Annotated in this window: 48 protein-coding genes, 1 pseudogene and 1 riboswitch (2 of these 50 only partly in view); of the genes and pseudogenes, 21 read left to right on the forward strand and 28 right to left on the reverse strand. The window is 56.8% G+C overall.

Features of this window, described 5'->3' with window-relative positions:
• Nucleotides 1–209, forward strand: the end of a protein-coding gene (locus tag OCH02_RS12775) for a lytic transglycosylase F (RefSeq protein WP_261431571.1). Its footprint begins 1,342 nt before the window's first position; only the last 209 of its 1,551 coding nucleotides appear in the window; its start codon lies beyond the left edge, outside the window; its stop codon occupies nucleotides 207–209.
• 79 nt (nucleotides 210–288) lie between these two features.
• On the opposite strand, the gene ssb1 is transcribed toward OCH02_RS12775, so the two are convergent.
• Nucleotides 289–825 carry a single-stranded DNA-binding protein SSB1 gene (gene ssb1, locus OCH02_RS12780; RefSeq protein ID WP_017894189.1) on the reverse strand — a complete coding sequence of 179 codons (537 nt, stop codon included), beginning with the start codon at nucleotides 823–825 and terminating at the stop codon, nucleotides 289–291.
• 277 nt (nucleotides 826–1,102) lie between these two features.
• Between ssb1 and uvrA the strand changes: the two genes are divergently transcribed.
• Nucleotides 1,103–3,934 (forward strand): excinuclease ABC subunit UvrA, encoded by a 2,832-nt coding sequence (gene uvrA, locus OCH02_RS12785; RefSeq protein WP_261431572.1) that lies wholly within the window; start codon nucleotides 1,103–1,105, stop codon nucleotides 3,932–3,934.
• Nucleotides 3,935–4,154: 220 nt separating this feature from the next.
• Nucleotides 4,155–5,207, forward strand: a complete 1,053-nt coding sequence (locus tag OCH02_RS12790; protein WP_261431573.1) for an NAD(P)-dependent alcohol dehydrogenase — start codon at nucleotides 4,155–4,157, stop codon at nucleotides 5,205–5,207.
• 35 nt (nucleotides 5,208–5,242) lie between these two features.
• Here OCH02_RS12790 and maa read toward each other — a convergent pair whose 3' ends face one another.
• The 5 genes from maa to OCH02_RS12815 all read right to left on the reverse strand — a co-directional run bounded on the left by maa (nucleotide 5,243) and on the right by OCH02_RS12815 (nucleotide 8,604).
• Complete coding sequence (gene maa, locus OCH02_RS12795; RefSeq protein ID WP_315899196.1) at nucleotides 5,243–5,800, reverse strand: maltose O-acetyltransferase; 558 nt, start codon at nucleotides 5,798–5,800, stop codon at nucleotides 5,243–5,245.
• A 163-nt stretch (nucleotides 5,801–5,963) separates the two neighbouring features.
• A complete protein-coding gene (locus OCH02_RS12800) occupies nucleotides 5,964–6,317 on the reverse strand; it encodes an MmcQ/YjbR family DNA-binding protein (RefSeq protein ID WP_135318239.1) in 354 nt (117 codons plus the stop codon).
• A gap of 4 nt (nucleotides 6,318–6,321) precedes the next feature.
• Nucleotides 6,322–6,738 carry a secondary thiamine-phosphate synthase enzyme YjbQ gene (locus OCH02_RS12805; protein ID WP_017894193.1) on the reverse strand — a complete coding sequence of 139 codons (417 nt, stop codon included), beginning with the start codon at nucleotides 6,736–6,738 and terminating at the stop codon, nucleotides 6,322–6,324.
• A gap of 122 nt (nucleotides 6,739–6,860) precedes the next feature.
• Nucleotides 6,861–8,054 (reverse strand): amino acid aminotransferase, encoded by a 1,194-nt coding sequence (locus OCH02_RS12810; protein WP_261431577.1) that lies wholly within the window; start codon nucleotides 8,052–8,054, stop codon nucleotides 6,861–6,863.
• A gap of 82 nt (nucleotides 8,055–8,136) precedes the next feature.
• On the reverse strand, nucleotides 8,137–8,604 hold the full coding sequence (locus tag OCH02_RS12815) for an Lrp/AsnC family transcriptional regulator (RefSeq protein ID WP_261431578.1): 468 nt from the start codon (nucleotides 8,602–8,604) through the stop codon (nucleotides 8,137–8,139).
• Between the two features lie 214 nt (nucleotides 8,605–8,818).
• Between OCH02_RS12815 and OCH02_RS12820 the strand changes: the two genes are divergently transcribed.
• On the forward strand, nucleotides 8,819–9,586 hold the full coding sequence (locus tag OCH02_RS12820) for a transporter substrate-binding domain-containing protein (RefSeq protein WP_012147141.1): 768 nt from the start codon (nucleotides 8,819–8,821) through the stop codon (nucleotides 9,584–9,586).
• A gap of 42 nt (nucleotides 9,587–9,628) precedes the next feature.
• Here OCH02_RS12820 and alr read toward each other — a convergent pair whose 3' ends face one another.
• Together alr and dnaB are read right to left on the reverse strand one after the other, a co-directional pair.
• A complete protein-coding gene (gene alr / locus OCH02_RS12825) occupies nucleotides 9,629–10,708 on the reverse strand; it encodes an alanine racemase (RefSeq protein ID WP_261431579.1) in 1,080 nt (359 codons plus the stop codon).
• A gap of 17 nt (nucleotides 10,709–10,725) precedes the next feature.
• On the reverse strand, nucleotides 10,726–12,150 hold the full coding sequence (gene dnaB / locus OCH02_RS12830) for a replicative DNA helicase (RefSeq protein ID WP_012147143.1): 1,425 nt from the start codon (nucleotides 12,148–12,150) through the stop codon (nucleotides 10,726–10,728).
• 176 nt (nucleotides 12,151–12,326) lie between these two features.
• Between dnaB and OCH02_RS12835 the strand changes: the two genes are divergently transcribed.
• A complete protein-coding gene (locus OCH02_RS12835; protein WP_261431580.1) occupies nucleotides 12,327–13,310 on the forward strand; it encodes a quinone oxidoreductase in 984 nt (327 codons plus the stop codon).
• Nucleotides 13,311–13,613: 303 nt separating this feature from the next.
• Here OCH02_RS12835 and pspG read toward each other — a convergent pair whose 3' ends face one another.
• Both pspG and dusA read right to left on the reverse strand, forming a co-directional pair.
• On the reverse strand, nucleotides 13,614–13,832 hold the full coding sequence (gene pspG, locus OCH02_RS12840; RefSeq protein ID WP_174354390.1) for an envelope stress response protein PspG: 219 nt from the start codon (nucleotides 13,830–13,832) through the stop codon (nucleotides 13,614–13,616).
• 159 nt (nucleotides 13,833–13,991) lie between these two features.
• Nucleotides 13,992–15,002 (reverse strand): tRNA dihydrouridine(20/20a) synthase DusA, encoded by a 1,011-nt coding sequence (gene dusA, locus OCH02_RS12845; protein ID WP_261431581.1) that lies wholly within the window; start codon nucleotides 15,000–15,002, stop codon nucleotides 13,992–13,994.
• Nucleotides 15,003–15,207: 205 nt separating this feature from the next.
• Between dusA and OCH02_RS12850 the strand changes: the two genes are divergently transcribed.
• The 4 genes from OCH02_RS12850 (at nucleotide 15,208) to zur (ending at nucleotide 17,716) form a co-directional block, all read left to right on the forward strand.
• Nucleotides 15,208–15,741 carry a tetratricopeptide repeat protein gene (locus OCH02_RS12850; RefSeq protein WP_261431582.1) on the forward strand — a complete coding sequence of 178 codons (534 nt, stop codon included), beginning with the start codon at nucleotides 15,208–15,210 and terminating at the stop codon, nucleotides 15,739–15,741.
• 89 nt (nucleotides 15,742–15,830) lie between these two features.
• On the forward strand, nucleotides 15,831–16,277 hold the full coding sequence (locus tag OCH02_RS12855; protein ID WP_410001253.1) for an RNA polymerase sigma factor: 447 nt from the start codon (nucleotides 15,831–15,833) through the stop codon (nucleotides 16,275–16,277).
• Nucleotides 16,277–17,035: an anti-sigma factor family protein gene (locus OCH02_RS12860; protein ID WP_261431583.1), complete on the forward strand. Its 759-nt coding sequence runs from the start codon at nucleotides 16,277–16,279 to the stop codon at nucleotides 17,033–17,035. The genes OCH02_RS12855 and OCH02_RS12860 overlap by 1 nt, the downstream gene beginning before the upstream one ends.
• A 168-nt stretch (nucleotides 17,036–17,203) precedes the next feature.
• A complete protein-coding gene (gene zur, locus OCH02_RS12865; RefSeq protein ID WP_261431584.1) occupies nucleotides 17,204–17,716 on the forward strand; it encodes a zinc uptake transcriptional repressor Zur in 513 nt (170 codons plus the stop codon).
• A gap of 108 nt (nucleotides 17,717–17,824) precedes the next feature.
• Here zur and OCH02_RS12870 read toward each other — a convergent pair whose 3' ends face one another.
• From OCH02_RS12870 to OCH02_RS12885, 4 genes are all read right to left on the reverse strand, one after another.
• Nucleotides 17,825–18,034: a CsbD family protein gene (locus OCH02_RS12870; protein ID WP_012147152.1), complete on the reverse strand. Its 210-nt coding sequence runs from the start codon at nucleotides 18,032–18,034 to the stop codon at nucleotides 17,825–17,827.
• 284 nt (nucleotides 18,035–18,318) lie between these two features.
• Nucleotides 18,319–19,683 carry an MATE family efflux transporter DinF gene (gene dinF, locus OCH02_RS12875; RefSeq protein ID WP_261431585.1) on the reverse strand — a complete coding sequence of 455 codons (1,365 nt, stop codon included), beginning with the start codon at nucleotides 19,681–19,683 and terminating at the stop codon, nucleotides 18,319–18,321.
• A 216-nt stretch (nucleotides 19,684–19,899) separates the two neighbouring features.
• Nucleotides 19,900–20,508, reverse strand: a complete 609-nt coding sequence (gene lexA, locus OCH02_RS12880) for a transcriptional repressor LexA (RefSeq protein ID WP_261431586.1) — start codon at nucleotides 20,506–20,508, stop codon at nucleotides 19,900–19,902.
• A gap of 121 nt (nucleotides 20,509–20,629) precedes the next feature.
• Nucleotides 20,630–20,998 (reverse strand): diacylglycerol kinase, encoded by a 369-nt coding sequence (locus tag OCH02_RS12885; RefSeq protein WP_261431587.1) that lies wholly within the window; start codon nucleotides 20,996–20,998, stop codon nucleotides 20,630–20,632.
• Between the two features lie 149 nt (nucleotides 20,999–21,147).
• Here OCH02_RS12885 and plsB point away from each other — a divergent pair, with 149 nt between their 5' ends.
• On the forward strand, nucleotides 21,148–23,613 hold the full coding sequence (gene plsB, locus OCH02_RS12890) for a glycerol-3-phosphate 1-O-acyltransferase PlsB (RefSeq protein ID WP_261431588.1): 2,466 nt from the start codon (nucleotides 21,148–21,150) through the stop codon (nucleotides 23,611–23,613).
• A gap of 57 nt (nucleotides 23,614–23,670) precedes the next feature.
• Here the strand turns inward: plsB and ubiA are convergent, their stop codons facing one another.
• Nucleotides 23,671–24,564 carry a 4-hydroxybenzoate octaprenyltransferase gene (gene ubiA, locus OCH02_RS12895; RefSeq protein ID WP_261431589.1) on the reverse strand — a complete coding sequence of 298 codons (894 nt, stop codon included), beginning with the start codon at nucleotides 24,562–24,564 and terminating at the stop codon, nucleotides 23,671–23,673.
• On the reverse strand, nucleotides 24,561–25,085 hold the full coding sequence (ubiC, locus tag OCH02_RS12900; RefSeq protein ID WP_261431590.1) for a chorismate lyase: 525 nt from the start codon (nucleotides 25,083–25,085) through the stop codon (nucleotides 24,561–24,563). The genes ubiA and ubiC overlap by 4 nt, the downstream gene beginning before the upstream one ends.
• 635 nt (nucleotides 25,086–25,720) lie before the next feature.
• Between ubiC and OCH02_RS12905 the strand changes: the two are divergent.
• A pseudogene (locus tag OCH02_RS12905) lies at nucleotides 25,721–26,250 on the forward strand (nucleoside hydrolase); the annotation flags it as partial.
• A gap of 55 nt (nucleotides 26,251–26,305) precedes the next feature.
• Here the strand turns inward: OCH02_RS12905 and malM are convergent.
• The 4 genes from malM to OCH02_RS12925 all read right to left on the reverse strand — a co-directional run bounded on the left by malM (nucleotide 26,306) and on the right by OCH02_RS12925 (nucleotide 30,717).
• Nucleotides 26,306–27,214, reverse strand: a complete 909-nt coding sequence (gene malM, locus OCH02_RS12910; protein WP_261431591.1) for a maltose operon protein MalM — start codon at nucleotides 27,212–27,214, stop codon at nucleotides 26,306–26,308.
• 95 nt (nucleotides 27,215–27,309) lie between these two features.
• Nucleotides 27,310–28,614 carry a maltoporin gene (locus OCH02_RS12915; protein ID WP_261431592.1) on the reverse strand — a complete coding sequence of 435 codons (1,305 nt, stop codon included), beginning with the start codon at nucleotides 28,612–28,614 and terminating at the stop codon, nucleotides 27,310–27,312.
• Nucleotides 28,615–28,643: 29 nt separating this feature from the next.
• Nucleotides 28,644–29,753 carry a maltose/maltodextrin ABC transporter ATP-binding protein MalK gene (gene malK, locus OCH02_RS12920; protein WP_135318259.1) on the reverse strand — a complete coding sequence of 370 codons (1,110 nt, stop codon included), beginning with the start codon at nucleotides 29,751–29,753 and terminating at the stop codon, nucleotides 28,644–28,646.
• The gene (locus OCH02_RS12925) at nucleotides 29,746–30,717 is read right to left on the reverse strand and encodes an alpha-amylase family glycosyl hydrolase (protein ID WP_261431593.1); all 972 of its coding nucleotides are present in this window, start codon (nucleotides 30,715–30,717) and stop codon (nucleotides 29,746–29,748) included. The genes malK and OCH02_RS12925 overlap by 8 nt, the downstream gene beginning before the upstream one ends.
• 359 nt (nucleotides 30,718–31,076) lie before the next feature.
• On the opposite strand from OCH02_RS12925, the gene malE reads away from it, so the two are divergent.
• The 3 genes from malE to malG all read left to right on the forward strand — a co-directional run bounded on the left by malE (nucleotide 31,077) and on the right by malG (nucleotide 34,939).
• Nucleotides 31,077–32,270, forward strand: a complete 1,194-nt coding sequence (gene malE, locus OCH02_RS12930) for a maltose/maltodextrin ABC transporter substrate-binding protein MalE (protein WP_261431594.1) — start codon at nucleotides 31,077–31,079, stop codon at nucleotides 32,268–32,270.
• 189 nt (nucleotides 32,271–32,459) lie between these two features.
• The gene (malF, locus tag OCH02_RS12935; protein ID WP_261431595.1) at nucleotides 32,460–34,037 is read left to right on the forward strand and encodes a maltose ABC transporter permease MalF; all 1,578 of its coding nucleotides are present in this window, start codon (nucleotides 32,460–32,462) and stop codon (nucleotides 34,035–34,037) included.
• An 11-nt stretch (nucleotides 34,038–34,048) separates the two neighbouring features.
• Nucleotides 34,049–34,939, forward strand: coding sequence for a maltose ABC transporter permease MalG (gene malG, locus OCH02_RS12940; protein WP_012147168.1), 891 nt, complete (start codon nucleotides 34,049–34,051; stop codon nucleotides 34,937–34,939).
• A gap of 220 nt (nucleotides 34,940–35,159) precedes the next feature.
• Here the strand turns inward: malG and psiE are convergent, their stop codons facing one another.
• Nucleotides 35,160–35,567 (reverse strand): phosphate-starvation-inducible protein PsiE, encoded by a 408-nt coding sequence (gene psiE / locus OCH02_RS12945; protein ID WP_012147169.1) that lies wholly within the window; start codon nucleotides 35,565–35,567, stop codon nucleotides 35,160–35,162.
• A gap of 221 nt (nucleotides 35,568–35,788) precedes the next feature.
• Between psiE and OCH02_RS12950 the strand changes: the two genes are divergently transcribed.
• Nucleotides 35,789–37,222 (forward strand): capsule assembly Wzi family protein, encoded by a 1,434-nt coding sequence (locus OCH02_RS12950; RefSeq protein ID WP_261431596.1) that lies wholly within the window; start codon nucleotides 35,789–35,791, stop codon nucleotides 37,220–37,222.
• 62 nt (nucleotides 37,223–37,284) lie between these two features.
• Here OCH02_RS12950 and pgi read toward each other — a convergent pair whose 3' ends face one another.
• Complete coding sequence (gene pgi, locus OCH02_RS12955) at nucleotides 37,285–38,931, reverse strand: glucose-6-phosphate isomerase (RefSeq protein ID WP_261431597.1); 1,647 nt, start codon at nucleotides 38,929–38,931, stop codon at nucleotides 37,285–37,287.
• A 272-nt stretch (nucleotides 38,932–39,203) separates the two neighbouring features.
• On the opposite strand from pgi, the gene OCH02_RS12960 reads away from it, so the two are divergent.
• The 5 genes from OCH02_RS12960 to OCH02_RS12980 all read left to right on the forward strand — a co-directional run bounded on the left by OCH02_RS12960 (nucleotide 39,204) and on the right by OCH02_RS12980 (nucleotide 50,745).
• A complete protein-coding gene (locus OCH02_RS12960; protein WP_261431598.1) occupies nucleotides 39,204–41,012 on the forward strand; it encodes a cation:proton antiporter in 1,809 nt (602 codons plus the stop codon).
• A gap of 52 nt (nucleotides 41,013–41,064) precedes the next feature.
• Nucleotides 41,065–41,258: riboswitch (Lysine riboswitch) on the forward strand.
• A 109-nt stretch (nucleotides 41,259–41,367) separates the two neighbouring features.
• Nucleotides 41,368–42,735, forward strand: a complete 1,368-nt coding sequence (gene lysC, locus OCH02_RS12965) for a lysine-sensitive aspartokinase 3 (RefSeq protein WP_261431599.1) — start codon at nucleotides 41,368–41,370, stop codon at nucleotides 42,733–42,735.
• A gap of 159 nt (nucleotides 42,736–42,894) precedes the next feature.
• Nucleotides 42,895–43,812 carry a ketopantoate/pantoate/pantothenate transporter PanS gene (gene panS, locus OCH02_RS12970; RefSeq protein ID WP_261431600.1) on the forward strand — a complete coding sequence of 306 codons (918 nt, stop codon included), beginning with the start codon at nucleotides 42,895–42,897 and terminating at the stop codon, nucleotides 43,810–43,812.
• 385 nt (nucleotides 43,813–44,197) lie between these two features.
• Nucleotides 44,198–45,874, forward strand: a complete 1,677-nt coding sequence (locus tag OCH02_RS12975; protein ID WP_261431601.1) for a ShlB/FhaC/HecB family hemolysin secretion/activation protein — start codon at nucleotides 44,198–44,200, stop codon at nucleotides 45,872–45,874.
• Nucleotides 45,875–45,921: 47 nt separating this feature from the next.
• Nucleotides 45,922–50,745: a hemagglutinin repeat-containing protein gene (locus tag OCH02_RS12980; protein WP_261431602.1), complete on the forward strand. Its 4,824-nt coding sequence runs from the start codon at nucleotides 45,922–45,924 to the stop codon at nucleotides 50,743–50,745.
• 50 nt (nucleotides 50,746–50,795) lie between these two features.
• Here the strand turns inward: OCH02_RS12980 and OCH02_RS12985 are convergent, their stop codons facing one another.
• The 6 genes from OCH02_RS12985 to OCH02_RS13010 form a co-directional block, all read right to left on the reverse strand.
• Nucleotides 50,796–52,445: a Na/Pi cotransporter family protein gene (locus OCH02_RS12985; protein WP_261431603.1), complete on the reverse strand. Its 1,650-nt coding sequence runs from the start codon at nucleotides 52,443–52,445 to the stop codon at nucleotides 50,796–50,798.
• 126 nt (nucleotides 52,446–52,571) lie between these two features.
• Complete coding sequence (locus OCH02_RS12990; protein ID WP_261431604.1) at nucleotides 52,572–53,564, reverse strand: ABC transporter ATP-binding protein; 993 nt, start codon at nucleotides 53,562–53,564, stop codon at nucleotides 52,572–52,574.
• A gap of 3 nt (nucleotides 53,565–53,567) precedes the next feature.
• Nucleotides 53,568–54,353, reverse strand: coding sequence for an ABC transporter permease (locus OCH02_RS12995; RefSeq protein WP_261431605.1), 786 nt, complete (start codon nucleotides 54,351–54,353; stop codon nucleotides 53,568–53,570).
• A gap of 17 nt (nucleotides 54,354–54,370) precedes the next feature.
• Nucleotides 54,371–55,210, reverse strand: coding sequence for an ABC transporter permease (locus OCH02_RS13000; protein ID WP_261431606.1), 840 nt, complete (start codon nucleotides 55,208–55,210; stop codon nucleotides 54,371–54,373).
• A gap of 9 nt (nucleotides 55,211–55,219) precedes the next feature.
• Nucleotides 55,220–56,017 (reverse strand): alkaline phosphatase family protein, encoded by a 798-nt coding sequence (locus tag OCH02_RS13005; RefSeq protein ID WP_261431607.1) that lies wholly within the window; start codon nucleotides 56,015–56,017, stop codon nucleotides 55,220–55,222.
• Nucleotides 56,018–56,028: 11 nt separating this feature from the next.
• The gene (locus OCH02_RS13010) at nucleotides 56,029–57,090 is read right to left on the reverse strand and encodes an ABC transporter substrate-binding protein (protein ID WP_261431608.1); all 1,062 of its coding nucleotides are present in this window, start codon (nucleotides 57,088–57,090) and stop codon (nucleotides 56,029–56,031) included.
• A 191-nt stretch (nucleotides 57,091–57,281) separates the two neighbouring features.
• Here OCH02_RS13010 and OCH02_RS13015 point away from each other — a divergent pair, with 191 nt between their 5' ends.
• Nucleotides 57,282–57,671 carry the 5' portion of a UTRA domain-containing protein gene (locus OCH02_RS13015; RefSeq protein ID WP_261431609.1) on the forward strand. It continues 321 nt past the right edge of the window, so 390 of the gene's 711 nt are visible here — the first part of the coding sequence; it begins with the start codon at nucleotides 57,282–57,284; its stop codon lies beyond the right edge, outside the window.

Raw genomic sequence — 57,671 nt, forward strand, 5'->3', positions numbered from 1 at the left:
TTAACCCCAATATCTGGTTTGGCAATGTGGAATACCTGGCCGCCGAGCGGATTGGTGCCGAGACGGTGACCTATGTCAGCAACATCTACAAATACTACGTCGCTTATCGGCTGATCATGGAGCAGCGGACTCGCAAGCAGCAGGCGATGGATAAACCCAGAAGTACGTCGACACCAGAGAAACCGCAAGAAGCGCCAGCCGGGCAGTGAATTTGGCGTGAAAGCGGCCGCTTTCAGTAACAAAAAAGCCCCTTTCGGGGCTTTTTCATCGGCTTTAGACAACCTGATATCAGAAAGGAATATCGTCGTCGAAGTCCATTGGCGGTTCATTGCTGCTGGCTGCCGGCGCATTGTTTTGCGCTGGGCGAGCCTGCTGGCCGCCGCTGAACTGGTTGCCGCCCTGCGGCTGTTGAGGCTGGCCCCAACCGCCCTGACCACCGGAAGCCTGGCCACCGCCTGCAGGTGCGCCGCCGCCTTGACGGCCGCCCAGCATCTGCATGGTGCCGCCCACGTTCACAACGATCTCAGTGGTGTATTTTTCCACGCCAGCCTGATCGGTCCATTTACGGGTTTGCAGAGCGCCCTCGATATACACCTGGGAACCTTTACGCAGATATTCGCCCGCCACTTCAGCCAGCTTGCCGAACAGCACAACGCGGTGCCACTCAGTCTTTTCTTTCTGCTCGCCAGTCGCCTTGTCACGCCAGCTTTCGGAGGTCGCCAGGGTAATGTTGGCCACTGCGCCGCCATTCGGCATGTAACGGACTTCTGGGTCTTGGCCCAGATTCCCGACCAGAATTACTTTGTTTACGCCTCTGCTGGCCATGAGAACTCTCCTGAAGATTGATTTTTACACAGTATAAACGAGTAAGTTTAACACGCTCAGCCCGAAACGACACCCGTGTTGATAACTGCGTATTGTATTCCAGAATTGTCGTTTCGATCGACCTTGTTGCATTCGTATACTGGATATTCATTCAGGTTTTTTTGTGTCATAATTATGCGTTTCGTACTGGCTGTGCCGGTTTTTTGCGCGTTCGATCACAAAATCGTCCGTAAATCACCCAGACAGGCGCGGTGTATCATCAAGACGGGAAGTGTAAATGGACAATATCGAAGTTCGTGGTGCTCGGACCCATAATCTCAAAAACATCAACCTGATTATCCCGCGTGACAAGCTGATCGTCGTCACCGGTTTGTCCGGTTCAGGCAAGTCCTCGCTGGCCTTTGATACTCTGTATGCCGAAGGGCAGCGTCGCTACGTCGAATCGCTCTCCGCCTATGCACGCCAGTTCCTCTCGCTGATGGAAAAACCGGACGTCGACCACATTGAAGGTCTGTCACCGGCGATCTCCATCGAGCAGAAATCGACCTCACATAACCCGCGATCGACGGTCGGCACAATCACCGAGATCCACGATTACCTGCGCCTGTTGTTTGCCCGCGTCGGCGAACCGCGCTGCCCGGATCACCATGTCCCGCTGGCGGCGCAAACCGTCAGCCAGATGGTGGACAACGTGCTCAACCAGCCGGAAGGCAAGCGCCTGATGCTGCTGGCACCGGTGGTAAAAGACCGCAAGGGCGAGCATACCAAGACGCTGGAAAACCTGGCCACCCAGGGCTATATCCGTGCACGTATCGACGGTGAAGTCTGCGATCTTTCCGATCCGCCAAAGTTGGAGCTGCAGAAAAAACACACTATCGAAGTGGTGGTCGATCGCTTCAAGGTGCGTGACGACATGTCGCAGCGCCTGGCGGAATCGTTCGAGACCGCGCTGGAGCTGTCCGGCGGCACGGCCGTCGTCGCCGACATGGACGACGAGAAAGCCGATGAGCTGCTGTTCTCCGCCAACTTCGCCTGCCCAATCTGCGGCTACAGCATGCGCGAGCTGGAACCACGGCTGTTCTCGTTCAATAACCCGGCCGGTGCCTGCCCGACCTGTGATGGCCTGGGCGTGCAGCAGTTTTTCGATCCGGAACGCGTGGTACAGAATCCTGAGCTTTCACTGGCCGGCGGTGCGATCCGCGGCTGGGATCGCCGTAACTTCTATTACTTCCAGATGCTGCGTTCGTTATCGGAAAACTACGCGTTCGACGTCGAAGCGCCGTTCAACAGCCTGGATGCCAACGTGCAGAAAGCGGTGCTCAGCGGTTCCGGCAAAGAGACCATCGAATTCAAATACATCAACGATCGCGGTGATACCACCGTGCGCCGCCATCCGTTCGAGGGCGTGCTGCACAATATGGAGCGCCGCTATAAAGAGACCGAATCGAGCGCGGTTCGCGAAGAGCTGGCCAAGTTTATCAGCAACCGTCCTTGCGCCTCGTGCCACGGCACCCGCCTGCGTGAAGAAGCGCGTAACGTGTTTGTTGAAGACACCACGCTGCCGGAAATCTCCGATCTGAGCATCGGCCACGCCATGACCTTCTTCCAGAACATGAAGCTCAGCGGCCAACGCGCCCAGATTGCCGAGAAAGTGCTGAAAGAAATTGGCGACCGCCTGAAGTTCCTGGTGAACGTCGGTCTGAACTACCTGTCGCTGTCGCGCTCGGCGGAAACCCTGTCCGGCGGTGAGGCACAGCGTATCCGTCTGGCCAGCCAGATTGGTGCCGGTTTGGTGGGCGTAATGTATGTACTGGACGAGCCGTCAATCGGCCTGCATCAGCGCGACAACGAACGCCTGCTGGAAACGCTGATCCACCTGCGCAACCTGGGTAACACGGTGATCGTGGTTGAGCATGACGAAGACGCCATCCGCGCCGCCGATCACGTGATCGACATCGGCCCCGGTGCCGGGGTGCACGGCGGTCAGGTGGTGGCAGAAGGCACCGTCGAAGACATTATGGCTAAGCCGGAATCACTGACCGGCCAGTTCCTCAGCGGCAAACGTGAGATTGCCATTCCTGAGCAGCGTGTACCGGCCGACCCAACCAAGGTGCTGAAGCTGAGCGGCGCACGCGGCAACAACCTGAAAGACGTGACGCTGACGCTGCCGGTGGGGCTGTTTACCTGCATTACCGGGGTTTCCGGCTCGGGCAAGTCAACGCTTATCAACGACACGCTGTTCCCAATCGCCCAGCGCCAGCTCAACGGCGCCACCCTGGCCGAACCGGCCCCGTTCCGCGACGTGACCGGCCTGGAGCATTTCGACAAGGTGATCGACATCGATCAAAGCCCGATCGGTCGTACCCCACGGTCCAACCCGGCGACCTACACCGGTATCTTCACCCCGGTGCGTGAACTGTTCGCCGGCGTGCCTGAGTCGCGTAGCCGTGGCTACAACCCAGGCCGCTTCAGCTTTAACGTCAAAGGTGGCCGCTGCGAAGCCTGTCAGGGCGACGGCGTGATCAAGGTTGAGATGCACTTCCTGCCGGACATCTACGTGCCGTGCGACCAGTGCAAAGGCAAACGCTATAACCGCGAAACGCTGGAAGTGAAGTACAAAGGCAAAAGCATTCACGAAGTGCTGGAGATGACCATCGAAGAGGCGCGCGAATTCTTCGACGCGGTGCCTGCATTGGCGCGTAAGCTGCAAACCCTGATGGAAGTGGGCCTGTCGTACATCCGTCTCGGCCAGTCGGCCACCACGCTGTCCGGCGGCGAGGCGCAACGCGTCAAGCTGGCACGTGAGCTGTCAAAACGCGGCACCGGCCAAACGCTGTATATCCTGGATGAGCCAACCACCGGCCTGCACTTCGCCGATATCCAGCAGCTGTTGGCGGTACTGCATCAGCTGCGCGATCAGGGCAATACCATCGTGGTGATTGAGCACAATCTGGACGTGATTAAAACCGCGGACTGGATCGTCGACCTGGGACCGGAAGGCGGCAGCGGCGGCGGTGAGATCCTGGTTGCCGGCACGCCGGAAACCGTAGCCAACTGCGAGGCTTCGCATACCGCGCGCTTCCTTAAGCCACTACTGAAGAAGAAGTAATCCCTGCCTGGCGGGCCGTCCCTGTGACGGCCCGCGTTATTACCTGTTTCGCTCAAATTGAACAGAAACAGGCAAGATTTAGACATTTTCAGGCATTTCCCTCCGCGCTCGCAGCTTTTATCATCAATGTTCCCTCTGTGGCCACCTGCTTTACCCAGGCCGCGTTTCACCGGCATCCTGCTGCAGGAAGACGTTCCCCCCATTGATGACTGGAGTGACCATGAACATTACGCACGCTTATGCCGCGCACGACGCCAAGTCAGCGCTTGTTCCTTTTGATTACACGCCGCGCACCCTGCGCGACCACGATGTGCAAATCAACGTTCTGTTCTGTGGCGTCTGCCATTCTGATCTGCACCAGGCCCGCAACGAATGGAGCAACACGATTTTCCCGGTGGTGCCTGGCCACGAGATTGTTGGCCGCGTAAGCGCCGTCGGCAGCCATGTTTCACGCTATCAGGTCGGCGATTTGGTCGGCGTGGGGTGTATGGTGGACTCTTGTCGTAGCTGTCCGAGCTGTGAAGAAGGGCTGGAGCAATACTGTGAAAACGGCTTCACCGGCACCTATAACGGACAGGATCGGCAAACCGGTGCCATCACTTACGGCGGCTACTCAACCGCGATGACCGTGGACCAGGACTTTGTGCTGCGGGTGCCGGAGAATCTCGATCCGGCCGGTGTAGCACCACTGCTGTGCGCCGGTATCACCACCTACTCCCCGCTACGCCAATGGGGTGCAGGGCCCGGTAAAAAGGTCGGCATCGTGGGTCTGGGCGGATTGGGGCATATGGGGGTCAAATTGGCTCGGGCGATGGGCGCGCATGTGGTGCTGTTCACGACCTCCGAGTCCAAAGTCGAGGACGCCAAACGCCTCGGTGCCCACGAAGTGGTCATTTCCCGCAACCCGGAACAGATGGCGCAGCACACCAACAGCTTCGACTTTATTCTTAACACCGTTGCGGCACAGCACGATCTGAACCCGTTCCTCAACCTGCTGCGCCGCGACGGCACCCTGACGCTGGTCGGCGCGCCGGAACACGATCACCCGTCACCGCAGGTGTTTAATCTGATCATGAAACGCCGCCGCCTCGCCGGTTCGCTGATCGGCGGTATTGCAGAAACCCAAGAGATGCTGGATTTCTGTGGTCAGCACGGTATTACCTCGGACATCGAACTGATCCCGATGCAGCAAATCAACCAGGCCTATGAGCGGATGCTGAAAAGCGACGTGAAATACCGCTTCGTGGTGGATATCAACTCCCTGCGAGCTTGACTCTTCGGGCGCCCACTGCGGCGCCCGATTTTTTCTTACAGTTGTTTAATCACCCGTGCCGGGTTGCCGCCGACCACGCAGTTGGCGGGTACGTCTTTAGTCACCACCGCACCGGATGCCACCACCACGTTATCCCCCAGAGTCACGCCCGGGTTAATCACCGCCCGACCGCCAATCCACACGTTATCGCCAATGCGCACCGGCTTGCCGAACTCCGCGCCGCCGACGCGGGTTTCCGCATCCAAAGGATGGGTGGCTGTGTAGATATGCACCCCTGGTGCCAGCATGCAGTTATCACCGATATGCACTTCACACACGTCGAGGATCACGCAGTCAAAATTGGCGTAAAAATTTTCACCCAAGTAGATGTTGTAGCCGTAATCGCAGCGAAACGTCGGCTCGATGGTTCCGCCCCGATACTGGCCCAACAGCTCCGCCAGCCACTGTTTACGCAGTTCGGCCTCATCCGGGGAAGAATGGTTGTAATGGTGTACCAACTGACGTGCATGCTTACGCTCGCTACGCAGTAGCTCGTCGCCGGCATCATATAACTCGCCGGCAATCATCTTGCGTTTCTGTTCACTCATGGCCATCTCACGGCATCCTTTGGTCTGGCAGTTTATGGTTCAAAAGCCTAGTCGTTCCCGTCGCATAATGAAACGGGAACGTTCCCAACACCCGGGGGCGATCACAATATGATAGGCAAATAGGGCGATGGACAATCAAAAAGGCAGGCGGTGCGCCTGCCCTCAACGCTTAAGCGCGCAATTCCTGACGCACGTGTTCAGGTAACCCTTCCAGCACCAACTGATAAGAACTGTCGATCAGGGTATAAAACTGCGAGTTCGGCAGGTTGCCGTCAAGAAACACCGTATTCCAGTGCGCTTTGTTCAGCCGCTCACAAGCGACGATCTCCGGATGGTGTTCCCGCAGGCTCTCCGCCAGTTCCGGGCTGGATTTTACCGCCAGTGCCGGCCGCCCCTGCACCTCGCACACCATGGCGAACATCACGTCGCCAACCTTGATCTGACTGGCCTGCCACTGGTTCTGGTCGCTCTGTTCCGCGCCCGGCTTCGCCATGCAGTACTCCAGCAGTGCTGTGTTATTCATTGGGTTATTCCCCCTGTAAAGTGGCCACAACCCGGCGTGAACCGCCGTGGATGCGGTGCTCCCCCAGCCAAATTCCCTGCCATGTGCCCAGCATCAGTCGCCCGTGACCGACAGGCAACGTCAAGGACGTGCCCAACAGAGAGGATTTGATGTGTGCCGGCATGTCGTCCGGCCCTTCGTAGTCGTGCTGATAGGGTGCGTTCTCTGGCACCTGACGCAGGAAATGCTGTTCCATATCGGCTCGTACCGTAGGATCGCAGTTCTCGTTCAGCGTCAGCGAGGCTGAGGTATGTTGCAACAAGAGATGCAACAGGCCAGTTTGCAGGCGGTGTAAGTGGGTTAGCTGGTCGGTAATCTCTTCGGTAACCAGATGAAAACCACGCGCTTTTGCGCTGAGGATTAGCGTTTGCTGATGCCACATGAGTGAGCGCCCCTCAATCAGTATATTCTCTATCCAGTTTGCAGCAACTCCGGCGACAAACCGACAACGAAAAGGGAGCGATATCGCTATCGCTCCCTTGCGAACCTCAAACCCTAACAACATTATTGCACTGCGGCAAACGCCTCGGCCACCTGATGCACGTTGTTATGGTTCAGGCCGGCCATGCAGACACGGCCGCTGTGGATCAGGTACACACCGAACTCTTCACGCAGGCGATCGACCTGTGCTGCGCTGAAACCGGTGTAGCTGAACATGCCGCGCTGTTCCAGCAGGTAATCGAAGTTACGCTGCGGCAGAGCAACTTTCAGCGCTTCCACCAGCGTTTTGCGCATCTCAAGGATACGGGTGCGCATGGTTTCGACCTCTGCCAGCCACTGGGCTTTCAGCTGCGCATCGTTCAGCACCTTTGCCACCACCTGCGCACCGAAGTTCGGCGGGCTGGAATAGTTGCGGCGAACCGTAGCCTTCAACTGGCCCAATACGCGCCCCGCCGCCTCTTCGCTTTCGCACACCACCGACAGACCGCCGACGCGTTCGCCGTACAGCGAGAAAATTTTCGAGAACGAATTGCTCACCAGGCATGGCAGACCGGCCGCGGCGATAGTGCGGATGGCATAGGCGTCATCGGCAATCCCACCGCCAAAGCCCTGATAGGCGATATCAAGGAACGGGATCAGTTCACGTTCGGCAATCACTTTGACCACGTCATCCCACTGGGCATGAGTCAGGTCAGAGCCGGTCGGGTTATGACAGCACGGGTGCAGCAGCGCGATGCTGTGCTTCGGCAGCTGTTTCAATGCGCTCAGCATGGCGTCAAACTTCACGCCCAGGCTTTCGCTGTCGAAGTAGGGATAGGTATTGACCTTGAAGCCGGCACCGCCAAAGATGGCGATGTGGTTTTCCCAGGTCGGATCGCTGACCCACACCTGCGAATCAGGGAAATAGCTTTTCAGGAAGTCGGCACCGACTTTCAACGCGCCGGAACCGCCCACGGTCTGAATGGTGGCGATACGCCCCTGTTGCAACATCGGGTGCTCGGCACCGAACAGCAGGTGTTGAATCGCAGTACGGTAAGGCAGCAGGCCTTCCATCGGCAGGTACACTGACGCGCCGTGATCCACGCTGCTCAGTTGCGCTTCTGCGGCGGCAACCGCCTTCATCTGCGGGATAATGCCCTGCTCGTCATAGTAAAGGCCGATACTCAGGTTAACCTTGTGCGAACGGGGATCTTTTTTGAATTTTTCCATCAGCGACAGGATCGGGTCACCTGCATAGGCATCAACGTTCTGAAACACGGGTTGTTCTCCTGGATTATTAGGGTTCGGGGGCACAGCATCAGGCTCTAATATAGACGGAAAACGGCGTTCGGTTTTAGCTTTATCGCGCAACCGGCAACAAACCGTTTTCCTTGATTCGGTTGAGCACCACCGCCGTTTTGATATGCGCCACGCTTTTATGCCGCGACAGCGTCTGACTGATAAAATCGTCCAGCGCCGGCAGGTCTGCCACCGCCACCTTCAGCAGATAATCAGCATCGCCGGTGGTTTTATAGGCGTCAAGAATGGCGTCCACTTCTTCCAGCATCTGGTGGAAACTGTCGATCTGCTCCTGACCATGGTGAGTCAGGCTCACTTCTATCAGCCCCACCAGCCCCAGCCCGACGGCCTCCGGTGCCAGTCGTGCATGGTAGCCGCGGATCAGCTGCGCCTGCTCCAGACTGATGCGCCGCCGGGAACACTGGGAGGCCGACAACCCCACCAGATCGCTCAGTTCCTGATTGGTCAGACGGCCATTGGCCTGTAGCAGCGTCAGGATTTTCATATCAAAATCGTCAATGTTGTACATAGCCACCTGTAAACTGTGTTAATAAATGTTGACGTTACAGCCTATCAGTTTTTTGACTGTGGATACCCTGCCCCCACCGAGGTTGTGAAGCGCGCAGCAGCAATGCCGAACGTTTCCACCTGCTAATGGCATAAAAAGTGGGTAACTCGCGCAAGTCAGCGACAATTAACGCCTAAAGAGCGCATAAAACCACGAATGTATAAAAAGGACGCCGATGAAAAAATTATTACCTCTCGCACTGCTGGTTGCCGCCGGGAGCGCCAGCGCTCAATCGCACCTGGATAAGGTGATCCAGCAGGGCACACTGGAAGTGTGTACCACCGGCGATTACAAACCTTATACCTTCCTGAAAGAAGACGGCAGCTATGAAGGCATTGATATCGATATGGCGGAATCGCTGGCCAAAAGCCTGGGCGCCAAAGTGAAATGGGTAAAAACCAGTTGGAAAACCCTGACGCCGGACTTCGTCGCCGGTAAATGCGACATCGCCATGGGCGGTATCTCCGTCACGCTGCAGCGTCAAAGGCAGGTATTTTTCGCCGACATGCTGGATACCGACGGCAAGATCCCATTGGTACGCTGCACCGACGTGAAGAAATACCGCACCATCGACCAGATCAACAAACCGTCGGTGCGTCTGCTGGAGCCGGCGGGCGGTACCAATGAAGCCTTCGTGCACGCCTATCTGCCCAAGGCCAAACTGACGCTGACCCATGATAACGTGGGAATTTTCCAGCAGTTGGTCGACAAGAAAGCCGATGTGATGATCACCGACGCCTCCGAGGCGCTGTATCAGCAAAAGCGTTTCCCGAAACTGTGCGCGGTGAATCCCAAAAAACCGATGCAGTACGGCGAGAAGGCCTACATGCTGCCGCGTGATGATTTAAGCTGGAAATTGTATGTGGATCAGTGGCTGCACCTGTCCAAAGCGACCGGCGAGTATCAGAGCATTATCGATCAATGGCTGGCGGTAAAGAAATAACGCATTAATGATTGGGGCCGGCAGGCGCTGGCCCCTCACAGGCTATTCGCCGATGTATTCCATCGACACGCGCTGCGTCAGTTTGGTAATCAGTTCATAAGCGCTGATGCCGGTACAGTCGGCAATGCGTTCGACCGGTAAAGCCTGGCCCCACAGCACCACTTCATCGCCAACCTTATCGGTAGCCTCCGGCCCCAAATCGACCGACATCATGTCCATCGACACCCGACCGACTATCGGCACTTCACGGCCGTTAAGCCACACCGGTGTCCCCGTCGGTGCACTGCGCGGGTAGCCGTCGCCATAACCCATTGCCACCACGCCCAAACGGGTATCACCTGCGCTAATCCAGGTGCCGCCGTAACCCACCGATTCACCGGCTTTGTGTTCACGCACCGCGATCAGGTTGGATTTAAGCGTCATGGCCGGTTGCAGGTCATACTGACAGCCTTGGGAACCTTCCATCGGTGAAACACCGTACAAGATAATGCCTGGGCGTACCCACTCGTTGTGCGCATCCGGCCACAGCAGGGTGCCACCGGAGGCGGCGATCGAACGCTGCCCCGGTTTACCGGCGGCAAAGCTTTCGAAACACTGTATTTGCTTGAGCGTAGTGTCCGACTCAGGCTCATCGGCGCGGCTGAAATGGCTCATGAGATTGACCGGCTGCACCACGTTACGGCAGGCACTCAGACGCTGATAGAACGCCTCTGCCTGCTCCGGGCGCACGCCCAGACGATGCATGCCGGTATCGAGCTTCATCCACACCGGTACCGGTCGCGCCAACGTGGCCTGCTCCAGCGCTTCAAGCTGTTCGATGCTGTGTACGGCAGTTTCGATGTTGTTGGCCACCAACACCGGCAGATCTTCGGCACAGAAGAAACCTTCCAGCATCAGGATCGGTTTGACGATACCGCCGGAGCGCAGCATCAGCGCCTCGCCAATGCGCGCCACGCCGTAACAGTCGGCGTCTTGCAGGGTGTGCGCTGTTTCCAGCAGGCCATGTCCATAAGCGTTTGCTTTCACAACGGCAATCAGGCGACTTTGCGGCGCCTGGCGGCGCACCTGTTGCAGATTATGTCGCAGAGCGCGGCGATCGATTACAGCGGTTGCCGCTTTCATTTCAGTTCCTTAGCTGATTATTCGTCATCATATTGTGGCCCCGCGTAATTATCAAAACGCGACCACTGGCCGTTAAAGGTCAGACGCACGGAACCGATTGGGCCGTTACGTTGCTTACCTAAAATAATTTCGGCAATCCCTTTCAGATCGCTGTTCTCGTGATAAACCTCATCACGGTAGATGAACATAATCAGGTCGGCATCCTGCTCGATGGAACCGGACTCACGCAGGTCGGAGTTGACCGGGCGCTTGTCGGCACGCTGCTCCAGGCTTCGGTTCAACTGCGACAGCGCCACCACCGGCACCTGCAGTTCTTTCGCCAACGCCTTGAGCGAACGGGAAATTTCAGCGATCTCCAGCGTACGGTTGTCGGACAAGGACGGCACACGCATCAGCTGCAGGTAGTCGATCATGATCAGGCTCAGGCCGTCATGTTCACGGAAAATACGGCGCGCACGGGAGCGAACTTCGGTTGGCGTCAGGCCGGAGGAGTCATCAATGTACATATTGCGCTTCTCCAGCAGGATACCCATGGTGCTGGAAATTCGCGCCCAGTCCTCGTCATCGAGCTGGCCGGTACGAATACGCGTCTGGTCTACACGCGAAAGCGACGCCAGCATACGCATCATGATCTGGTTGCCTGGCATCTCAAGGCTGAAGATCAGTACCGGCTTTTCCTGCGTCATCGCGGCGTGTTCGCACAGGTTCATGGCGAAGGTAGTTTTACCCATCGAAGGACGGGCGGCGACGATGATCAGATCCGATTTCTGCAAACCGGCGGTTTTCTTATTGAGATCCTGATAGCCGGTATCTACCCCGGTAACGCCATCGTGTGGCTGCTGATACAGCTGTTCTATGCGCGCAACGGTATCTTCCAGGATACGCTCAATGCCTTTCGGGCCTTCATCTTTGCTGGCCCGGTTTTCCGCGATTTGGAACACCCGTGATTCGGCCAGATCGAGCAGGTCTTCACTGCTGCGACCCTGTGGATCGTAACCGGCGTCGGCGATTTCATTGGCTACCGAGATCATCTCACGCACTACCGCACGTTCACGCACGATATCTGCATAAGCACCGATGTTGGCAGCACTTGGAGTGTTTTTCGATAATTCGGCCAGGTAGGCGAAGCCCCCGACGGAATCGAGTTCACCGCGCTGTTCCAGCGATTCGGACAGGGTGATCAGGTCGATCGGTCGGCTCATTTCCAGCAGGCGCTGCATCTCGGTAAAGATCAGGCGATGCGGGCGGCTGAAGAAATCGTTGGAGACTACGCGTTCGGACACGTTGTCCCAACGTTCGTTATCCAGCATCAAACCGCCCAACACGGACTGTTCCGCCTCCAGCGAATGTGGCGGCATCTTCAGCCCTTCCATCTGGCGGTCTCTTGGGCGCTCTTTGGCTTCGTCTGCGTTTGTTCTGTTGGTTGGTTTTTTTCCTGCCATGAAACGTATTCTTTATCCGGTGGCGAATGGAGGATCCTGACGCGAGAGTATACGTGATTTTTAGCTGTGATTCCTGCGCATAACAGATGCAAAAAGTATCAAGCCCCCCAGGGCAAACTGGATCGCCGATGCTAAAACGCGTAGGGTGAAATCAGACCCCCACACGAGGTAATGAAATGGCAAAGCGCATTCAATTCTCCGCCACCGGCGGCCCGGAAGTCTTGCAATACGTTGATTTTACCCCCGTAGACCCGGCAGCCGGTGAGGTGCAAATCGAGAACAAGGCGATCGGCATCAACTATATCGACACCTACGTGCGCAGCGGTCTGTACCCGCCCGCCAAGCTGCCGAGCGGGTTGGGCACTGAGGCTGCCGGGGTAGTCACCAAGGTCGGTGCCGGTGTCAGCGTGCTGAAACCGGGTGACCGGGTGGTGTATGCCCAGTCGACGCTTGGCGCCTACAGCGACGTGCACAACGTTTCGCAGGAAAAAGTGGCATTGCTACCGCATAACCTGAGCTTTGAGCAGGGCGCAGCCTCTTTCCTGAAAGGGTTGACGGTGCATTATTTGCTGCGCCAAACCCATGAGGTGCAACCGGGTGAAGTGTTCCTGTTTCATGCCGCCGCAGGGGGAGTTGGGCTGATTGCCTGCCAGTGGGCTAAAGCGCTCGGGGCAAAACTTATCGGTAGCGTCGGCTCCGATGAAAAGGCCGAACTGGCGAAGCACGCCGGCGCCTGGGCAACCATCAATTACCATAAAGAAGATATCGCACAGCGCGTGTCTGAGCTGACACAGGGCGAGAAAGTCGGCGTCGTTTACGACTCGGTAGGCCAAAGTACCTGGCAGGCCTCGCTTAACAGCCTGAAGCGGCGTGGGCTAATGGTGAGCTTTGGCAATGCCTCCGGCCCTGTCACCGGTGTTGATCTGGCGCTGCTGAACCAAAAAGGCTCACTGTACGTCACCCGCCCTTCGCTTAACGGCTACATTACCAACCGCGCTGAACTGCAGTATGCCAGCAATGAGCTTTTTTCATTGATCGGCAGCGGGGCTATCAAAGTCGATGTGAAGGAAGAGCAAAAGTTTGCGCTGGCCGATGCACAACGCGCGCATCAGGTGCTGGAAAGCCGCAACACCAGCGGTTCAAGCTTGCTGATCCCCTGATCACCGGCAAAAGAAAAGGGCCCCGTAAGGAGCCCTTTCTATTACTGCGTTTGTAGGGGTAGAGCAGAGTCCGCCAGAAACAGGGGGTTGCTTGAGCAACACTCGTATTGGATCAGTGTCTCTTGCGGTGATGAAATAGGTCGCATCGCTGCATCGACGAATATCCTAACAGCCCGGAAAGGCAAAAAACATGGCTAATGCGGCGCATTAGCATTTAAAGCGCCAAGCTGTGATCGCTGCCGCATTCAGAACAAGTCTGTTGCGTAGATTTCAGCGTGACCGACTGATTATTCAACAAAAAAATCAGTAGCGGCGTATTTGCGGTTTCTGCATCGAACGGTAAATCCAGACACCTACCACAGCCAGAATCAACCACGGCAGCAGCTTAATCACCATCGCAAACAGACCACCGAGTAACATAAACGCCGCCGCCACCAGCAACGCGGCAAACACGCCCAGCAGTGAAATCCCGGTCACCATCAGCATCACAACAAAGCCGACCAGAAAGAAGAGTTCCAACATGATTTTGCTCCTTCGCAAAACAAAGTATCTGCTGAGCTATTACAAGAAGCGTGCCAGACCGGAGTGGAAACTAAGTGACTGAAATTAAAAAAAAGGCACATCACACAACGCGACATGCCTGGTCAAAAATGCTAACTTTTAGTCAGATATTTATGTCGATTACGCCATTTCGGTACGCGGCAAGCGCACCAAGTCCAGTGCCTGCTCAACCACGCGCGCATCAGCCCCTGGCTTATGGGCATTTTCGCTCAGGTGGCGACGCCACTGACGCGCGCCCGGTACGCCCTGGAACAGGCCCAAAATATGGCGGGTGATATGGCCCAAATAGGTGCCGTTCGACAGTTCACGTTCGATGTAAGGGTACAGCGACTCAATAATCGCCACGCTGTCCATCACGTCGGTCTGGCGACCGAACAGTTCACTGTCGACCCGCGCCAGAATGCCTGGGTTCTGATAGGCTTCGCGCCCCATCATTACGCCGTCCAGATGCTGTAGATGCTGCTTCGCCTCTTCCAGCGTTTTCACCCCGCCATTGATGGCCAGAGTCAGTTCTGGGAAATCACGTTTTAACTGATAGACACGCGGATAATCCAGCGGTGGCACTTCACGATTCTCTTTCGGGCTCAGGCCCGACAGCCAGGCTTTGCGCGCATGAATGGTGAACATATCGCATTCACCGCGTCCGGCAACGGTGGCGATAAAATCACACAGAAACTCATAGCTGTCCTGGTCATCAATGCCGATACGGGTTTTCACCGTCACCGGGATCGACACCACGTCACGCATTGCCTTGATGCAGTCGGCAACCAACGTTGCCTGCCCCATCAGACAGGCACCGAACATCCCATTCTGCACCCGATCGGACGGACAACCGACGTTAAGATTAATCTCGTCGTAGCCGCGCTGCTCGGCCAATTTGGCACAGTGCGCCAACGCGGCCGGATCGCTACCGCCCAGCTGCAGCGCCACCGGATGTTCTTCTTCGCTGTAGGCCAGATAGTCGCCCTTGCCGTGGATAATCGCGCCGGTAGTCACCATCTCGGTATACAGCAGTGTTTCCTTGGTCAGCAGGCGGTGGAAGTAACGGCAATGACGATCGGTCCAGTCGAGCATCGGCGCGATGGAGAAACGATTGGCGGCGTATTTTGGAGCGTTGTTGTCTGTCGTCATGCTGGGTTACTGGCTACCTGATTCTGTCTGGTTTCAACGAACGGCATGCTGCCGCAAACGGCTATTATAGCGACAATCGACGGCGTTGGGAAAACCGCTGTACCGCCCGGTTAAAAAAGCCCCCGAAAAAACGAATAAAAAAGCCCTGTCGGGTGTTCACTCGACAGGGGTGCAGCTCTGCGCCCTTCCCAATGAGGAAATAACCATGAACAGTTTCGTTAAACGCCTGCTGCTGCCGGTCATTGCCGGTTCTCTGCTGCTCTCCGGTGCGGCCCTGGCGATGGGCGGTGACGGTAGCGGCCAGACCACCCCCACCTGTCCGAAAGGCCAAATATACGATACCAAAACCAAGACCTGCATGGTGGATAAAGGCAGCATGATCGGCGACAACGATAGAGCGAATTATGCCTATTCGCTGGCAAAAAGCGGCCGCTATCAGGAAGCCCTCGATGTGCTCAATACCCTGAAGGATCCTAACACCGCGGTTGCACTGAACTACCGCGGCTACGCCACCCGCAAGCTCGGCCGCACCGATGAAGGGATCGGCTACTATTTAAAATCAGTAGCGCTTGATCCGAAATACCCAAAAGTCCGTGAATATCTGGGTGAAGCCTATATGGTCAAGGGCCGTCAGGATTTGGCGAAAGAGCAACTGAAGGTGATCCAGTCGCTCTGCGGCACCGGCTGTGAAGAGTACCGCGATCTGGCGGCAGCCATCGATCACCACCCAGAATCATGATCTAGCCTGGCCCGGAGGTAAACATCAGTAGCGACGCGATCCGTAACGAAATCGGCCAGTATCTTTCCCGCCTGTGGCGCTATGGCCTGGTGCTTTCTCACCGGCGGGATGTTGCCGACGATTTGGTTCAAGCCACCTGCGTGCGTGCGCTGGAACGCGCCGCACAGTTTGCCGTGGGCACGCGGATGGACCGCTGGTTGTTTGCGATCCTTCATTCTATCTGGCTTAACGAGACTCGCGCCCAGCATATCCGCCAGGGGCAGGGTTTTGTCGACGTCGACGAACTGACCGGGCAGGAAAACAGCGAAGAGCCGATTTGGGCTAATGAGGTGATGCTGCGGGTTAACCGTCTGCCGGAGGCGCAGCGCAATACGCTGTTTCTGGTCTATGTGGAGGAGCTGTCTTACCGTGAAGCCGCCGAGGTACTTGGCGTGCCCATCGGCACCATCATGAGTCGTCTGGCAGCGGCGCGCCTGAGATTGGCAAACGACAGCGTGCTGCAAACCCGTTCACCCCAGGCAAAAGGAGAACAATAATGAGCTCAACCTACGCTGCGGATGAACTGCTGGTCGCCTATCTGGACAATCAATTGGACCCACGGCAGCGCCAGCTTCTGGAACAGCGTCTGATCGATGAACCCGCGCTGGCAGAACGTTTGTCGTTATTGGCACGCAGCACCCTGCCTTTTAAGCAGGCATTTGCCCCATTGCTTGATGAGGCGCCGGTACAACGTCTGCACTCCGCAGGCCCCCTTACCGCCCCAGTGCCACAGCGCGGTATCAGTCGGCGCAGCCTGATCGCCGCCGCCGTTGGTTTTCTGGCACTCGGCATCGCCGGCGATCGCGCTTATTTACAGCTCAGCCAGCCCGAAGACAACTGGCGCGGTCTGGTCGCCCAATATATGGCACTGTACACGCCGGAAACGCTGGCAGGCTTCGATGATACGACAACACAGATTGCCCATCAGCTACAGCAAACCGGCGATCGGCTGGGCATCGCACTCTCGGTACCGAAGTTAATGTTGAGCGGCGCCGAGCTGAAAAACGCTCGCATGCTGGCTTATGACGATCGGCGTATCGCTCAATTAACCTGGCTGGATGCACAATTCGGTGCGCTGGCGCTGTGTATTGTTCAGCAACCGGGCAAGCCGCAGTCCGCCCAAAGCGAGCGCCGCCAGGGGATGAACGTGGTCTACTGGGCCGATGGCCGTCATGGTTTTATGCTGATAGGCCATAATCCTGCGCCGGAAATGGCCGCGCTGGCAGAGCGCTTGCAGCACTCACTTGCCGGCTAAGGATCCACTGTCTCCGGCGCTCCAAATGTGAACATCGTCACACTCGTGACTGGCAGCAGGCGGTAAACCAGCCGATTAGTGCGCCATATCAGAGGAAACGGGGCCGACTCTCGGCGATTTGACTGAAGCATGGTAAAATCGGCTTTTTTACGTACCGGGAAATTTGCCATGAACTCAAGCACCCAGGAAAAGCTGCTGGCGCAGGCAGAACAACTCTGTCAGCAACGCAATGTGCGTCTGACACCGCAGCGGCTGGAAGTGTTACGCCTGATGGCACAGCAGCCCGGTGCCATCAGCGCTTACGACCTGCTCGATCTGCTGCGCGTCGCCGAACCCCAGGCCAAACCGCCAACGGTGTACCGTGCGCTGGATTTCCTGCTGGAACAAGGCTTCATTCACCGGGTGGAATCGGCTAACAGCTACGTGCTGTGCCATCACTTCGAACAGCCGACGCACACTTCCGCGCTGTTTATCTGCGATCGCTGTGGTCAGGTGACCGAACGCACTACCGACGGGGTCGAAGAGACGCTGCAGAAACTGGCGAAGGAGTCTGGTTTTGTTCTGCGCCATAACGTGGTGGAGGCGCATGGCCTGTGTGCGGGATGCGTTGAGGTAGAAGCCTGTGACAGCAAGCATGACTGCGGTGAACACGATCACAGCATCGCCATCAAGAAGAAATAGATTGGGTTTTCAGGTACTTCCCTGTACCTGCAGGCTTGGCGTCAAGGGGATAAAAACGCCGCGCCTTTAAAAGTAGCTTGTGGCCGCAATCCGCTGCGGCCCAGCGCGCTACCAGCGATACTTGTTGTGGTCTTCCCAGGATTTAACTTCTTTCTCGGCCGCCTCTTTCTGGTAGCCGTAACGTTCCTGAATTTTACCGACAAGCTGTTCACGTTTCCCTTCAATGACCGTCAGATCGTCATCGGTCAGCTTGCCCCACTGTTCCTTCACTTTCCCTTTAAACTGCTTCCAGTTACCGTCGGCTTGATCTTTGTTCATAACCTCTCCGTTACCTGTGATTAGTCAGTTTTAAACACCTGTGGCCGGACTTAACTGAGTAATAATTTCGGTCAATTGACCTGAACAACAGGATTGTCAGTTCCAATTTATTCCGCCGACCACATGATTAACTATAGCTACAGATAGCGAAAAAAAAGAAAAAGTCAGGATAAAAATTCATAAAACAAATAGAAATCAGTAAAAACCCCAGAAGAACAGCAAGTAAGCGGAAACAATTTCGCTCAAGAAAATGTAACTTAATATAAATAAAAACATAAACTAAACTAATGATTTGTTATTCTTGATTGTGTCGCATCCGCCGCAAACCAGGTCCCTCGCACCCTGTGGCAATGCCAAATCCACCCGAGAGCAAGGCCACGTAGGGAAAGAAATACCGCCAGCGCCAGCCACAATCCATGGTTGCCTAATACAGGCAGGGTAAACAGCGTCAGCCCATAACCGGCGGCGGCTACTGCCATGCTGTTACGCATTTCTGTACCGCGGGTGGCACCAATAAACATGCCGTCCAGCAAATAGCACCATACTCCCACCAATGGCAGCACTATCTGCCACGGCAGATAGTGGCTCGCCAGCGCACGCAGTTCCGGTAAAGAGGTCAAGGCAGCAATGATTTGCGGCCCGGCAACGGCATAGAGCAGACCAAAGCCCAACGCCACCAGACAGGCCTGGCGGCAAGCTGCACGCCATACTTTGCGCAGTTGGCTATCGTCACGGGCCCCATAGGCATGCCCCGAATGCGCCTCTACCGCGTAGGCAAAACCGTCCAGCGCATAAGCGGTGAAGGTCAGCAAATTCATCAGTACCGCATTGACCGCAACCACCTCGCCACCAAGCCGGGCACCGAAGATAGTCAGCGAGGCAAAACACAGTTGCAGCAGCAATGAACGCAGCATAATGTCGCGATTCAACGCCAGCAGACGCCGTAGGTTACCGCGCCAGGCTTGGCGCAGCATCGGCACAGAAATACCGCGTATGCGCATCACGCGCCAGGACAGCCATAATCCCAGCAGCAGAGTGGCATATTCAGAAATGGCCGTCGCCGTCGCGGCCCCCTGCACGTTCCAGCCCAGTCCCATCACCAGCCAGATATCCAATACGATATTCAACAGGTTGCCGACAATCAGCAGGATCACCGGTGCGCGCACGTATTGCACGCCTAGCAACCAACCCAGGATCACCATATTGGCCAACGCCGCCGGGGCGCTCAGCCAGCGGATCTCGAGGAATAAACGAGCCTGTTCCAGCACCGCCCTATCGCCACCGACGACTTTTAGTGCCAACTCGATCAGCGGATAGCGCAGCAACACAATCGCCGCCCCGGCCAACACCGCCAGCAGCAACGGCTGCATAAAGGCTCGTGCCAGACCCTGCAGATTTTGTGCCCCCAATGCCTGTGCGGTCAGCCCGGTGGTGCTCATGCGCAAAAACAGCAACAGCATAAACAGGAAGCTGGTCGCCATGGAGCCAACCGCTACGCCGCCCAGATAGGTCGGGCTATCGAGGTGGCCGATGACTGCGGTATCCACCAGCCCAAGCAGCGGCACGGTGATATTGGAGAAAATCATGGGCAGCGCAAGGCGCCACAGGGCTTTATCGGTATCGCTGGTGAAGGCAGAAAGCAGGCGCATAGTGAAATGTTCCCGTGTATACCCGTCATCTTTCAAGTTGCAGCGTTGTTATCTGCACTCGCTCACCCCAGTTACTTACCTGAGTAAGCGCCTGGGGATGAGCGAGTTGGCCGCCTAGCTGCAACTTGAAAGCTATAGGGTATATAGTGAATCAGATATGACATCGCCCCAGAGCTGGGGCGACTTGAATCAGAGGACGATGTTTGGGCGTGAGGATTAAACCCAGTCGCCATTGCGGATCACACCGACCGCCAAACCTTCAATGGTGAAATTCTGCTGACGCAGATCGACCACAATCGGCTGGAATTCACTGTTTTCCGGCAGCAGCTCAACCACGTTACCGTGTTTTTTCAGGCGCTTGACCGTAACTTCATCTTCAATGCGTGCCACAACCACCTGGCCATTACGCACGTCCTGAGTTTTATGTGCCGCCAGCAGATCGCCGTCGAGAATACCGATGTCACGCATCGACATGCCATTGACCCGCAGCAGGAAATCCGCGCTCGGTTTGAACAGGGAAGGATCGACCTTGTAGTGCCCTTCGATATGCTGCTGCGCCAGCAGCGGTTCACCGGCGGCTACACGGCCAATCAGCGGTAAACCCTCTTCATCTTCCATCAGCAGGCGAATGCCGCGCGAAGCCCCGGAGATAATCTCGATAACGCCTTTACGCGCCAGCGCTTTCAGGTGTTCTTCTGCGGCATTTGGCGAACGGAACCCCAGACGCATGGCGATCTCGGCGCGCGTTGGCGGCATGCCAGTGGACGAAATATGATCGCGAATCAGATCATAGACCTCTTGCTGTCTGGTAGTTAGTGCTTTCATTCCGCCCCCTGTTTGTTTATACAGTCTTGCTGTGAGTATATACAGGTAACTGCGGCTTGGGAACCGAAGAGTGAATAAAAATCAGGGATTAGCGACACGTGTCGCAACGAAACTCCGCCACTCAGGCAAAGTGCTGCCACAGCACCGAACCCCAGACAAACAGCGCCAAAATAATCGCCAGCGAGACCGCCGCGGAGCCCATATCCTTAGCCCGGCCGGAAAGCTCGTGATACTCGGTCCCCACCCGGTCGACAATCGCCTCAATCGCGCTGTTGAGTATTTCGACGATCATCACCAACAGCACAGATCCGATCAGTAAAATGCGCGCTATCGCACCTACGTCCAGCCAAATCGCCAGTATGATAGCCAGCACGGTCGCCACCAATTCCTGGCGGAATGCCGCTTCATGCTGCCAGGCAGCGGAAAAGCCTTTATAAGAGTAGCCGGCAGCTTTAATAATACGGGTCAGGCCGGTTGCTTGGTTTGCCATGTTTTTTAGTGCCTTTCGCAGAGATAAGTCATAATTAAACAGTCTAGGCCAGGAAACGTTCCCGGCTCTCGGTTTTCCAACACCACAGATCTGCTACCCGGTTTCTGGTATGCTTGCGGCGCATTGCTAACAAGAGGCTTCACGTTGTTATGTCAGGTTGGCGTAAAATTTATTATAAACTATTGAATTTACCACTTAAACTGTTGGTAAGAAGTAAGGTTATCCCTTCAGATCCGGTCACGGAGTTAGGGTTGGATCCCTCACGGCCGATTTTGTATGTTTTACCTTATAATTCCAAGGCGGATTTGCTGACGCTGCGCACCCAGTGCCTGGCGCAAGATCTGCCCGATCCCCTCGATCCGCTGGAGATAGACGGCACCGTGCTGCCAAGCCACGTGTTTATTCACGACGGCCCGCGCGTATTCCGCTACTACACGCCGAAAGAAGAGTCGGTAAAACTGTTCCACGACTATCTGGATCTGCACCGCAGTAATCCGGATCTCGACATTCAGATGCTGCCGGTTTCGGTGATGTTCGGCCGCTCTCCGGGGCGTGAAGGTCACGGCACCCCGCACCTGCGTCTGCTGAACGGCGTGCAGAAATTCTTCGCCGTGCTGTGGCTCGGCCGTGACAGCTTTGTCCGTTTTTCCAATACCGTTTCGCTGCGCCGCATGGCCACCGAGCACGGTACGGACAAAATCATTGCGCAGAAACTGGCTCGCGTAGCGCGCATGCACTTCTCGCGTCAGCGTCTGGCCGCCGTCGGCCCAAGCCTGCCGGCCCGTCAGGACCTGTTCAACAAGCTGTTGGCGTCCAAGGCGATCGAAAAAGCGGTCGAGGACGAAGCTCGCAGCAAGAAAATCTCCCACGAAAAAGCCCAGCAGAATGCCATTGCGCTGATGGAAGAGATCGCGGCCGACTTCTCTTACGAGACGGTGCGCCTTTCCGATCGCGTGCTGAGCTGGACCTGGAACCGACTGTATCAAGGCATCAACGTCACTAACGCCGAACGCGTGCGTCAGTTGGCGCAGGACGGCCACGAGATTGTTTATGTGCCCTGCCACCGCAGCCACATGGACTACCTGCTGCTGTCCTACGTGCTATATCACCAGGGTCTGGTACCGCCGCACATCGCTGCCGGTATCAATCTCAACTTCTGGCCGGCCGGGCCGATTTTCCGTCGCCTGGGCGCTTTCTTTATTCGCCGTACTTTCAAAGGCAACAAGCTGTACTCGACGGTATTCCGTGAATACCTCGGCGAGCTGTTTACCCGCGGTTACTCGGTGGAATACTTTGTTGAAGGCGGTCGTTCCCGTACCGGACGTTTGCTGGAGCCGAAGACCGGCACCCTGTCGATGACCATTCAGGCGATGCTGCGCGGCGGTAGCCGTCCTATCACACTGGTGCCGATTTACATCGGTTACGAACACGTGATGGAAGTGGGCACCTACGCCAAAGAGTTGCGTGGCGCGACCAAGGAAAAAGAGAGCCTGCTGCAGATGCTGCGCGGCCTGCGCAAGTTGCGCAATCTCGGCCAGGGTTACGTCAACTTTGGTGACCCACTGCCGTTGACCGCTTACCTGAACCAGAATGTGCCACAGTGGCGCGAATCCATTGACCCGATCGAAGCCCAGCGCCCAAGCTGGCTAACGCCAACGGTCAACGATTTGGCGGCCAAGATTATGGTGCGCATCAACAATGCCGCCGCTGCCAACGCCATGAACCTGTGTTCCACGGCGCTGCTGGCCTCACGCCAGCGTTCGCTGACCCGTGAACAGTTGCTTGAGCAGTTGGAGTGCTATCTGCAACTGATGCGTAATGTGCCTTATGCCGGTGACGTTACCGTACCCACCCAGACGCCGGATGAGCTGCTGGACCACGCGCTGAACATGAACAAGTTCGAGGTGGAGAAGGATAACATCGGCGATATCATCATCCTGCCGCGCGAGCAGGCGGTGTTGATGACCTATTACCGTAACAATATCCATCATCTGTTGGTTCTGCCATCGCTGATCGCCACTATCGTGATGCATCACCGCCGGGTATCGCGCGCCGAACTGCTACGGCAGATTGGCCTGATTTACCCGATGCTGAAGGCCGAGTTGTTCCTGCATAACGACAAGGAACAGCTGCCGGAAGTGCTGCGGCCGCTGATCGACGAAATGATCCGTCAGCAACTGATCTGCGACAAGGGTGACAGTCTGGCACTGAATCCAGCCCGCATCCGTCCGCTACAGTTGTTGGCCGCCGGTGTCCGTGAAACACTGCAGCGCTATGCCATCACCATGTCGATTCTCAGTGCCAATCCAAGCATCAACCGTGGGGCATTGGAGAAAGAGAGCCGTATTATGGCCCAGCGTCTGTCGGTGCTGCATGGCATCAACGCGCCGGAGTTCTTCGACAAGGCGGTGTTCTCCACCCTGGTGGCGACGTTGCGTGCAGAAGGCTACATCAATGACATCGGCGATGCGGTCCGTGAGCACACCATGGAGGTCTACAACATGCTGAGCGATTTGATTACCCCGGAAATCAAGCTGACCATAGAGAGCGTCAGTATGCCGGCGGAAACCAACGCGTTGCCGGAAACGGTCGCAGCGGAAGAGAAAGAAGACTAATCCATTGATACAAAACAAAAAGGCACCCTCGGGTGCCTTTTTTATTGCTGTAACGCCCTAACCCTGCCAGTAACTCAGTGCAATACCGATAAACAACACCAGCCCGACATAATTGTTATCCATGAACGCTTTGAAGCAGGCATCACGCTCACGGCTGGCAATCTGTTTTTGCTGATGGATAAACAAGGCACCCGCCAGCAACAGCGACCAGTAAAAGGCCCCGCTCATCTGCGTCAGATAACCGACCCACAGCATCAGCAGCAGCGTGGCGAACTGCAGCAAACCAACAATCAGCTTGTCGTAACGGCCAAACAAAATGGCCGTAGATTTAATGCCAATCTTCAGGTCATCGTCACGGTCAACCATCGCATATAAGGTGTCGTAAGCCACCGTCCAGCAAATATTGGCCAACAGCAACAGCCAGCAGCTCAGTGGTAAGGATTCACTGACGGCGGCATAGGCCATCGGGATACCCCAGCCAAACGCCGCGCCAAGAACAAACTGCGGCAGATGAGTGACCCGTTTCATAAACGGATAGGCCCACGCCAGCGCCAGCGCCGCCAGTGACAGCCAGATGGTCATCGCATTGAGCGTCAGCACCAGTCCGAACGAGACGAGTACCAACACGACAAACAGCACCTTGGCCTCTTTCTCGCTCACCCGGCCACTCGGCATCGGGCGACCGGCAGTACGCTTAACGTGGCCATCTACAGCGCGATCGGCGTAATCATTCACGACACAACCGGCGGCACGCATCAGGAAGACCCCAACCACAAACACCACCAGGATAGACAGCGACGGCACGCCCTTGCCCGCCAGCCACAGTGCCCACAGCGTCGGCCACAGCAACAGCAAGGTGCCAATAGGTTTGTTAATGCGCATCAGATGGCTATAAGCCTGCCATTTGCTTTGATTCACGCTTCCTTCCAAGGTCTTTTCTCTCCTCATCATTCGGGAACCGAACTTCCTGTCGCGTACAGCGGCGAAGCCGGTAAAAACAGTTCAGTCAGCAACAGCGGCTTACCCGCCAGCCGCAGGCGGGAACGGCGCGCCCACAGTAGATCTTGCCGTCCAATATGGATGTAATCGCGAGTCAGTTCATCGCTGCTGAACAGATAACGGCCCAGTGGCAAGGTGCCCAAATCCACCAGTGCCAGATCAGGGCCGGTCAGCGTTTCCAATGGGATCACCGTGCGCCCCAATAGCCAGGGCTGGTTGTCGCCCAACAACACAACTTCACGCAGCCAATAGCGCGGACTGTCCGGCAGGTGTTCTGCCTCTTCCCCCAGTTGGTCGCGGGTAACAAAACATTCGCGCTGCGGTTCGACGTGCACCCGTCCACAGTGGCGTTCAAAGCGGCGCGTCATGGAGCCTGGCTCCATCAACCAGTCGCTGACGGCGACGGGTACCGGAGGATGTTGTGCGGATAGCCACTCCAGCGGCGGTAGGATCGAATCCCTAATGCCTGACATTGTTCTACTCCATGCCTGACGCCGCGCCCTGCGGCTGCGCCAGACCAGACAAACTGTTAACAGGCGCCCATTGTAACGCAGAAATTCAAAAGCGGCAGGCTGATTCGAGGGGTGCCACACAGCAAAACTTCGCGCCTTAAAAGCACCGCCTTGTCATCTTTCTGCCCTCTGTTTTCTTTACCTTCATTCCCCGGCGCGGTGGGGATTATGTGGTCCTCAGCAAAATTTCACCTCTGCAGCATTGTTTTATCTACGCGCGTAGACCCCCTTATTACCGCAGCGTTGAATCGCCATCAGTCCAAAACTTTATCAGCAAACCCTCTTGCCGACATAAGGCTGCGTCCTGCAATAGTTCGTGAGCGCCGCTGGCGGTCATTTGAGCGCGCAGCAAGGCGCGAGTCGTGAGGTTTGGTGGGCCAAATAAGCGGCTCGTAACACAGGTGCGCGTTAAAATGGCCCCAGCCCTTCGGGTCGCGCCCCAAAAGCCCGTACTCTGCGTTATCGGGCTTGAACGTAGGCCCGCTATGCCCTGCCCCCTTCGCCTTGATTACGGGCTTTTGGCACTGCGACGGCGCCACGACCTATTGCGGGGCACTGCCTCTGGAAACCATCTTTACCGCGTTCACGCTACAGGTGTGGCGCAGGCGGTGAAGGAAATCGTCATTATGGGTGGGGTGTTCAACGTCGAAGGCTACATCAAAGACACCAATTTCGGCCTGGATCCGGAAGCGGCCAGGCAGGTGCTGACCAGCGGTGCCAATATCACGCTCGCCCCGCTGGACGTCACCACGCAAACCATGCTGACTCAGGCCGATCTGTTACAGATGACCCAGCCGGATACGCCGCTGTGCCGCTACCTGCGAGCCACCACTCAGCCCTGGATCGACTACTCCCGCCATACCCGCCATCTGCCGGGCTGCTGATCCATGACGCACTGGTGATTGCCTGGCTGCTGGAACCGCAGTTGGTCACCACGGAAGAGTATTTTGTCGATGTGGCGCTGGAAGGCGCCATGACGCGCGGCAGTTCTCGTCGCTGGCGACCGCAAAGTCTGCGCCTGACGGTCGGCATGCCGGAAACCGAAGGTCGGCCGGTGCGGATAATGCAACAGGTGGATAATGCTCGCCTGCTGGCGCTGATCGGTGAAACGCTGGCCTACGAATGAAAAAAGGTGCGCCGAGGCGCACCAATCATCAAGCCAGCATCGGCAGCGTCGGGTACTACCCCTTGCCTTTCACGCTGCCAATAAACGTTTTACGCGCTGTGGTAGAACCCAGTTTTTCAGCCTCATTCATCAGTTTCAGCGCTTTATCGATATCGCCCGCCTTCACCGCCTGTTTGATGCCGTTGTTAAAGTAAGTTTCGGTGTCATTCAACATCGGTTCCGCCGGTTTGGTTGGAGCCGGTGCCGGAGTCGGTGCTGCAGCAACCACCGCGGTTGATCCCACCACCACTGGTGCCGCTGCCGGGGCCGGTTGCAACATGCCAATCATGATATTGCCGCTGCCCTGTTCAGCCGTCACTTTCAGTTTGATGGTGCCACTGGTGCTGTGGCTGGCAATTGGATCCGGAATATCCGGCACCGCGTTGCCCACGCCCTGCGCATAAGCCTTCGCCGGGTTAGTCAATTGGGTGGTTTTCGCCAGATCCTGACGGGTGGTGTACACCAGCAAATAAATCTGCTTTTGACCAAGCGCCGGTGTCAGTTTCAGCGTGCCCTCAAGACGATCGGATGACATCGCACCCGGTGGCTGATAAGGGAAATAGCTGCTCGGGTAATAGGCTGCCGGACGCAGATGCTCATCCAGCACCAATACGCTCGGTGCATAAATTGAGTTGTTCTTGCTGATGCTGCTCAATGTGACTTCCAGCGAGCCACGATCGGCCGGCAGCGTATAGGCGGCGATAGCGCCCTGAATGTCACCCTGATTAATTTGCGGGCTGACATTATCCAGTTTTACGTCCTGGCTGACCGGCGGCACCAGCGGTTGCCATGGCAGGCTTTGCAGCGTGCTGGCGCTAATAGCCGGAGCGATGGAAACATTAGCCGGTGTATCGGCATTGGCCACCAGTGGCGCGCCCACGGTAAGCGCCAGTGACAGGCAGAGTGACAGCAGATTCTTTTTCATTGTTATACCCCATGGTATCCGACGCGGCTCAGGCAAGAGAGACGGTGTCGGCGAATACAGGTTGGGGAGAGCACCTGGCTCTCCCCGTTATCTCATTACCACCAGATTTCCATCTGGGCGCCGAAGGTGACTTCATCGTCATTGCCACGGCTGAAGGTATGCATGCTGGTGTCGTTATAGGCGGTGCCTGCTTTCAGACCTGGATTGCCCTCTGCATCGCTGGCAGTAGCGTAGCCCCATTTCTCATCCCACTTGGCGTAGGTCGCAAATACGCGGATAGCCGGACGTGACCAGATGCTGTTGCCCGCCTGCCACTGTTGCGCCAGGGTGACCTTGTACTGGCCGTTGCGATCGCCAGTCCGCTGGGATTTCACGTTGTCGTAACCGGCTTCCAGCAGGGTGCTCATAATAGGCGTCCATTTGTACATTGGGCGCACGCCCACGGTGTACCAGGTGCTGCCGTTGTTGTTGTCGCGATCGATGTCCTGGAACATGGCAACGTACATCATCGCCCATTGATCGTTGAAGTCGATGGCACCGTGATCCAGCACGCGGATCATCTTGCCGTTGTTGTCGATGGTTGAACCCTGGCTACGGCCGTTGTTCTGTGAGGTCATCGAATCGGTGGCGTATTGCAGCACGAACTTGTTGTAGCCGGTCAGGATGCTCTGGGTATGTTCCGCCGTCACCAACCAGCCGTCTTTGCTGGCACCGTCAGCCAGGTGGTAGCCGTCCTGCGCGTTAGCCCGACCGTAGTCCAGCCCCAGCTCCAGGGTACCGCCCGGGTTCAATTCCAGACCGGCCAGACGCACGTCGAAGGTGTCGTTGACGGTTGGGCGTTGGTCCAGCTCATTATCCAGATAACCGTACGAACCACCGGATTCGGAGTTACGAGTCACGGCAGCGGACAGCTTGCCGAAGCCCAGATCGATGTTTTCCAGACCGGCACCCGGACCGGAGATATCCCAGTAGTAGAAGTCAATCATGTGAACATCATGACGCTGATAGAAGCGTTTACCGGCCCACATATTGGCTCCCGGCAACCATTCGATCAGGTTTTTACCCTGCACGTTCACTTCACGGAAGCCTGGCGTCACGTCTTCCCAGTCGGAACGTTGTGAAACCGAGTAAGCCAGGTTGGTATCGAAGTAGAAGCTTTTGTCGCCCTCTTTCCACACTTCCTGACCCAGCTTCAGTTCGGCGTAGGTTTCACATTCGTTACCGAGACGGTATTTGCTGTCGGCGCCGGTGGCCTTGAAGCACTGTTGCTCACCACCACTGCCGGTCCAGCCGATGCCGGAACGGGCATAGCCTTTAAAATCAAGGGCCATGGCCTGAGTGGTGAGAACACCAGCGGCGATTGCCAGTGCCAGAGGAAGTTTGCGCAGAGTAGTCATCATTATTCTCCTGTTATACAGACTGTGATGCTTTAAACACCCGGCTCCTGGTGCAGCCGTTTACATGCCGTACCGTCTTCACGGAACAAATGGCAGCGGTGAGGCGGCAGGCCGATGGCGAATGTTGCACCTTCTTCTACCAGCACCACGTCGTTCTGGCGGTAAACCAGGTTTTGACGAATTGCCGGGATTTGGATGTGGATTTGCGTCTCGTTGCCGAGTTGCTCCACCACCTGTACGTCACCGGTCAGCCGAACTTCAGAGGCATCACCAGGCAACAGATGCTCCGGGCGAATGCCCAGTGACATATTCGAGCCGGCCTGCACCTGCGTACCTTCCACCGGCAACCACACCAGTTGATTGTTAGGCAGTTCGACCTGGACCTGTTGAGGCTCTACGGCGGTCACTTTGACCGGCAGGAAGTTCATTTTCGGCGATCCGATAAAGCCGGCGACAAAGCGGTTGGCTGGATAGTGGTACAGTTCCAACGGCTTGCCGATCTGGGCGACGCGCCCGGCATCCAGCACCACGATCTTGTCGGCCAGCGTCATCGCTTCAACCTGATCGTGGGTGACGTAAATCATGGTGCGCTGCAGGCGCTTGTGCAGACGGGAGATCTCAATGCGCATCTGTACCCGTAGCGCGGCGTCGAGGTTGGACAGCGGCTCATCGAGCAGAAACACGTCCGGCTCTGCCACCAGCGTACGGCCGATCGCCACCCGCTGACGCTGCCCGCCGGACAGCGCTTTCGGCCGCCGGTCGAGCAGGTGGGCCAGCTGCAGCACTTCCGATACCTGATTGACCCGCTGGTTGATTTCCGCTTTTTTAGCCCCTGCCAGCTTCAGGCCGAACGACATGTTGTCGGCCACAGACAGGTGCGGATACAACGCGTAAGACTGGAATACCATGCCGATGCCGCGCTCGGACGGCGGCACCTCATTCATACGTTTATCGCCGATCATCAGCTCACCGGAGGTGATGTCCTCCAGCCCGGCGATCATACGCAGCAGCGTCGATTTGCCGCAGCCCGATGGCCCGACAAACACCACAAACTCACCGTCATTGATCGTCAGATTGACGTCTTTGGAAATCACCGTTTCGCCGAAAGCCTTATAAACGCTGCGCAATGTGACGCTAGCCATGCGTTACTCCCCTGCTTTCGCAGTTAACATTTCGTGTAAAAATGGCGGACGCAAAACCCGCCAAAACCCATTGATGACCCTCTTGCTGTGCACCGTGCTGCCAAGCCAGTGGCAAGGTCGCCTCAGACGGTGCGGCCGCCTGAGTATAAGGCTGCAGGTTAATCAGCGCTTCAAGGCATTGATCCTGATGGGTAATAAGTAATCTAACGACACCATTACTCTGGCTGACCGCGCTCAGTTCCCCCTGCTGGATCACCGCTAAACGGCGCAGCGCCAGCAAGGACTGGCAGTAACGCAAGGTGGATTGGTTGTCATGCTGTTGGCGACTGATGGCCAGCGCACGGTGTTCAATCGCCACCTGCTGATACCAATGGATCTCACCGGCGGTCACTTGCTCGGGTGCTTCATGCCATGGCATCGGCGTTTGCGCGCCGAACGGATCCTGCAGCCCGGCGGCGTGCGGCAGGCCCAGCTCTTCCCCCTGATACAGGCAAATGGGGGCGGGCAGCATCGCCAGCAGCGTCAAAAAAGCATCGGCGGAGCGCAAGTTACCCTGCCCCCAATGGCTGACTACCCGAGGCTGGTCGGCATCACCGGTGCTCCACAGGCTTTCTGCCAACGTGGTGCGGCGAGCATTCAACACCTCAACCAGCCTCTCCACGCTAAAGGGCACGACTTCCAACGCCAGTGGGCTGCGCAAATATTGTTGCGGTGCAGCGGCGCGACGAATGTGGTTTGGCCCGTCGCAGTACCACAGGGCCAAACCCTGGGCAGCGACAGCCGCCGCCTCTTGGGTCGCTAACGCCTGCGGCAATACCAGGCCGTCAATCGACAGCGTGCTCAGGTAGGGCAACGCCGCAATCATGCCGTGGGTGTCGCCCACCCCATCCCCGTTTCCATCACGGAAACTGACCGGATGGATCCGGTACAGGGTCGGCTGAGTGGCGGTAGGCATTGGCGACATAAATCCGGTTCCCTGCGGCTCGTGGCAATGAAAATCAATGTGGCCGATAGTGCGGTAAACCCCATAAAGGGTAATCATCCGTAACAGGATTTTTCATGGGGGAGGAGATGGGAGGATGAGAGAACGACCGCGGCGGTGAGAAGTTCAACGCTTAAGACAAATCTGTGATCTGCCTGGCAAAAATCGTCCCCCTATTTTGTGTCTGACGCCACAGAATAGAGAGCAATGTTAACTGGATCACACTACGCAGGCGTGGGGCGTAGAGAGGGGGAGGATGAGAATGTGTCGCTTTGTGACCCACTATTACCGCGAAACCTCTCTCCTTGATTTACGTGCCCATAAAAAAGAAGGATTGGATTATGACTCGCAGCTTTACCACCGCCCGCACACTGGTGCTTTCGGCTCTGACCACCCTGGTGCTTTCTTCTTCCGCCTTCGCCAAGATCGAGGAAGGGAAACTGGTTATCTGGATCAACGGCGATAAAGGCTATAACGGCCTGGCCGAGGTCGGCAAAAAATTTGAGAAAGACACCGGTATCAAAGTCACCATCGAGCACCCGGACAAACTGGAAGAGAAATACCCGCAGGTTGCCGCCACCGGCGACGGCCCGGATATTATCTTCTGGGCCCATGACCGCTTTGGCGGCTACGCGCAGTCGGGCCTGCTGGCCGAGATCCATCCTTCCAAAGCCTTCCAGGACAAACTGTTCCCCTTCACCTGGGACGCAGTGCGCTACGACGGCAAGCTGATTGGCTACCCGATCGCGGTGGAAGCGCTGTCGCTGATTTATAACAAAGACCTGATCAAACAGGCGCCAAAAACCTGGGAAGAAATCCCGGCGCTGGACAAAGAGCTGCGCGCCAATGGCAAGAGCGCCATCATGTGGAACCTGCAAGAACCCTACTTCACCTGGCCGATTATCGCTGCCGACGGGGGTTATGCCTTCAAGTATGAGAACGGCAAGTACAACATCAAGGACGTGGGCGTCGCCAATGCCGGCTCGCAGGCAGGCCTGCAGTTCATCGTCGATCTGGTGAAAAACAAACACATCAATGCCGATACCGATTATTCGATTGCCGAAGCCGCGTTCAACAAAGGCCAGACCGCTATGACCATCAATGGCCCATGGGCCTGGTCAAACATCGAACAAAGCAAAATCAACTACGGCGTGACCCTGCTGCCGACCTTTAAAGGTAAGCCTTCCAAACCTTTCGTCGGCGTACTGACCGCCGGCATCAACGCCGCCAGTCCGAACAAAGAACTGGCGACCGAATTCCTGGAAAACTACCTGCTGACCAACGAAGGGCTGGCGGACGTCAACAAGGACAAACCGCTGGGCGCAGTGGCACTGAAGTCTTATCAGGAACAACTGGCGAAAGATCCGAAGATTGCCGCCACCATGGAGAACTCACAGAACGGCGAAATCATGCCTAACATCCCGCAGATGAGCGCTTTCTGGTACGCCGAACGCAGTGCGGTGATCAACGCCGTCAGCGGCCGCCAGACGGTGAAAGCCGCGCTGGATGACGTACAGACCCGTATCACCAAGTAACACACTATGTTGTGCGGGGTTTAACCTCCCCAAAATAATTGGAGCGACACCGCGGCGGCAAGTACGTACATCTCCGGGAGCATAGATAACTATGTGACCGGGGTGAGCGAACGCAGCTAACAGAGGTGTCGCTTCAAGTAAGGAAGGGGGAAAAGCACCCCGCTGTGGATTTACAGAAAGGAACGCCCTATGCAATTAGCTCACGCCGGTTCACCTGCGCGCAAAAAGTCGAAGTGGTGGCAGAGTGACATACTGAAATGGCTGGTTATCGGCCTGTTCAGCCTGGTTACCTGCTATCTGATTGTGTTGATGTATGCACAGGGTGAATACCTGTTTGCCATTCTGACGCTGATCTTGGTCAGCGCAGGACTTTACGTCTTCGCCAACCGTCGTGCCTACGCCTGGCGCTACGTTTACCCTGGCATCGCCGGCATGGGGCTATTTGTCCTGTTTCCGCTGATTTGCACCATCGCCATCGCCTTTACCAACTACAGCAGCACCAATCAGCTCACCTTTGAGCGCGCCCAGTCGGTGCTGATGCAGCGTCAGTTCCAGACCGGCAAGACCTTTACCTTCGGCCTGTATCCGGCGGAAAACCAACGCTGGCTTCTGCAGCTAACCCACCCGGACAGCGGCCAGCAACTGATTTCCCAACCTTTCAGCTTTGATGCCAACGCACCACAAACGCTGAAGCTGGTCGAAGAAAGCGCCGAACCGGCAGGCGAACGCGCTACGCTGCGAGTGATCACTCAAAACCGTCAGGCACTGAGCCAATTGGTGGCGCAATTACCCGATGGCGGCGAGTTGCGCATGAGTTCCCTGCGCCAGTTTTCCGGCACCAGCCCGCTTTACGCACTGGATAAGGCCAGCAATGCGCTGACCGACCAACAAACCCATATTCAATACCGACCCAACCCGGAGATTGGCTTCTATCAGGCGGTGAACGCCGACGGCAACTGGGCCAAAGAAACGCTAAGCCCGGGCTACACCGTCACCATTGGCGGGAAAAACTTCCTGCGTGTGTTGCAGGACGAAGGTATCAAGAAGCCCTTCGTGTCGATCTTCATCTGGACCATCGTGTTCTCGGTGATGACCGTGATCCTCACCGTAGCGGTCGGCATGGTGCTGGCCTGCGTGGTGCAGTGGGAAGCGCTGAAAGGCAAGGCTGTCTATCGCGTGATGCTGATATTGCCCTACGCGGTGCCGTCGTTTATTTCGATTCTGATTTTCAAGGGGTTGTTCAACCAAAGCTTCGGTGAAATCAACATGATGCTCAGCCATCTGTTCGGTATCAAACCGGCCTGGTTCAGCGACCCTGTCACCGCCAAAAGCATGATTTTGATCGTCAATACCTGGCTGGGTTATCCCTACATGATGATCCTGTGCATGGGGCTGCTGAAAGCCATCCCGGACGACCTGTACGAGGCTTCGGCGATGGACGGCGCTACCCCGATGCAGAACTTTTTCCGCATCACTCTGCCGCTGCTGATTAAACCGCTGACGCCACTGATGATCGCCAGTTTTGCCTTCAACTTTAATAACTTCGTGCTGATCCAACTGTTGACCAACGGCGGGCCGGACATGATCGGCACCACCACGCCGGCCGGTTATACCGACCTGTTGGTCAGCTACACCTACCGCATCGCCTTCGAGGGCGGCGGCGGACAGGACTTCGGGCTGGCGGCGGCAATTGCCACGCTGATCTTCCTGCTGGTAGGCGCTCTGGCGATCCTGAATCTGAAAGCCAGCAAGATGAACTTCGACTAGGGAGAAAAATAATGGCTATGGTCCAACCCAAATCCCAGCGTCTGCGTCTGTGGATAACCCATGCTCTGATGCTGTGCTTTATCGCCCTGATCATGTTCCCGCTGCTGATGGTAGTCACTATCTCGCTGCGGTCTGGCAACTTCGCCACCGGCAGCCTGATACCGGAACAAATTTCCTGGGATCACTGGCGGTTGGCGCTCGGCATGAGCGTGACACACGCCGATGGCAGCGTCACCCCGCCGCCGTTCCCGGTCCTGCTGTGGTTGTGGAACTCAATCAAGATCGCGGTGATCACCGCCATTGGCATCGTCACGCTGTCTACCACCTGCGCCTATGCTTTTGCCCGCATGCGTTTTCGCGGTAAAAGCACGCTGCTGAAAAGCATGCTGATTTTCCAGATGTTCCCGGCGGTATTGTCACTGGTGGCGCTGTATGCCCTGTTCGATCGCCTGGGCCAATACATTCCGTTTATCGGCCTGAACACCCACGGCGGGGTAATTTTCGCCTATATGGGCGGCATCGCGCTGCACGTCTGGACCATCAAGGGTTATTTCGAAACCATCGATAACTCTCTGGAGGAGGCGGCGGCACTGGACGGGGCCAGCCCGTGGCAGGCTTTCCGTTTGGTACTGTTGCCGCTGTCGGTACCGATTCTGGCGGTAGTGTTTATTCTGTCGTTCATCGCTGCCATCACCGAAGTGCCGGTGGCCTCACTGCTGTTGCGCGACGTCAACAGCTATACGCTGGCGGTTGGGATGCAGCAATATTTGAACCCGCAGAACTATTTGTGGGGTGACTTTGCCGCTGCGGCGGTGCTGTCAGCAATTCCGATTACCGCCGTCTTTCTGCTGGCACAGCGCTGGCTGGTCGGTGGCCTGACGGCCGGCGGGGTGAAAGGTTAGTTTTGTGCCACTGCTATACGCTTGAAGTACTTCGTTCTATTTCTTTACCCTATGAATTTCAAGTTACAGCTAGGCGACCAGCTCGCCCATCCTCAGGCGCTTACTTTAGTAAGTAACTGGGGTGGGCGAGTGCAGTTAACAACGCTTGTAGCTTGAAAGGCGACGGGTAATCTATACCTGTGTCTTCGGCGGCCCCTACAGGCCGCCATTTTTATGTCATTTACTCTCGTTTTAAACGGTCGGTATTAGCCAGATAAAGCGTCACCACCAGCAACAATATCGCGGCAGAATAAATTAACGTATCTATTGGGTTTTCATGATCCACTATGATCAAACGAATAATCGCGGTAATGCCGATATAAATAAAGTAACGCAGTGGGAAGTGATAACCCGATTCAAAATACTTCACAATCAAAGCGATAAACTCAAAGTAGAGAAAGTAAATCACTATCCCTTCAATCAGCAAATAGGACGTCGATTCCTCGTTGTTGACAAATAAGACTTTCGCCAAATGAATGGTTTCTTTCACCAAAAAGACGATCAGGATCGCTGCCAGCAGCAACAGTCCCACGTTCAATACCCGTTGCAACCCTTTGGCGATCATCACCGAGCGGGAGGTTTTTGCCATAAATATTCCCCATCAATACCACTGTAGTTATTCGCGCATCCTAACATAGGCATTATCTTAAAATTCATTACCCTGAGGAAACCACTTTAAACTCAATTTAATTCAATTAGTTACACTAGGATATTTCTGAGTTATATATTTGTAGCAAATTGAAATGTCCACTATGATGGGTCATAGATCTTTACATAAAACAAACAACTCGAATTAACAAGGGAATATTTATGCGCGCTAAACTTAACGGACTGGTCGCCGCTGGCCTGTTTACCTGTGCATTGAGTGGCCATGCCAGCGGATTGGTAACCCCTGATAATGACCTGCGTAATGACCTCGCCTGGCTGTCCGACCGTGGCGTCATCAACGTCAGCCTGTCCACCTGGCCACTGAGTCAGGAAGAAATCAGCTCCGTAATTTCACAGGCCAAACCGGTAACCAATACCGAGAAAAACGTTCTCGACCGCGTTCAACGCCGCGTCGGTGACTTAAAGGCCAATATTCGCGTCAGCGGTTATGCAGCCACCGACAAACCGGGCACGCCGCAGGGCTTCGGCCAGAACCAATATGCGGACCAAAGCCTGACTATCGGTGCCGGTGCCAACGGCGAGTTCTGGGACGTGCGCGTTCAGGGGTCGGTCGAAGGCGATCAACGCGTCAGCGACGGCTCCAAATTCAACCTGAACGGCTCCTATGGTGCAGTAAAAGTCTGGAACCAGTGGCTGTCCTTCGGTGAGGTATCCCAATGGTGGGGACCGGGCTATGACGGCAGCCTGATCCGTTCCGACGCCGCACGCCCGGTTGCCGGTTTTATGCTGCAGCGTGCCGACCAATCGCCGTTTGAAACCCCTTGGCTGTCGTGGATTGGCCGCTGGCAGTACCAGCTGACCGCCGGTCAATTGTCGCAATACACTGCCGTGCCCAATACCAAATTGTTCGGTGGTCGTTTTACCATGATGCCGACCAACTTCCTCGAGCTGGGCGCTTCACGCGTCATGATGTGGGGGGGAGATGGCCGTCCGCAGTCCTGGAGTTCGTTCTGGAACGGTGTGACCGGCAACGACAACACTGGTGATGTGAAAAACGATCCGGGCAACCAGCTTGGCGGGTTTGACTTCAAGCTGAAAATGCAGCCGCTGATTGGCCTGCCAGTCAGCTTCTACGGCCAAATCACCGGTGAAGATGAAGCCGGCATGTTGCCGTCGCACAATGCCTATCTTTTAGGTCTGGAAGGCCACCCGGAATGGGGCTCAACCACTATCAACTGGCATATCGAAGGCTCTGATACCCGGTCAAACGGCAATACTGATAACGTAATGTATAACCATTATGTCTATAAAGGCGGTTATTATCAGCAGGGGTATCCGCTGGGCCACGCAATGGGCGGTGACGGCCAAATGCTGTCCGGCCGTGTAGAACTGGTGCTGGATGACGGCCAACGCTGGAGCACCCGTTTGGTCTATGCCAAAGTGAATCCAAAAAATCAAACCATCAACCAGGCATTCCCGAAATCCGACACGCTGAAAGGCATTCAACTGGGCTGGGGTTACACCCTTCCTGCCCAGGTCAAGTTCGATACCAGCCTGTGGTACACCGATAACAACGCCAGCACCGCCGATGACGTGGGCGCAGGCATCAGTTTCGAAGTGCCAGTCAATCTGTAGTCATTCAGATGTAAAAAAACCCGCCAAGGCGGGTTTTTTATTGGCATCAAATCACGTCGTGCTTAACGCCATTCTTTAAAGCGGTTGATCAGCGCATTGGTTGAGCTGTCATGGCTGCTGACCGCTTCGTCACCCGTCAGTTCCGGCAAAATGCGGTTAGCCAGCTGTTTGCCCAGCTCCACGCCCCATTGGTCGAAGGTGAAGATGTTCAGGATCGCGCCCTGGGTGAAGATCTTGTGTTCATACAGGGCAATCAGGCTGCCCAGGCTGAACGGGGTGATCTCACGCAGCAGGATGGAATTGGTCGGACGGTTGCCTTCAAACACCTTGAACGGCGCCACGTGCTTGACCTCTTCCGGCGTTTTGCCCTGTGCGGCAAACTCGGCCTCTACCACTTCCAGCGATTTACCGAACGCCAGCGCTTCGGTCTGCGCAAAGAAGTTCGACAGCAGTTTGGCGTGATGGTCGCTCAGCGGGTTGTGGCTGATGGCCGGTGCGATAAAGTCGCAAGGCACCAGTTTGGTCCCCTGATGGATCAACTGGTAAAACGCGTGTTGGCCGTTGGTACCTGGCTCGCCCCAGATGATCGGGCCGGTCTGGTAATCCACCGGGTTACCATTGCGATCGACATACTTGCCGTTGGATTCCATGTTGCCCTGCTGGAAGTAAGCAGCAAAACGATGCATGTACTGGTCGTAAGGCAGGATGGCTTCGGTTTCTGCACCGAAGAAATTGTTGTACCAGATGCCGATCAGCGCCAGCAGCACCGGCAGGTTTTTCTCTGCCGGGGTTTGTGCGAAGTGTTGGTCCATCGCATGCGCACCGCTCAGCAGCTGTTCAAAGTTATCAAAGCCCAGTGACAGGGCAATCGACAGACCAATCGCCGACCACAGTGAATAGCGACCGCCGACCCAGTCCCAGAATTCGAACATGTTGGCGGTATCGATACCGAATTCACCCACCGCCTTGCCGTTGGTCGACAGCGCCGCGAAATGCTTCGCTACGTGTTTTTGATCGCCGGCAGTGCTCAGGAACCAGTCGCGCGCGCTGTGGGCGTTAGTCATGGTTTCCTGGGTAGTGAAGGTTTTGGACGCCACCAGGAACAGGGTGGTTTCCGGGTTCAGTGGCTGCAGCGTTTCGGCGATATGGGTGCCGTCAACGTTGGAGACAAAATGCATATTCAGGTGGTTTTTGTAAGGGCGCAGCGCCTCGGTCGCCATATAAGGGCCGAGATCCGAACCGCCGATACCGATGTTCACCACGTCGGTAATGGCTTTGCCGGTGTAACCTTTCCAGTCACCGCCAATCACGCGGTCGCAGAACTGTTTCATTTTGGCCAGCACCGCGTTCACTTCCGGCATCACGTCTTTGCCGTCCACGATAATCGGGGTATTGCTGCGGTTGCGCAGGGCAACGTGCAGCACCGCACGGTCTTCGGTACGGTTGATTTTCTCACCGGCAAACATGGATTTGATCGCGCTTTGCAAATCGGTTTCTTTTGCCAGTGCCTGCAGCTTCTCCAGGGTCTCCGCGCTAATGCGGTTTTTAGAGTAGTCCACCAGCATCTGATCGTTGAAGGTGGCAGAAAACTTGGAGAAACGCTCTTTGTCCTGAGCAAACAGATCGCCGATCTGTACATCTTTCATCTGTTCGAAATGTTGCTGCAGGGCTTGCCAAGCAGCGGTTTGACTAGGATTGATATTTTTCATAGCAACACTCTTAGGCTTGAGAATAAAGATGACGTGGTTGTCCGATTGTAGCCTGTTCGACTGTGATTATGATCTCTTTTCTTGCGATAGGCGCTAACTGTCAAACGCCGCCGCATCGTTTCAGCTCTTCCCCTATACTTTTGGATAACAGCCTGTTATCAGGGTTAGTTAACTGTCACCAAACTGTGTCAGATTATCACCACGTCATTGACGTAATTAGGCTAAGGATGCGCGCCAATCAGGCTGCGGTTTGAAACACGAAGGACATTACTATGGAATTATCTGCCCCGTTGATGTTGGTGGTTATTGGATTGAGTTCGCTGCTGGCGCAGTGGCTGGCCTGGCTGTTACGCCTGCCGGCGATCCTGCCGCTGCTGGTGTTTGGCGTGGTGCTGGGCCCGCTGGTACATCTGGTCCAGCCGGACGCGCTGTTTGGCGATTTGCTGTTCCCACTGGTTTCGCTGTCGGTCGCCATTATTCTGTTCGAAGGCGCGCTGACGCTGCGGGTCGAGGAAATACGTGGCCTGGGTGGCGTGGTACGCAACCTGGTGACCATCGGCATGCTGATGACCTTCCTGGTGATTGGCGTGGGCTGCTGGTGGCTGCTGGACTTTCCCCCCGAATTGGCGGCGCTGATCGGCGCAGTAACGGTGGTCACCGGCCCAACGGTGATCGCCCCGCTGATGCGGGTGGTGCGGCCCAACGCCAATATCAACCAGGTGTTGCGCTGGGAAGGGATCGTGATCGACCCGGTCGGCGCTATCTTCACCCTGCTGGTGTTTGAATTTATCGTACTGAAGCAGCATTCAGAGTCTTACACCCACCTGTTCTACACCCTGGGCATTACCGCCGCCGTCGGCCTGGTGGCCGGTGCACTGTTCGGTTACCTGCTGGGTTTGGCGCTGCGCCGTGTTTGGCTCCCCCGCTACCTGCAAAACCTGGCGGTGCTGGCAATTATGCTCACCGCTTTTGGTCTGTCCAACGCCATTGCCGACGAGTCCGGCCTGCTGACCGTCACGGTGATGGGGATCTGGTTGGCCAATATGCGCGATGTCGATACCAGCGACATTCTGGCATTTAAAGAAGAACTGTCGGCGATCCTGATTTCGGCGCTGTTTATCATTTTGGCGGCGCGGCTTGATATCCAGGCGTTGTGGGATATGGGCTGGCCGCTACTGGGCCTGCTGCTGGTGGTGCAGTTTATTGCAAGGCCGCTGTGTATTGCCGTGTCGACCTGGCGCTCCTCTCTGCACTGGCGCGATCGGCTGCTGCTGTGCTGGATTTCGCCACGCGGTATCGTTGCTGCGGCGGTCAGTTCGCTGTTCGCCCTGACCTTGCAACGCAGCGGTTATCCAGGAGCCGATCGCCTGGTGACCGTGGTGTTCGCCGTGATCATCGGAACCGTGGTGCTGCAAAGCCTGACCAGCAGCATGATGGCGCGCTGGTTACGGGTACAGCAGCAAAAACCGCGCGGCGTGCTGATTGTCGGCGCCAACAGCGTGGCACGCATGCTGGCGCAGGCGTTGATAAAAATGAATATCCCGGTGATCGTCACCGACAGCAGTTGGGAGTATTACCGCCAGGCGCGTATGGACGGCATCCCCGCCTATTATGGGCATGCTTACTCCGAACATGCCGAGAACTACCTCGATCTCAGCGATACCGCACAGGTGCTGGCCCTGTCGCCCAATCGCCATCAGAATGCGCTGGCGGTCTATCACTTTGGCCATATTTTTGGTGACGGGCAGGTGTTCGCCATCCGTTCCGGTGCCCCGCTGAAAGGTCGCGGCAACAGTGGCGAAAGCTCGCGCTTTCGTCGGCATGAGGTTTTATTTAATCAAGAAGCCACCTATGGTCGCTTAAGCAGTCTGATCGCACAGGGTGCGGCCATCAAGGCCACCAAGCTAAACGAGAACTTTGGCTGGCTGGAATATCTTGAGAAACATCAGGGTGTTATTCCGCTATTCAGTCAACGGGAGGACGGCACTTTGCAGCCGATCGGTACCGGTTTCGTCCCGGCGATGCCCTGTACGCTGATTGCACTGGTACAAGATGAAAATCCCTCAACGTCCGGACGTTGACAGCAGCGCGATTACCGGCTATTCCTAACAGCCTACTTGCGCACCCGGTGCGCAAGCCAGAAGAGGTGCGTCGCCCAGGTAGAGTGTCAGAGGAGCCGTTGTCCAATGACGGCGCTTGAGGGGGAGCGACGCCGAGGTAAGGTGATGTGCGGCATTCATCGTATCGACTACAGGGGCTGAATCCCCTGAGTTGTCACCAGGGATTGTCCGTAGGGGCAATCAGCAAGGTGGGGCGCTTCTGGGTGTATCGTAGCGTTAACCTCTACGTCTGCCCCCTGCTTATCGCTCCTCCCTTGTGCCAAGGCTATGAAAAAAGCGCTCTCTGAAGAGAGCCACCCTGACACGAGGTTTTTACATGAACCAAGCAGCACCCCAGAATTCCACCGTTGTCGCCAAATTCGGCGGCACCAGCGTTGCCGACTATGAAGCCATGAACCGCAGCGCCGACGTCGTACTCGCCAATCCGGACGTACGCCTGGTGGTCTTGTCCGCTTCTGCGGGCGTCACCAACCTGTTGGTGGCTCTGGCCGAAGGCAGTGATGCCGAAAAACGCCATTTCCAGCTCGATGAAATCCGTCGCATCCAATACGCTATCCTTGATCGTCTCGACAATCCGGCGGTTGTCCGCGAAGAAATCGACCGCATGCTGGAAAACATCGCCATGCTGTCCGAAGCGGCATCTCTGGCAAATTCGGCGGCATTGACCGACGAACTGGTCAGCCATGGCGAACTGATGTCTACCCTGCTGTTTGTGGAGATCCTGCGCGCTCGCCAGGTGCAGGCGGAATGGTTTGACGTACGTAAAGTAATGCACACCGATGACCATTTCGGGCGTGCCACGCCAGACAGCGCAGCGCTGAGCCAATTAGCCCAATCGCTGCTCAAACCGCGCCTGCAAGAAGCGCTGGTAGTCACCCAGGGCTTTATCGGCAGCGAGCCGAAAGGCCGTACCACCACGCTGGGCCGTGGCGGCAGCGATTACACCGCTGCGCTGCTCGGTGAAGCGCTGAGCGTCAGCCGGGTGGATATCTGGACCGACGTGCCGGGCATCTACACCACCGATCCGCGCGTGGTTCCGGCGGCGAAACGCATTGATAGAATTACTTTCGAAGAAGCGGCAGAAATGGCGACCTTCGGTGCGAAAGTATTGCACCCGGCGACCCTGTTGCCGGCCGTGCGCTGCGATATTCCGGTGTTTGTCGGCTCAAGCAAGGATCCGGCCGCCGGGGGAACCCTGGTGTGTAATACCACCGAGAATCCGCCGCTGTTCCGCGCACTGGCACTGCGTCGCAAGCAAACCCTGCTGACACTGCACAGCCTCAACATGTTGCACGCACGCGGTTTCCTGGCCGAAGTGTTCAACACTCTGGCGCGCCATAATGTCTCGGTGGATCTGATCACCACTTCCGAAGTCAGTATCGCGCTGACCATGGACACTACCGGCTCTACCAACACCGGTGGCAGCCCGCTAACCACCTCGTTGCTGACCGACCTGTCATCACTGTGCCGGGTGGAAGTGGAAGAAAATCTGGCGTTGGTGGCGTTGATTGGCAACAAACTTTCTCAGGCCTGCGGCGTAGGCAAGGAAGTGTTTGGCGTGCTCGACCCGTTCAATATCCGCATGATTTGCTACGGCGCCAGCAGCTATAACCTGTGCTTCCTGGTACCGGGCAACGACGCGGAACAAGTGGTACGTACCCTGCACCACAATCTGTTCGAATAATTCTAAAAAGATATGCGCCAATAGGCGTATATCGTCGCCGTCAGTTTGGTCCCGGACAGCGCACAAGAACCGGAGCGTACGTAGAGTACGTGAGGATTCTGAGCACTGCCCGGGTTCAAAATGGCAAGTAAGATAGCCTAGTGAAGGGAAACCACATTCATGCTGGCAATATTCACCCGATTATTCCCCCTGTGGGCGGTGCTGCTCGCCGTCGCCGCCTACTTCACGCCCACCAGCTTTACCGGTATCGGCCCCTACGTCAGCCCGCTGTTGATGTTGATCATGTTCGCCATGGGCGTGACGCTGCGGCTGGATGACTTCAAGCGCGTGCTGTCGCGACCGGGCCCGGTTGCCGCCGGGATCTTTCTGCATTATCTGATCATGCCGCTGGCCGCCTGGCTGCTGGCGATGCTGTTCCATATGCCGCCTGATCTTTCCGCCGGCATGGTATTAGTTGGCAGCGTGGCCAGTGGCACCGCGTCCAACGTCATGATCTATCTGGCTAAAGGCGATGTGGCGCTGTCGGTAACCATCTCGGCGGTTTCCACTCTGGTGGGCGTGTTCGCCACGCCGCTGCTGACCCGCTTATACGTCGATACCGAGATCAGCGTCGATGTGATGGGCATGCTGCTGAGCATTCTGCAGATCGTGGTGATCCCGATTGGCCTTGGGTTGATCGTCCATCACACCTTTACCAACGCCGTCAAACGCATCGAGCCTATTCTGCCGGCGCTGTCGATGGTGTGTATTTTGGCGATCATCAGTGCCGTAGTGGCAGGCAGCCAAAGCCATATCGCCTCGGTCGGGCTGGTGGTGATCATCGCGGTGATCCTGCATAACGCCATCGGGCTGCTGAGCGGTTACTGGGGCGGCAAGCTGTTTGGCTTTGACGAGTCTACCTGCCGTACGCTGGCGATTGAAGTCGGTATGCAGAACTCCGGACTGGCGGCGACGCTGGGTAAAATCTACTTCTCACCGCTGGCCGCACTGCCGGGCGCCCTGTTCTCGGTGTGGCATAACCTGTCCGGTTCGCTGCTGGCAGGTTACTGGTCCGGTCGGCCGATTAACAAAAAATAGTCTCATCTTGGGGCGCAAATGACGGCGCCCCAACCTTTCTGCGAAATTTCGTATTTCCCACTGGTCGGATTGTCAGAATTACTCCCAACCTCTATTATCCCCATACAAAATAAAAATTCAGATTCTTCCTATCCATGCCGATAAAGTTTAAATGGCAGACAGGTTAATTACTTTTTTTAGTTAATTAACTCAACGGAACTGAAAATTAAAACAAGCAGCCTAATTATTATTTATATATACACCCATCGTCTTTATTTGCCTGCGGCAAATCGAGATATCACGCAATGTGCTTGTCGCTCGCTATTTCGGGCCGGCTGCTGGCCGTCCGTTTATTGACCTCATGGATTGAGCAGGCCGCCCCGGTGGCTTCTCATAATGGATTAAAATGATAAAAAAAACCGCCGTCCTGGTGCTGCTGTTCAGCACTGCGCTCCCCGCCGCTACCCTGCCGGAGATGGCGCATTTTTCGCCCATGGGCGAATCACGCCGCGCCCTGCAGGACGGCACGCGTGAAGTGAATCAACAGATAGAGCAACGACGCTACCAACAGCTTAAACAACAGCAATTACTGGCAGACCCCGAACCCACGCCCCCGGCACTGCCGCGTTCTGCCCAATGTTTGCCGATCGATGGTGTCTATCTGCAAGGCATTACCCTGCTGTCTGCGAAAGATTTGGCGGCGCTCAGCGCACTACCACCGCGTTGCATCAGCAGTAATGACATCAACCGTCTGACGCGCGAATTAACCCGTTTATACCTTGATAAAGGCTATATCACCGCCCGCGTACAGTTTATTCGTCCTAATGCCGAAGGGGAATTGGGTCTGCGGGTCACCGAAGGATTTATCGAGAAAATAGAGGGCGGCGATCGCTGGGTTAACAGCCAGTTATTATTCCCCGGACTGGAAGGCCAGCCGCTGAAATTAACCCAGCTCGATCAGGGATTGGATCAGGCCAATCGTTTGCAATCGAACAAAACTCGCCTGGATATATTACCGGGCAACCAAACCGGCGGCTCCATTATTCGGTTGCACAACCAACATGCCAAACCCTGGCTACTGTCCGCTACCCTGGACAACTATGGCCAAAAAAATACCGGCCAGTGGCTGGCGCGCAGTACGGCAACGCTGGACAGCCCGTTCGGCCTGTCGGACTTTGTCAGTCTGAACGTCGCCGGCACGCTGAAGGATCCGTCGCAGCGCTACAACCGCGCCTATACCCTGCTCTATTCCCTGCCCTATGGCGCTTTTACCTTCAGCGGCTTTGCCAGCTATTCGCAATACATGAACCGCCAGCAGTTGGTGTTCAACAGCTATAAGCTGCACGGCCAGACCCAGCAATACGGCCTGCGCGGCGATTATGTGTTTTACCGCGATCGCTCCCAGATCAACGCCCTGAGCGGCCAACTGACCCATAAGCGCATCAATAACTATTTCGACACCGTGCGCATCAGCCTCGGCAGCCCGACGCTCAGCCTGTTCGAACTGGGGGTTAACCACCTGCAGATCCTGCCTACCGGGCTTGTCAGCGCCAACCTCAGCGTAGAACAAGGATTGCCGTGGTTTGGGGCTGATAGCCACGGCGGTGCCGGCCTGCCCGATGCCCAATTCACCAAGGGCAAGCTGTTCACCAACCTCACTCAACGCTTCACCCTGGCCGGTTCCAGTTACCAGCTCAGCAACCTGCTGTACGGGCAATACAGTCGCGATCGGCTACCCGGCGTGGAATGGCTCAGCCTGACCGACCGCAGCGCGATCCGCGGTTTCAGCCGCAGCACGCTGTCCGGCGATAACGGTTGGTATCTGCAAAATACCCTGTCCCGCAGCTTCAACCTGGGCCAAAGCACCCTCACCCCTCGCCTCGGCGGCGACGTCGGCCGGGTGCTGCCGCGTGACAACCGGCCTTCGGGCTGGCAAAGCAGCGCCGGACTGAGCGTCGGAGCCACCCTGCGTTATCAGCGCGCCATCGTCGACGTCGAGGCCAGCCGCGGCTGGCTGTTGTCCAGCCACGCCATGCCGGACGATCCGATCCAGGTGTTGGCCCGCTTCTCGTACACCTTTTAGTCAGTCATTTTTTGCAGTACCACACGGCGATATATGGAGATACATGGATGAAAAATAATAACTTCAGGCTTTCGGCGGCGGGTAAGTTGGCCGCTTCACTGGCAATCATTCTCGCCTCGCTTGGTAATGGTTACGCCGGCGAGATCGTGGCAGCCAACGGTGCTAACGGCCCCGGCGTCTCCACCGCCGGTAACGGCGCGCAGGTGGTCAATATTGTCACGCCAAATGACCACGGGCTATCGCATAACCAGTATCAGGATTTCAACGTTAACCAGCCCGGTGCGGTGCTGAATAACTCGCGCGACCCCGGATTGTCTCAGTTAGCCGGTCAGCTGGGTGCCAACCCGAACCTGAACAGCCAGGCGGCCAGCGTGATCCTCAACGAAGTGATCAGCCGCAATCCGTCGCTGTTGCACGGTCAGCAGGAAATCTTCGGCATGGCGGCCGACTACGTGTTGGCCAACCCGAACGGCATCAGTTGCAGCGGCTGCGGTTTTATCAATACCAGCCGTTCGTCACTGGTGGTGGGCAACCCGCTGGTGGAAAACGGCATGCTGCAGGGCTACAGCACCCTGGGTAATCGCAACACCCTGAGTCTGGATGGCAAGCTGAACGCCGGTGGCGTGCTGGACTTGATCGCCCCGCGCATCGACAGCCGGGGCGAGGTGATCGTCACCCCGGTATTCGATAAGAAAAGCAGAACAATGGTGGCGGATATCAACGCTATCAGCGGTAATAACCGTGTCTCACGCGAGGCGAAAGTGCTTAGCAGCGAGCAACCCTTGAGCGCGCTGGACAGCTACTATCTTGGCAGCATGCAGGCCGGACGCATCAACATCATCAACACCGCGGCCGGCAGCGGCGTGAAACTGGCAGGCAAACTGCAGGGCAGCGATGAGATCCGGGTGAAAGCCTACGACATCCGTGCAGAAAGCCAGATTCGTGACGACAGCAGTAACCGCAACGGCGGTGAGAACTACCAAAACTATCGCGGCGGTATTTATATCAACGACCGCAGCACCAGCCAAACACTGGCCCGTACCGAGCTGGCAGGCAAGAATATCAGTCTGCTGGCCGATAACAGCAACCACCTGACCGCCACCGATATTCGCGGCGAAGAAGTTAATTTGCAGGGCGCCAGCCTGACGCTCGACGGTCAGCAACTAAAGCAGACTCAGGGGCATACCAACGATCAATGGTTCTACTCCTGGCAGTACGACGTCACTCGCGAAAATGAACAGCACCAGCAAGTTGGCAGCAGCGTCAGCGCCAGCAAAAACGCCACGCTGACCGCCACCGCACAGGATGTGAAACTGCTCGGGGCTAGGGTCGGAGCCGGTAACTCGCTGAAAATCGACGCCAAACGCGATGTACAGATCGCCGGACTGGTCGAGAAGGATAAAACCAGCGAACGCGGCTATCAGCGTAACCATACCTCCAGCCTGCGCACCGGCAGTTGGAGCAACAGCAATGAAACCGAAAGCCTGAAACCCAGCGATCTGCATGCCGGTGGCGATTTGACGCTAAGCGCCGGTAATAGCCTAGTGGCACAGGGAGCGAAAGTGTATGCGGCACGCAACCTGAGGGTAAATACCAACGATCGGATCAACATCGGCGTGCAAAAAACCGCCAATGCCAAATCTGTGCGTGACAATAAAACCTCTTGGGGCGGCATCGGCGGTGGCGATAACAAAGACAACAGCCACCACCGCGAGGTCAGCAACGCTTCCGAGCTGACCGCCGACGGCACCCTGTGGCTGAACGGTAAACAGGGCGTGACCATTACCGGCAGCAAGGTAAAAGGCAGCCAAGGCGGTTTTGTTACCGCCGGCAACGGTGGCCTGCGGATTGATAACGCGCTCAGCACCAACGTCGACAAGGTCAATGCCCGCACCGGTACCGCCTTTAACATCACCAGCAGTTCGCAAAAGTCCGACAACAGCCACCAGCAGTCCACCGCCAGTGAACTGGTTTCCGATACCAACCTGCACCTGGTCAGTAAACAGGATACCGACGTGGTGGGCAGCAAGGTCACCAGCACCGGCAAGCTGGACATCCAGGCCGGTGGCAATATCAATGTCAGCGCGGCAGAGCAGCAGCAACGCATTGATGAGCAGAAAACCGCGCTGGCGATCAACGGCTATGCCAACGAGAAAGGCGATAAGCAATACCGCGCCGGCTTGCGCATTGAACATACCAGCGACAGCGAGAAAACCACCCGCAGCGAGCAACAGTCTTCAATGCTCAGTGGCGGCAGCGTCGCGTTGAAAGCGGATAAAGACGTGACCTTCAGCGGCTCCAAACTGGTGACCACTCAGGGTGATGCCAGCGTCAGCGGCAACAACGTCGCCTTCCTGGCGGCGGACAACAAGACCACCAGCGACACCGAGCAAACCAAAATTGGCGGTGGGTTCTATTACACCGGCGGCATAGATAAAGTGGGTTCGGGCATCGAAGGCGGTTATGAGAACAGCAAAACTCAGGCACAAAGCAGCAAGGCCGTTACCTCGGGCAGCGACATCAAGGGCAATCTGACCATTAACGCCAAAGACAAGCTGACCCAGCAAGGTGCGCAACATCAGGTCGCCGGCAAATATCAGGAGAATACCAACAGCGTTGATCACCTGGCCGCCGTTGACAGCGAAAGCAACACCACCACTAAAACCGACGTCGGCGTAGACATCGGTGCCAACGTCGATTACAGCGCCATCACCCGTCCGGTTGAACGCGCAGTGGGCAAAGCCGCCAAACTGGATGCCAACGGTGTGATTAACGATATCGGCAGCATCGGCTTGCCGAACGTCGGCATCGACGTCGCTGCCAACGGCGGCGGCAGCGAACAGCGCAGCAGCAGTTCGCAGGCGGTGGTCAGCAACATCAAGGCCGGGGAGATTGAGGTTAAAGCTGCCGGGGAACTGCAGGATCGCGGCACTCAATATCAGGCCACTCAGGGTAGCGTGACGCTGAAGGCAGACAGCCACCGCAGTGAAGCGGCGGAAAACCACCAGCAGCAGAGTCAAAGCGATACCCGTGGCAACGCCAGCGTGCGCGTTTACACCAACACCGGCAATGACCTGAACGTCGACGCCAAAGGTGACGGCGGCAACAAACACAGCGAAAGCGGCGGCAGCCAGGCCGTTACCGGCGGCATCACCGCCGCCAACGGCATCGACATCCAGGTTAAGCAGGACGCGGTTTATCAGGGTACTTCTCTGGATGCCGGCAAGGGCAAAGCACAGGTGAAAGCCGAAGACGGCAACCTACGTTTCGAGCAGGCTACCGACCGCAGCCATGAGAGCCACAGTGGCTTCAATGTCAAAGTATCGGCCAAAGGCGGCACTACCCCGGAAACCAAAAACGTCGGCGGTGGGCTGGGCGGCGGTCGCAGCGTGGGTGAAAGCGACGGCAACAGCGCACAGGTCAGCCACATCGGCGGCCAACAGGGCGTGGAGCTGGAAGCCGGTCGTGGGCTGACGCTGCAAGGCAGTAATGTCACCAGTCAGGGCGACGTCACATTGAAAGCGGGCGACAAGGTGGCGCTACAGGCGGCCGAATCGCGCCAGACGCGCAAGGACGATACGCTGTCAGGCAATATCGATATTGGCGGTAACAGCACCGACAGCGATAAAAAGAGTGCGGACGGCATTTCCCTCGGCGGCGCGTTTGACATCGCCAGGGTCGATGAATCCTCCACCACCCACCAAGGCGGTAAAATCACTAGCGGTGGCGCAGTGAACATTACCGCCAAAGGCACTGGCGACCAGGCATTGCACCTGCAAGGGACTGAAATCCAGGGCAGCAGCGTCGGCCTGAATGCCAAACATGGCGGTGTGGTGCTGGAGTCGGCGCAAAATCAGGAGCAGAAAAACAACTGGAACCTGGGGCTGAAAGCGAACGCCAAAGGTGGCCAATCTTTCAACAAGGATGCCAACGGCAAGGTTGATGCCACCAGCGGCAGCGATACCCATACTCTGGGTGCCGGGGTAAAAGTCGGCGTCGATAAGCTGCAAAAAACCACCCAGGGTAACAGCCTGATTAACGCCGGCGAAGTGACGATCAACAGCGGTAAGGACACCACCCTGGCCGGGGCCCGGATCGATGCCGATAGCGTACAGGGCAACGTCGGCGGTGACCTGCGCGTCGAGAGCCGTAAAGACAGCGAAAGCAGCGTGAAGGTCAATGTGGACGTCGGTTTGAACCACACCAACGATCCGGCCAGCAGCATCACCTCCAAACTGTCGAAAGTGGGCACGCCGCGCTATGCCGGTAAAGTGAAGGAGAAACTGGAGGACGGGATCAACAAGGTCGCTGACGCCACCACCGACAAGTACAACAGCGTGGCCCGTCGTCTCGATCCCAAACAGGACACCACCGGTGCGGTTAGCTTCAACAAGGCCGATGGCAAGGTCACCCTGCCGGAAACGCTGGTCGGCGAAAAAGAGCAGGCACCGCTGTGGGATCGTGGCGCTCGCTTCCTCGGCAACAAGTCCAAAGAGAGCCTGACCGGCCCCGCCGGGTTGCAGGGTCAGTTCAAGGTCAACGCCGACGTGGTCAATAACGATGCGGTGGGCGTGCAATCCGCTATCAGCGGGAAAAATGGCGTGGCGCTGAACGTGCAGGGCAATACCCAGCTGACCGGTGCGGAGATCCGCAGCCAACAGGGTGAAGTGACGCTGGGTAACGGCAAGCTGGAGCAACAGGACGTGGCGGGCAGTCGTTATCAGGGTGGCGGTCATCTTGATGCGGCAGCTTCTGCCGGTGGCCTGCTGGGGATCGCCGGTAAAAGCGTGGCGAATCTAGAGACCCCGGTCGGCGGCTATATCAATAGCCAGGCCGCCGATGCCAAGGCAGGTGTTTTTCCGGGTAAATAATTAGCGGAAAATAGCCAAAATCATGCCCCCGGTTCAGCCGGGGGCATTTTTTACAGCGTGCTCGGGGTATCCTCCCACTCGCGCTCATCATCCTTCTCATCCTGATCCAGCACGTTATACGCCACCGCTGCGAACAGGGAGTTCAGCCGTTTCATATCACCCAGCAACCCCAGATGCAGCGAACTGGTTTCGATGCTTTGCACGTTCTGTTGGTGCAGGCGATCGACGTGCGCATGCGCGTAGCGGCGATCCAGAATACGGAACCGGTGCTTGGAGCGTCGCAGCCGCTTGGCGCTGGTGAGGTCGCCGGACAGGAATACCGACAAACTTAACCGCAGGTTACCAATCAGTCGCTCATACAGCGTGTCCAGCTCCGCCAGCCCTTCGGCCGAAAATGCCCGCCGCGCCGCAAGTGACTTCGACGCAATATCGCCGGTCATGCGTTCGATGATGTCCCCGGCCTGTTCCAGGTTGAGCGCCATTTCGATGATTTCTGCCCAACGACGCGAATCCTCTTCGCCCAGTTCCTCTTTCTGGATCTGCGCCAGATACAGCTTGATGGCGGTGTACAGCACATCAACGTCATCGTCCAACCGGCGAACCTCTTTATCCTGCCCAATCTTGCCGTGCAGCACTTCGCGGTGCAGGATCATCATATGTTCCACCACGTCGCCCATGCGCAGGGTCTCACGCGCCGCATTGGCCAACGCCAGCGTCGGCGTATCCAACGCGCTGGCATCCAGATGCCGTGGTCGCAACCGGGGATCGTCAGCCGCCACGTCGGCGATCAACGTTTCGCACAGCCGCGCCATCGGTCCGGCCAGTGGGATCAGTACCAGGCAACGGATCAGGTTGTAGAACACGTGGAAATAAATCACCAACTCTTCGTTGCCACCGGGCAGTCGGGCCATCACATCGGCCAGATAAGAGACAAAAGGCAGTACCAGCACACAACCGATCAGCTTGAACAGCAGGCTGCCGAGCGCCACCCGACGGCCGGCGGCATTCTGGCCGCTGGTGTTGATCACCGCCAACAGGCCACTGCCAAGATTGGCACCGATCACTAGGCACAGCGCCACTTTCAGTGAAATCACGCCGGAGGCGGTCAGGGTTGCCGTCAGCAGCACCGCCGCCAGGCTGGAATAGCTGACAATGGCGAACAGCGCACCGGTCAGGGCATCCAGCATCACATCGCCGGTCAATGACGAGAACAGGACCTTCACTCCCGCGCCCTGGGTGATTGGCGTTGCGGCAGCCACGATCAGTTCCAGCGCCAGAACAATCAGCCCCAGGCCAATGCATACCCGGCCCATTTGGCCCACGCGAGTTTGCTTGCGGCTGAGAAACAGGAAAACGCCGACCAGGATCAGCAGCGGGGAGAGCCAGGAGAGATCGAAGGTCAGTATTCGCGCCATCAGCGCGGTACCGACGTCGGCACCCAGCATGATCACCAGTGCAGGCGTCAGCCCCACCAACCCTTGTGCGACGAAAGAGGTCACCAGCAGCGCAGTAGCGTTGCTGCTTTGCACCAGCGCGGTCACGCCGATACCAGAGACGAACGCCAACGGCTTTTTCTGCACGCTGTCGCTCAATACCCGACGCAAATTAGCGCCATAGACCCGCATAATCCCGGTGCGCACGATGTGGGTACCCCACACCAACAGCGCCACCGCAGAGAGCAGATGAAGAAGGGTCAACACGGAAAATACGCTCCATAAACGCCAGCAAGGCAACCGTTCTGCCGGGCGTTAAAGAACAGAACAGCGGCAACGGGGTGCAGACTGCCGCTGAAGGGAAGGGAAATTCCGTTTGTCAGCGGGAAAATGTCATGCAACTTCCCGTAATGTAACAGTTTCTAAGTGTAGTCCAATTTCACTACCGTCGGGCCGCAAATCCTCGACCGAGCGGTTGAGCACGTCGACCAACAACTCCACACCCCGGGCCTTAACCCGATAGCGCACCACGTTGCCCAACAGGCTGTGGTTGAGGATAGTGGCGGCGATACCCTGCCCGACAGGCAATAAAGTCATGGATTCCGGGCGAACAGCCACCTTACCGCGATAAGTGTTGCCGGTCAAAACCGACGCCTGTTCGGCGCTCAGCAGATTGTAGTTGCCGATAAACCCGGCGGCGAAAACGTCGGCCGGTTGGGTGTATAGGGTTTCCGCATCGCCGCTTTGTACAATTTGCCCCTTGTTCATCAGCACGATGCGATCCGACAACGTCAGCGCCTCTTCCTGATCGTGGGTGACGAAGATCGCCGTCAGGTTCAGTTCACGCTGGATCCGGCGGATCTGTTCGCGCAGGTGTTTGCGGATGCGGGCATCGAGTGCCGAGAGCGGTTCATCGAGCAATAACAAGCGCGGACGGGTCACCAGGGATCGCGCCAGCGCCACCCGTTGGCACTGGCCGCCGGAAAGCTGATGCGGATAGCGCCTGGCCAGTTCGGTCAGTTCCACCAGTGCCAGCACCTCCTGCACCCGCTGTTGGATCTGCCCGGCCGCCAGCTTTTGCATTTTCAGGCCAAATGCCACATTGCCTTCAACGGTCATATTCGGGAACAGCGCATAGCTCTGAAACACCATACCGATGCCGCGGTTCTGCGGGGATATCGGCACCAGATCCTGCCCCTGCAGCAGGATCTGCCCACTGTCTACCGAAGTCAGCCCCGCCAGACAGCGCAGCAGCGTTGACTTGCCACAGCCGCTCGGCCCGAGCAGCGTGACAAACTCGCCTTCTTCGGCAGTGAAATCGATATCCTGAAACACCTGGGTCTGCCCGTAATGTTTGTTAAGGCGGGTAACGTTGAGATAAGCCATGGGTTAGCCCTTCTTTTTATTCAGCAAATTCGCCAACCAGGTGACGATAAGCACCACGGCGAAATAAGAAATGACCAGTGCGCTGGTGAAATGGCCACTGCCGTTGCGCATGTTAAACAGGTAAACCTGCAGCGTTTCGTACTGGCTGCCCACCAGCAGATTGGCAAAGACGAATTCGCCAATCAGGAAAGAGAACGACAGCAGCACCGCAATCATCCCGCCCTTGCGCAGGTTAGGCAGCACCACCAACAGCGCCGCTTTCCAGGTGCTGGCCCCCAACAAATGGGCGGCGTCCATCATGTCACGCAGGTTAATCGCCTGCATGTTGTTGCTGATAGCGCGGTAAATAAACGGTAGTGCAATCGAGAAATAGCAACCGATCAGGATCCATGGCGTGCCCAGTAATGGCAGCGGATCGGCGGCAAACAGCTGCATCAGCCCCACCGCCGACACCACCGGCGGCACGGCGAATGGCAGCAGGATCAGCACATTCATTACCGCATCCAGCTTGGGGAAATAGTAAGCAATCACAAACATCATCGGCAAAATCACCACCACCGCCAGCACCAGAGTACCAAAGCAGATCAGCAGCGAGTGCCATAGCGCCAGCAGGAAACGCGGATCGCTCCATAACGCCACCAACCATTTCAGGGTAAAACCGTCCGGCACTATGGTCGCGCCCCATTGGGTGGCCAGCGCATAAATCAGCGTCGCCGCCAGCGGTAACAGCAGGATCAGCAGCAGCAAGCCGCTCACTACGCGGTGATAGCCGGTTTCAAAACGCGACATGGCCGCCCTCCGCAATATTATGAGCGTGCATTGAGGTAACTCCTGCGCAGCAGCCACTGATGGATCAGTGTGATAAACGCCATCATCGCCACCAGCAGCATCGCCAGCGCACTGGCCAGGTTCGGATCGAGCGAGATGTCCCCCGCCACCAGTGCCGAGATCCGGATGGGGATCACGTTAAAATTGCCGGTGGTCAGCGCATAGACCGTGGCATAGGCGCCCAATGCGTTGGCCAGCAGGATGACAAAGGTCCCCATCAATGCCGGTGCCAACACCGGCAGGCCGATATGCCGCCAATAGCCCCACGGGCTGGCGCCGAGCAAGGATGCCGATTCGCGCCAGTCTTCACGCAGTGCATCAAATGCCGGGTACAGCAGCAGCACGCCGAGCGGGATCTGGAAGTAGGTGTAGAGCACGATCAGCCCGGTTTTGGAGTAAAGGTTAAAACTCTCCATCAGGCCGTACTTGCGCAGCAATAGCGTCAGGCAGCCGTTTAACCCCAGCAGGATGACAAAGGCGAATGCCAGCGGCACCCCGGCGAAGTTGCTGGTCATGTTGGTAAACGACATCACAAAATCATGGAACCGCGTCTGACCCAGTTGGCGCAGTGAGTAACTGCCCACCAGGGCGATTAACAGCCCATAGACGCTCGACCAGAGAGAAATCTCCAGCGAGAACTGAAACGCCTGCAGGTAGAACGGCGAGGTCAGCACATCAACATAGTTGCCCAGCCCCCAGCCGCTGCTCTGGCTGAAAAAGCTGCTGACCGCAATCCACACCAGCGGCGCAATTTGGAACGCACCAAACAGCAGGATGAACGGCAACAGGCACAGGGCGGCAATCCACTTAGCTTTCATTAATCACCCTTATGCCAACAGCGCACGACAACGCGGCTTGTTGTGTGCCACCTGCAGTAGTTCGCATAGCGTGCCGCACAGGTCGGTTTGTTGCGGATCGGCATCGTTTTGGCTAAATGCGCTGCCGAAGACAAACAGCGGTACCTGACGCTCTTCCGGCAGTACGCCGCCGTGGCTGCGATCGTCATTCATACCGTGATCGGCGGTGACCATCACCTGATAGCCGTCGGCCAACCAATCGGCCAAATAGCGCGATAGCACGCCGTCGGCATTGCGCGCCGAATTACGGTATTGCGGCGAAGACAGGCCGAAGCGGTGTCCGGCATCATCAATGTTCATCGGGTGGATCAGCAAGAAATCGGGCTGATGGCGGCGGCGCAGGCTTTCGGCATCGTCAAACAGATGCGAATCCGGATAGCGGTCGTCGTAATAAAAATGGCCGTGCTGGATCGGCAGCTCGGCATCGTCGGTATGGCGATCGCGGGCGGCATCAAACGGGGTGCGGTTATACAGCTCACTGAACCAATGGTAGGCTGCCGCTGCGGTGGTCAGCCCTGCGGCACGCGCATAGTGAAACACGCTTTGCTGCTGTGAGAGGCGTGATACCTGATTATGCACCACGCCGCTCTCCACCGGCGGCACGCCGGTGAGGATGCACTCATACAGCGGCCGGGAGAGCGAGGGTAGCTCGCTCTCCAGCTGATACAACCGCCCGCGCCCTGCCGCACATTCAGCCTGCAGGTAACCCATAGCGTCATGCGCCACCTGATAATTCAGTCCGTCCAGCAGCACGAGGATCGTTTTCATAATGGCTTAACTCACTGCTGCATAAACATAATGACGTTTTCCTGCCACTGGCGCGGCAGCGTTTTGGCGCTTTGCTCCCAGGCCGCCGGATCGGCGATTGGATGAGCATTTTTATATTGTTCGGCCGGCAGCAGCTTGGCTTTGACATCGTCCGGCAGCGTCAGATGTTCGGCACGGATGGGACGGGCGTAGCCACGCGCCAGGTTGATCTGGCCGGCGTCGGAGAAGATGTATTCACGCGCCAGTTTGGCGGCGTTCGGGTGCTTGGCGTATTTGTTGATGATGGTGGTGTAGCCGGAGGTGATTGAGCCGTCGGACGGGATCAGCACTTCAAAGCGGGTTTTGTCGATCTGGTCACGGTAGTTAAGGCCGTTAAAGTCCCAGACTACACCGACCTGCACTTCGCCTTTTTCCAGTGAGGCGATCACCGGGTTGCTCAGGCTCAGACGTCCGGCTTTCGCCAGCTTGCCGAAGAATTCCAGGCCCGGCTTCAGGTTCTTCTCATTGCCGCCCATGGCGTAAGTTGCCGCCAATACGCCGCTGGCCGCCTGCGAGGCGGTACCCACGTCACCAATAGTGACCTGATAAGTTCCTTTCAACAGATCCGCCCAGCTATGCGGGATCGCTTTCACCTGTTGCTTGTTGATGATGAAAGCAATGGTGCCGGTATAGGCCAGCGCCCAATGACCGTCTTTGTCTTTCGCCCAGTCAGGCACCTGATCCCAGGTGGATGGCTTATACGGCTGGGTCACCCCTTTTTGTACCGCGATCGGGCCGAATGCTGCGCCCACATCACCGATATCCGCCGTAGCGTTGCTCTTTTCGGCATCGAACTTGGCGATTTCCTGCGCCGAACTCATGTCGGTATCGGCATGCTTCAGGCCGTACTTGCTCAATAGATCCTGCCAGGTGTCTTTCCAGTTGGCCCAGCTGTCCGGCATGCCGACGCTGTTGACTTCCCCTTCCTTCTTGGCAGCCTGTGCCAGCGCCGCCAGATCGGAATCGGCAGCCCAGCTCGCTTGGCTGGACAGGATAATGGCACTGGTTAACACAGAAGCGCACAAACGTTTCATAACTGATGCTCCGGGTGGTAGTGTGGAAGTGGCTGGACTAGTCCAGCAAGAACCAAGCCAATCTAACGGACGAATGTGATAATTATATGTCAGTCTAAAAAAGCAGCATTTTTATTGCATTCGGGCGTCGCCGTAGCTTGCGTTGGTCTACCTTTAGCGGGGCAAAGCGCACTCAATTGGGGCAACTGTGCATGAATGATGTACCGACCACGGTGGCGGCGATCTGCCGGACGCTGACCGCCCGTATCGCCGGTGGGGAGTTCAACGCCGACGGCAAACTGCCTTCCGAGCGAGCCCTGAGCGAACAGTTTTCCACCACCCGCATTACGCTGCAGGAAGCGCTCGGCCAGTTGGAGGCGCAGGGAGTGATTTACCGTCAGGTCAGGCGGGGCTGGTTTATTTCGCCGCCCCGGCTGGTGTACAACCCGTTGCAACGCAGCCATTTTCACGCCATGGCGCAGCAGCAGGGCCGCGATGCCCATACCGAAGTGATAGATGCCACCACGCTGCCGCTGTATGGCAGCCTGTGCCAACGGCTGAGTCTGCCCCCCGGTAGCGAGGTCTACCGCATTCGTCGGCTG

Origin of the sequence: Serratia quinivorans, from assembly GCF_946227985.1 — a bacterium.
GTDB classification, from domain to species: Bacteria; Pseudomonadota; Gammaproteobacteria; order Enterobacterales; family Enterobacteriaceae; genus Serratia; species Serratia quinivorans_A.

What these genes read in the sequence shown, in the direction of transcription:
- ubiC (WP_261431590.1), bottom strand. Translation starts at nt 25,085, where the DNA reads ATGTCAGGCATTAGGGATTCGATCCTACCGCCGCTGGAGTGGCTATCC.
- maa (WP_315899196.1), bottom strand. Translation starts at nt 5,800, where the DNA reads ATGGCCATGAGTGAACAGAAACGCAAGATGATTGCCGGCGAGTTATAT.
- OCH02_RS12990 (WP_261431604.1), bottom strand. Translation starts at nt 53,564, where the DNA reads ATGGCTTATCTCAACGTTACCCGCCTTAACAAACATTACGGGCAGACC.
- zur (WP_261431584.1), top strand. Translation starts at nt 17,204, where the DNA reads ATGAACTCAAGCACCCAGGAAAAGCTGCTGGCGCAGGCAGAACAACTC.
- OCH02_RS13005 (WP_261431607.1), bottom strand. Translation starts at nt 56,017, where the DNA reads ATGAAAACGATCCTCGTGCTGCTGGACGGACTGAATTATCAGGTGGCG.
- OCH02_RS12950 (WP_261431596.1), top strand. Translation starts at nt 35,789, where the DNA reads ATGCGCGCTAAACTTAACGGACTGGTCGCCGCTGGCCTGTTTACCTGT.
- OCH02_RS12805 (WP_017894193.1), bottom strand. Translation starts at nt 6,738, where the DNA reads ATGTGGCATCAGCAAACGCTAATCCTCAGCGCAAAAGCGCGTGGTTTT.
- plsB (WP_261431588.1), top strand. Translation starts at nt 21,148, where the DNA reads ATGTCAGGTTGGCGTAAAATTTATTATAAACTATTGAATTTACCACTT.
- pspG (WP_174354390.1), bottom strand. Translation starts at nt 13,832, where the DNA reads ATGTTGGAACTCTTCTTTCTGGTCGGCTTTGTTGTGATGCTGATGGTG.
- OCH02_RS12995 (WP_261431605.1), bottom strand. Translation starts at nt 54,353, where the DNA reads ATGTCGCGTTTTGAAACCGGCTATCACCGCGTAGTGAGCGGCTTGCTG.
- OCH02_RS12885 (WP_261431587.1), bottom strand. Translation starts at nt 20,998, where the DNA reads ATGGCAAACCAAGCAACCGGCCTGACCCGTATTATTAAAGCTGCCGGC.
- OCH02_RS13010 (WP_261431608.1), bottom strand. Translation starts at nt 57,090, where the DNA reads ATGAAACGTTTGTGCGCTTCTGTGTTAACCAGTGCCATTATCCTGTCC.
- malE (WP_261431594.1), top strand. Translation starts at nt 31,077, where the DNA reads ATGACTCGCAGCTTTACCACCGCCCGCACACTGGTGCTTTCGGCTCTG.
- OCH02_RS12960 (WP_261431598.1), top strand. Translation starts at nt 39,204, where the DNA reads ATGGAATTATCTGCCCCGTTGATGTTGGTGGTTATTGGATTGAGTTCG.
- OCH02_RS12980 (WP_261431602.1), top strand. Translation starts at nt 45,922, where the DNA reads ATGAAAAATAATAACTTCAGGCTTTCGGCGGCGGGTAAGTTGGCCGCT.
- OCH02_RS12790 (WP_261431573.1), top strand. Translation starts at nt 4,155, where the DNA reads ATGAACATTACGCACGCTTATGCCGCGCACGACGCCAAGTCAGCGCTT.
- OCH02_RS12860 (WP_261431583.1), top strand. Translation starts at nt 16,277, where the DNA reads ATGAGCTCAACCTACGCTGCGGATGAACTGCTGGTCGCCTATCTGGAC.
- OCH02_RS12925 (WP_261431593.1), bottom strand. Translation starts at nt 30,717, where the DNA reads ATGTCGCCAATGCCTACCGCCACTCAGCCGACCCTGTACCGGATCCAT.
- OCH02_RS12820 (WP_012147141.1), top strand. Translation starts at nt 8,819, where the DNA reads ATGAAAAAATTATTACCTCTCGCACTGCTGGTTGCCGCCGGGAGCGCC.
- pgi (WP_261431597.1), bottom strand. Translation starts at nt 38,931, where the DNA reads ATGAAAAATATCAATCCTAGTCAAACCGCTGCTTGGCAAGCCCTGCAG.
- malF (WP_261431595.1), top strand. Translation starts at nt 32,460, where the DNA reads ATGCAATTAGCTCACGCCGGTTCACCTGCGCGCAAAAAGTCGAAGTGG.
- ssb1 (WP_017894189.1), bottom strand. Translation starts at nt 825, where the DNA reads ATGGCCAGCAGAGGCGTAAACAAAGTAATTCTGGTCGGGAATCTGGGC.
- uvrA (WP_261431572.1), top strand. Translation starts at nt 1,103, where the DNA reads ATGGACAATATCGAAGTTCGTGGTGCTCGGACCCATAATCTCAAAAAC.
- OCH02_RS12815 (WP_261431578.1), bottom strand. Translation starts at nt 8,604, where the DNA reads ATGTACAACATTGACGATTTTGATATGAAAATCCTGACGCTGCTACAG.
- alr (WP_261431579.1), bottom strand. Translation starts at nt 10,708, where the DNA reads ATGAAAGCGGCAACCGCTGTAATCGATCGCCGCGCTCTGCGACATAAT.
- OCH02_RS12870 (WP_012147152.1), bottom strand. Translation starts at nt 18,034, where the DNA reads ATGAACAAAGATCAAGCCGACGGTAACTGGAAGCAGTTTAAAGGGAAA.
- OCH02_RS12975 (WP_261431601.1), top strand. Translation starts at nt 44,198, where the DNA reads ATGATAAAAAAAACCGCCGTCCTGGTGCTGCTGTTCAGCACTGCGCTC.
- malK (WP_135318259.1), bottom strand. Translation starts at nt 29,753, where the DNA reads ATGGCTAGCGTCACATTGCGCAGCGTTTATAAGGCTTTCGGCGAAACG.
- dnaB (WP_012147143.1), bottom strand. Translation starts at nt 12,150, where the DNA reads ATGGCAGGAAAAAAACCAACCAACAGAACAAACGCAGACGAAGCCAAA.
- OCH02_RS12800 (WP_135318239.1), bottom strand. Translation starts at nt 6,317, where the DNA reads ATGAATAACACAGCACTGCTGGAGTACTGCATGGCGAAGCCGGGCGCG.
- ubiA (WP_261431589.1), bottom strand. Translation starts at nt 24,564, where the DNA reads ATGATGAGGAGAGAAAAGACCTTGGAAGGAAGCGTGAATCAAAGCAAA.
- OCH02_RS12915 (WP_261431592.1), bottom strand. Translation starts at nt 28,614, where the DNA reads ATGATGACTACTCTGCGCAAACTTCCTCTGGCACTGGCAATCGCCGCT.
- OCH02_RS12835 (WP_261431580.1), top strand. Translation starts at nt 12,327, where the DNA reads ATGGCAAAGCGCATTCAATTCTCCGCCACCGGCGGCCCGGAAGTCTTG.
- dinF (WP_261431585.1), bottom strand. Translation starts at nt 19,683, where the DNA reads ATGCGCCTGCTTTCTGCCTTCACCAGCGATACCGATAAAGCCCTGTGG.
- OCH02_RS13000 (WP_261431606.1), bottom strand. Translation starts at nt 55,210, where the DNA reads ATGAAAGCTAAGTGGATTGCCGCCCTGTGCCTGTTGCCGTTCATCCTG.
- lexA (WP_261431586.1), bottom strand. Translation starts at nt 20,508, where the DNA reads ATGAAAGCACTAACTACCAGACAGCAAGAGGTCTATGATCTGATTCGC.
- lysC (WP_261431599.1), top strand. Translation starts at nt 41,368, where the DNA reads ATGAACCAAGCAGCACCCCAGAATTCCACCGTTGTCGCCAAATTCGGC.
- OCH02_RS12850 (WP_261431582.1), top strand. Translation starts at nt 15,208, where the DNA reads ATGAACAGTTTCGTTAAACGCCTGCTGCTGCCGGTCATTGCCGGTTCT.
- psiE (WP_012147169.1), bottom strand. Translation starts at nt 35,567, where the DNA reads ATGGCAAAAACCTCCCGCTCGGTGATGATCGCCAAAGGGTTGCAACGG.
- dusA (WP_261431581.1), bottom strand. Translation starts at nt 15,002, where the DNA reads ATGACGACAGACAACAACGCTCCAAAATACGCCGCCAATCGTTTCTCC.
- malG (WP_012147168.1), top strand. Translation starts at nt 34,049, where the DNA reads ATGGCTATGGTCCAACCCAAATCCCAGCGTCTGCGTCTGTGGATAACC.
- panS (WP_261431600.1), top strand. Translation starts at nt 42,895, where the DNA reads ATGCTGGCAATATTCACCCGATTATTCCCCCTGTGGGCGGTGCTGCTC.
- malM (WP_261431591.1), bottom strand. Translation starts at nt 27,214, where the DNA reads ATGAAAAAGAATCTGCTGTCACTCTGCCTGTCACTGGCGCTTACCGTG.